This window comes from Alloscardovia theropitheci (assembly GCF_004332295.1).
In the GTDB taxonomy this organism is placed as follows: domain Bacteria; phylum Actinomycetota; class Actinomycetes; order Actinomycetales; family Bifidobacteriaceae; genus Alloscardovia; species Alloscardovia theropitheci.
This window is the reverse complement of record NZ_RXLP01000015.1, coordinates 1-57671: the sequence shown is the minus strand read 5'-3', so window position 1 is coordinate 57671 and position 57671 is coordinate 1. Positions and strand designations below refer to the sequence as shown.

The 57671-nt window shown below is 44.2% G+C and carries 51 protein-coding genes, 1 tRNA gene and 1 pseudogene (1 of these 53 running past the window's edge); 40 read left to right on the top strand and 13 right to left on the bottom strand.

All coding sequences use genetic code 11. From position 1 onward, the window contains the following. From rplU to EJ419_RS03180, 17 genes and pseudogenes are all read left to right on the top strand, one after another. Positions 1–79: the 3' portion of a 50S ribosomal protein L21 gene (gene rplU / locus EJ419_RS03260; protein WP_131283575.1), read on the top strand. 230 nt of this gene lie to the left of the window's left edge; the window shows 79 of its 309 coding nt (coding positions 231–309); its start codon lies off the left edge, out of view; it ends in the stop codon at positions 77–79. A 41-nt stretch (positions 80–120) separates the two neighbouring features. Beyond that, a complete protein-coding gene (gene rpmA / locus EJ419_RS03255) occupies positions 121–372 on the top strand; it encodes a 50S ribosomal protein L27 (RefSeq protein ID WP_131283573.1) in 252 nt (83 codons plus the stop codon). Positions 373–728: 356 nt separating this feature from the next. After that, positions 729–2450, top strand: a complete 1722-nt coding sequence (obgE, locus tag EJ419_RS03250; protein WP_131283571.1) for a GTPase ObgE — start codon at positions 729–731, stop codon at positions 2448–2450. A 182-nt stretch (positions 2451–2632) separates the two neighbouring features. After that, positions 2633–3778: a glutamate 5-kinase gene (gene proB, locus EJ419_RS03245; RefSeq protein ID WP_420836906.1), complete on the top strand. Its 1146-nt coding sequence runs from the start codon at positions 2633–2635 to the stop codon at positions 3776–3778. A gap of 700 nt (positions 3779–4478) precedes the next feature. Next, on the top strand, positions 4479–5675 hold the full coding sequence (locus EJ419_RS03240; RefSeq protein ID WP_131283567.1) for a pyridoxal phosphate-dependent aminotransferase: 1197 nt from the start codon (positions 4479–4481) through the stop codon (positions 5673–5675). A gap of 184 nt (positions 5676–5859) precedes the next feature. Then, a tRNA-Trp gene (locus EJ419_RS03235) sits at positions 5860–5932 on the top strand. Positions 5933–5978: 46 nt separating this feature from the next. Then, entirely contained in the window at positions 5979–6212 is a 234-nt protein-coding gene (gene secE / locus EJ419_RS03230) for a preprotein translocase subunit SecE (protein ID WP_131283565.1), read from the top strand. A 60-nt stretch (positions 6213–6272) separates the two neighbouring features. Then, positions 6273–7085, top strand: coding sequence for a transcription termination/antitermination protein NusG (gene nusG / locus EJ419_RS03225; protein ID WP_131283563.1), 813 nt, complete (start codon positions 6273–6275; stop codon positions 7083–7085). A gap of 226 nt (positions 7086–7311) precedes the next feature. After that, the gene (rplK, locus tag EJ419_RS03220) at positions 7312–7743 is read left to right on the top strand and encodes a 50S ribosomal protein L11 (protein WP_018143356.1); all 432 of its coding nucleotides are present in this window, start codon (positions 7312–7314) and stop codon (positions 7741–7743) included. Between the two features lie 62 nt (positions 7744–7805). Then, positions 7806–8501, top strand: a complete 696-nt coding sequence (gene rplA, locus EJ419_RS03215) for a 50S ribosomal protein L1 (RefSeq protein ID WP_131283561.1) — start codon at positions 7806–7808, stop codon at positions 8499–8501. 380 nt (positions 8502–8881) lie between these two features. Continuing rightward, positions 8882–9730, top strand: a complete 849-nt coding sequence (locus EJ419_RS03210; RefSeq protein WP_131283559.1) for an aldo/keto reductase — start codon at positions 8882–8884, stop codon at positions 9728–9730. A 28-nt stretch (positions 9731–9758) separates the two neighbouring features. Next, positions 9759–10544: an HNH endonuclease family protein gene (locus EJ419_RS03205; RefSeq protein WP_131283557.1), complete on the top strand. Its 786-nt coding sequence runs from the start codon at positions 9759–9761 to the stop codon at positions 10542–10544. A 554-nt stretch (positions 10545–11098) separates the two neighbouring features. Beyond that, positions 11099–12370, top strand: a complete 1272-nt coding sequence (locus tag EJ419_RS03200; RefSeq protein WP_131283555.1) for a phosphate ABC transporter substrate-binding protein PstS — start codon at positions 11099–11101, stop codon at positions 12368–12370. Next, positions 12370–13287, top strand: a pseudogene (pstC, locus tag EJ419_RS03195) (phosphate ABC transporter permease subunit PstC); the annotation flags it as partial. The gene EJ419_RS03200 and the pseudogene pstC, both read left to right, overlap by 1 nt. A gap of 128 nt (positions 13288–13415) precedes the next feature. After that, positions 13416–14432, top strand: a complete 1017-nt coding sequence (gene pstA / locus EJ419_RS03190) for a phosphate ABC transporter permease PstA (protein ID WP_131283552.1) — start codon at positions 13416–13418, stop codon at positions 14430–14432. Positions 14433–14449: 17 nt separating this feature from the next. After that, entirely contained in the window at positions 14450–15229 is a 780-nt protein-coding gene (gene pstB, locus EJ419_RS03185; protein ID WP_131283550.1) for a phosphate ABC transporter ATP-binding protein PstB, read from the top strand. A gap of 172 nt (positions 15230–15401) precedes the next feature. Beyond that, positions 15402–16781: an NCS2 family permease gene (locus EJ419_RS03180; protein WP_131283548.1), complete on the top strand. Its 1380-nt coding sequence runs from the start codon at positions 15402–15404 to the stop codon at positions 16779–16781. 134 nt (positions 16782–16915) lie between these two features. On the opposite strand, the gene EJ419_RS08555 is transcribed toward EJ419_RS03180, so the two are convergent. Together EJ419_RS08555 and EJ419_RS03170 are read right to left on the bottom strand one after the other, a co-directional pair. Beyond that, positions 16916–17308 (bottom strand): VanZ family protein, encoded by a 393-nt coding sequence (locus EJ419_RS08555; protein WP_420836907.1) that lies wholly within the window; start codon positions 17306–17308, stop codon positions 16916–16918. A gap of 403 nt (positions 17309–17711) precedes the next feature. After that, on the bottom strand, positions 17712–18746 hold the full coding sequence (locus EJ419_RS03170) for an aggregation-promoting factor C-terminal-like domain-containing protein (RefSeq protein WP_131283544.1): 1035 nt from the start codon (positions 18744–18746) through the stop codon (positions 17712–17714). Positions 18747–19146: 400 nt separating this feature from the next. On the opposite strand from EJ419_RS03170, the gene EJ419_RS03165 reads away from it, so the two are divergent. Both EJ419_RS03165 and EJ419_RS03160 read left to right on the top strand, forming a co-directional pair. Then, the gene (locus tag EJ419_RS03165) at positions 19147–20604 is read left to right on the top strand and encodes a hypothetical protein (protein WP_131283543.1); all 1458 of its coding nucleotides are present in this window, start codon (positions 19147–19149) and stop codon (positions 20602–20604) included. Between the two features lie 8 nt (positions 20605–20612). After that, complete coding sequence (locus EJ419_RS03160) at positions 20613–21074, top strand: hypothetical protein (protein WP_131283531.1); 462 nt, start codon at positions 20613–20615, stop codon at positions 21072–21074. 129 nt (positions 21075–21203) lie between these two features. Here the strand turns inward: EJ419_RS03160 and trxA are convergent, their stop codons facing one another. After that, on the bottom strand, positions 21204–21584 hold the full coding sequence (gene trxA / locus EJ419_RS03155; RefSeq protein WP_131283529.1) for a thioredoxin: 381 nt from the start codon (positions 21582–21584) through the stop codon (positions 21204–21206). Positions 21585–21695: 111 nt separating this feature from the next. On the opposite strand from trxA, the gene EJ419_RS03150 reads away from it, so the two are divergent. The 12 genes from EJ419_RS03150 (at position 21696) to EJ419_RS03095 (ending at position 37756) form a co-directional block, all read left to right on the top strand. After that, positions 21696–22325, top strand: coding sequence for a DUF4916 domain-containing protein (locus EJ419_RS03150; protein WP_131283527.1), 630 nt, complete (start codon positions 21696–21698; stop codon positions 22323–22325). 273 nt (positions 22326–22598) lie between these two features. Then, on the top strand, positions 22599–26339 hold the full coding sequence (locus tag EJ419_RS03145; protein ID WP_131283525.1) for a Cna B-type domain-containing protein: 3741 nt from the start codon (positions 22599–22601) through the stop codon (positions 26337–26339). A 197-nt stretch (positions 26340–26536) separates the two neighbouring features. Further along, positions 26537–28486 (top strand): NAD(+) diphosphatase, encoded by a 1950-nt coding sequence (nudC, locus tag EJ419_RS03140; protein ID WP_131283523.1) that lies wholly within the window; start codon positions 26537–26539, stop codon positions 28484–28486. Between the two features lie 10 nt (positions 28487–28496). Then, positions 28497–28898: a glycine cleavage system protein GcvH gene (gene gcvH, locus EJ419_RS03135; RefSeq protein ID WP_131283521.1), complete on the top strand. Its 402-nt coding sequence runs from the start codon at positions 28497–28499 to the stop codon at positions 28896–28898. Between the two features lie 109 nt (positions 28899–29007). Next, the gene (locus tag EJ419_RS03130) at positions 29008–30342 is read left to right on the top strand and encodes an App1 family protein (RefSeq protein ID WP_240680318.1); all 1335 of its coding nucleotides are present in this window, start codon (positions 29008–29010) and stop codon (positions 30340–30342) included. Between the two features lie 44 nt (positions 30343–30386). Then, positions 30387–32840, top strand: coding sequence for a S9 family peptidase (locus EJ419_RS03125; RefSeq protein WP_131283593.1), 2454 nt, complete (start codon positions 30387–30389; stop codon positions 32838–32840). 47 nt (positions 32841–32887) lie between these two features. After that, positions 32888–33925 carry a 3-isopropylmalate dehydrogenase gene (locus EJ419_RS03120; protein WP_131283519.1) on the top strand — a complete coding sequence of 346 codons (1038 nt, stop codon included), beginning with the start codon at positions 32888–32890 and terminating at the stop codon, positions 33923–33925. 11 nt (positions 33926–33936) lie between these two features. Further along, on the top strand, positions 33937–35187 hold the full coding sequence (locus EJ419_RS03115) for a lipoate--protein ligase family protein (RefSeq protein WP_131283517.1): 1251 nt from the start codon (positions 33937–33939) through the stop codon (positions 35185–35187). A 134-nt stretch (positions 35188–35321) separates the two neighbouring features. Next, positions 35322–35753 carry a hypothetical protein gene (locus tag EJ419_RS03110; protein WP_131283515.1) on the top strand — a complete coding sequence of 144 codons (432 nt, stop codon included), beginning with the start codon at positions 35322–35324 and terminating at the stop codon, positions 35751–35753. 2 nt (positions 35754–35755) lie between these two features. After that, positions 35756–36313, top strand: coding sequence for a hypothetical protein (locus tag EJ419_RS03105; RefSeq protein ID WP_131283513.1), 558 nt, complete (start codon positions 35756–35758; stop codon positions 36311–36313). Continuing rightward, a complete protein-coding gene (locus EJ419_RS03100; RefSeq protein WP_131283511.1) occupies positions 36310–36552 on the top strand; it encodes a hypothetical protein in 243 nt (80 codons plus the stop codon). Before EJ419_RS03105 ends, EJ419_RS03100 begins: the two co-directional genes overlap by 4 nt. 58 nt (positions 36553–36610) lie before the next feature. Continuing rightward, positions 36611–37756, top strand: coding sequence for a quinone-dependent dihydroorotate dehydrogenase (locus tag EJ419_RS03095; protein ID WP_131283509.1), 1146 nt, complete (start codon positions 36611–36613; stop codon positions 37754–37756). A 94-nt stretch (positions 37757–37850) separates the two neighbouring features. On the opposite strand, the gene EJ419_RS03090 is transcribed toward EJ419_RS03095, so the two are convergent. Both EJ419_RS03090 and EJ419_RS03085 read right to left on the bottom strand, forming a co-directional pair. After that, complete coding sequence (locus EJ419_RS03090; RefSeq protein ID WP_131283506.1) at positions 37851–40088, bottom strand: transglycosylase domain-containing protein; 2238 nt, start codon at positions 40086–40088, stop codon at positions 37851–37853. A 266-nt stretch (positions 40089–40354) separates the two neighbouring features. Then, a complete protein-coding gene (locus tag EJ419_RS03085; RefSeq protein ID WP_131283504.1) occupies positions 40355–41083 on the bottom strand; it encodes a Crp/Fnr family transcriptional regulator in 729 nt (242 codons plus the stop codon). Between the two features lie 104 nt (positions 41084–41187). On the opposite strand from EJ419_RS03085, the gene EJ419_RS03080 reads away from it, so the two are divergent. The 4 genes from EJ419_RS03080 to galK all read left to right on the top strand — a co-directional run bounded on the left by EJ419_RS03080 (position 41188) and on the right by galK (position 45783). Further along, positions 41188–42207 carry a DUF6630 family protein gene (locus tag EJ419_RS03080; protein WP_131283502.1) on the top strand — a complete coding sequence of 340 codons (1020 nt, stop codon included), beginning with the start codon at positions 41188–41190 and terminating at the stop codon, positions 42205–42207. Positions 42208–42387: 180 nt separating this feature from the next. Next, a complete protein-coding gene (locus tag EJ419_RS03075; RefSeq protein ID WP_131283500.1) occupies positions 42388–43164 on the top strand; it encodes a DeoR/GlpR family DNA-binding transcription regulator in 777 nt (258 codons plus the stop codon). A gap of 61 nt (positions 43165–43225) precedes the next feature. Then, on the top strand, positions 43226–44488 hold the full coding sequence (gene galT / locus EJ419_RS03070; protein ID WP_131283498.1) for a galactose-1-phosphate uridylyltransferase: 1263 nt from the start codon (positions 43226–43228) through the stop codon (positions 44486–44488). Positions 44489–44520: 32 nt separating this feature from the next. Then, on the top strand, positions 44521–45783 hold the full coding sequence (gene galK, locus EJ419_RS03065; protein WP_131283496.1) for a galactokinase: 1263 nt from the start codon (positions 44521–44523) through the stop codon (positions 45781–45783). A 223-nt stretch (positions 45784–46006) separates the two neighbouring features. Here the strand turns inward: galK and EJ419_RS03060 are convergent, their stop codons facing one another. Both EJ419_RS03060 and EJ419_RS03055 read right to left on the bottom strand, forming a co-directional pair. Next, positions 46007–47371 (bottom strand): PFL family protein, encoded by a 1365-nt coding sequence (locus EJ419_RS03060; RefSeq protein WP_131283494.1) that lies wholly within the window; start codon positions 47369–47371, stop codon positions 46007–46009. Positions 47372–47428: 57 nt separating this feature from the next. Beyond that, a complete protein-coding gene (locus EJ419_RS03055) occupies positions 47429–47701 on the bottom strand; it encodes an ACT domain-containing protein (protein WP_131283492.1) in 273 nt (90 codons plus the stop codon). Between the two features lie 299 nt (positions 47702–48000). Between EJ419_RS03055 and EJ419_RS03050 the strand changes: the two genes are divergently transcribed. Continuing rightward, positions 48001–48198 carry a hypothetical protein gene (locus EJ419_RS03050; RefSeq protein ID WP_131283490.1) on the top strand — a complete coding sequence of 66 codons (198 nt, stop codon included), beginning with the start codon at positions 48001–48003 and terminating at the stop codon, positions 48196–48198. Positions 48199–48313: 115 nt separating this feature from the next. On the opposite strand, the gene EJ419_RS03045 is transcribed toward EJ419_RS03050, so the two are convergent. Together EJ419_RS03045 and EJ419_RS03040 are read right to left on the bottom strand one after the other, a co-directional pair. Beyond that, positions 48314–49930, bottom strand: a complete 1617-nt coding sequence (locus EJ419_RS03045; RefSeq protein ID WP_131283488.1) for an ATP-binding cassette domain-containing protein — start codon at positions 49928–49930, stop codon at positions 48314–48316. Between the two features lie 292 nt (positions 49931–50222). Beyond that, positions 50223–50954 carry a tRNA (cytidine(34)-2'-O)-methyltransferase gene (locus EJ419_RS03040; RefSeq protein ID WP_131283486.1) on the bottom strand — a complete coding sequence of 244 codons (732 nt, stop codon included), beginning with the start codon at positions 50952–50954 and terminating at the stop codon, positions 50223–50225. 16 nt (positions 50955–50970) lie between these two features. On the opposite strand from EJ419_RS03040, the gene EJ419_RS03035 reads away from it, so the two are divergent. Both EJ419_RS03035 and EJ419_RS03030 read left to right on the top strand, forming a co-directional pair. Then, a complete protein-coding gene (locus tag EJ419_RS03035) occupies positions 50971–51894 on the top strand; it encodes an HhH-GPD family protein (protein WP_131283484.1) in 924 nt (307 codons plus the stop codon). 77 nt (positions 51895–51971) lie between these two features. Continuing rightward, entirely contained in the window at positions 51972–52703 is a 732-nt protein-coding gene (locus tag EJ419_RS03030) for a hypothetical protein (RefSeq protein ID WP_131283482.1), read from the top strand. 144 nt (positions 52704–52847) lie between these two features. Here EJ419_RS03030 and EJ419_RS03025 read toward each other — a convergent pair whose 3' ends face one another. The 3 genes from EJ419_RS03025 to EJ419_RS03015 form a co-directional block, all read right to left on the bottom strand. Next, on the bottom strand, positions 52848–53303 hold the full coding sequence (locus EJ419_RS03025) for a hypothetical protein (protein ID WP_131283480.1): 456 nt from the start codon (positions 53301–53303) through the stop codon (positions 52848–52850). A gap of 71 nt (positions 53304–53374) precedes the next feature. Continuing rightward, positions 53375–54793, bottom strand: coding sequence for a DNA repair protein RadA (gene radA, locus EJ419_RS03020; RefSeq protein WP_131283478.1), 1419 nt, complete (start codon positions 54791–54793; stop codon positions 53375–53377). Positions 54794–55056: 263 nt separating this feature from the next. Then, positions 55057–56046 carry a DUF975 family protein gene (locus EJ419_RS03015; protein ID WP_131283476.1) on the bottom strand — a complete coding sequence of 330 codons (990 nt, stop codon included), beginning with the start codon at positions 56044–56046 and terminating at the stop codon, positions 55057–55059. A 109-nt stretch (positions 56047–56155) separates the two neighbouring features. Between EJ419_RS03015 and EJ419_RS03010 the strand changes: the two genes are divergently transcribed. Both EJ419_RS03010 and EJ419_RS03005 read left to right on the top strand, forming a co-directional pair. Next, positions 56156–57004 (top strand): hypothetical protein, encoded by an 849-nt coding sequence (locus tag EJ419_RS03010; RefSeq protein ID WP_131283474.1) that lies wholly within the window; start codon positions 56156–56158, stop codon positions 57002–57004. Between the two features lie 151 nt (positions 57005–57155). Continuing rightward, positions 57156–57245 carry a 30S ribosomal protein bS22 gene (locus EJ419_RS03005; RefSeq protein WP_004268639.1) on the top strand — a complete coding sequence of 30 codons (90 nt, stop codon included), beginning with the start codon at positions 57156–57158 and terminating at the stop codon, positions 57243–57245. 113 nt (positions 57246–57358) lie between these two features. Here the strand turns inward: EJ419_RS03005 and EJ419_RS08320 are convergent. Continuing rightward, positions 57359–57671, bottom strand: a 313-nt coding sequence (locus EJ419_RS08320) for a hypothetical protein (protein WP_205668814.1), incomplete at its 5' end; no start/stop codon positions are given.

Below are 57671 nucleotides of genomic sequence, written 5' to 3'. Positions count from 1 at the left end.
CAAGAACAAGACTGGTGTAGCACGTCGTAAGGGTCACCGCCAGAAGTTGACTGTTCTTAAGGTAACATCTATCGCTTAACAGCGTCGGATAGCTTATTACACTTTCGAAAGGAATATGTCATGGCACATAAGAAAGGTGCGGCAAGTACCCGTAACGGTCGCGATTCGAACCCACAGTACCTGGGCGTTAAGAAGTTCGGCGGCGAAGCAGTAGTAGCAGGCAACATTATCGTTCGTCAGCGCGGAACTAAGTTCCATGCAGGTGAGAATGTTGGTCTCGGTAAGGATCACACCCTCTTCGCACTCGTAGATGGCACTGTAAAGTTCGGTGTTCGTCGCGATCGCAAGGTTGTAGACGTTATTTCTGAGTAGTTCTCAGGAAACTTATGAGAGCCGCGCCCTTTTGAGCGCGGCTTTTCTTATTGAATTCTATTAGCGATACTTATACAGTAACGGTAATTTCTGAGGTAATACTGCCGGGATAATGCATACTATTCATGCAATTTCAATGCAATATAGATTGCTCTATACGAAAATCTTTTCGATAGGCTAACGATAGTAGCGTAAAATTGCTATCAGAAGATAAATGAATAAACCGCAGATACGCTAAGATTAAGGCATAGCTGGCAAAATATGTCTCATGTATTTCAAAACGTTATGTGCCTCACGGCAGAGATGACGTACTACGGCATCTGCAAAATTTGTAAATAGCTTATAAGGAATTAAAAATGAGTGACTTCGTAGATCGCGTAACCGTCCATGTAAAGGGTGGTGATGGTGGCAATGGTGCTGCATCGATTAGACGTGAAAAATACAAGCCATTAGCAGGCCCAGATGGTGGTGATGGTGGCGATGGCGGCAGCGTTATAGTCGTCGCGGATACGAATGCTACGTCATTACTCGATTATCGTTTCATGCCTCATCGCACGGCTCCTAATGGAACTATGGGTAAAGGCGATGATAAAGATGGTTCTCAAGGCGAAGATCTAATTTTGCCGGTCCCAGTAGGAACTGTTATTTTCTCCTCTCGTAAAGTCAAGGATGCTTCAACCAGTACTCAGCCTGCCGGCGATACTGTGGTAAGTGGTGCCAAATATAAGAATGGCGAGGTTCTCGCAGATCTTAGTCATCCAGGAGACCGTTTTGTTGTAGCGCAAGGCGGTGCAGGTGGTCTTGGAAACCGTTCACTTGCGAATAAAAACCGCAAAGCTCCGGGATTTGCTCTTTTGGGAGAGCCGGGCGAAGAACGCGACGTAATTTTTGAACTCAAATCTATTGCAGATGTAGCACTGGTAGGGTATCCAAGTGCTGGAAAGTCTTCGCTCGTTGCCACGATGTCAGCTGCTCGACCAAAGATTGCAGATTATCCTTTTACTACGCTCGTGCCAAATCTTGGCGTTGTTGATACAGGAGATAAACGATTTACTATCGCTGATGTACCTGGCCTTATCCCAGGTGCAGCTCAGGGTAAGGGTTTGGGTCTTGAGTTCTTACGTCATATCGAACGAACTGAAGTTATTGCGCATGTGATCGACTGTGCTACACTCGAGCCAGACAGAGATCCTATAGCTGATTACCATGCTCTTGAAAACGAATTAGCCCAGTATGCTCAGCAGTTGGATGTTCCGCTGGGTGCAATTGCGATAAACGAGCGCCCTCGCGTCATAATTCTTAATAAAGCTGACATCCCTGAAGCAAAAGAGCTTGCTGAATTCGTGAAGCCTGAGTTTGAAAAGATGGGACATCGCGTATTTATCATCTCCACAGCAACGCATGAGGGCCTTAAACAGCTTACCTACGCATTGAGTGAGCTCGTAGATAAGATGCGAGAACGCGTTCAGGAAGCTATGGCTGAGCTTGAAGAAGAACGAGTTGTTATTCGTCCTTTGGAAAAGAAGCGTCGCAATCCGAAGGCAGTCGGTCTCGGATTTGATTTTGAGATTGAACGTGAACAAGATAACGATGGTAATTTCTGGTTTACTGTCACCGGAAATAAGCCTGAACGCTGGGTGCGCCAGACTAATTTTGATAATGAAGAGGCTGTCGGCTATCTTGCAGATAGACTAGCTCGATTAGGAGTTGAGGATGCTCTGCGCGCTAAAGGCGCCCATGTAGGTGATGAAGTACGCATAGGTCGTGGCGATGATGCAGTAGCATTTGACTGGGATCCAACTGTCCAAGCGGGTGCGGAGATGCTCGACGGCGACCCGCATGCTCAGCGTGGTCATGATTTACGTTTGGAAGAAGCTCAAGGTCTTAACCGTAGGCGTACAAATACTGAACGTCGTCGTCAATATCACGAGTGGATGGATGCTAAGGCGGCAGTGCGTGCTGCAATGGCTGCCGAGCGTCAAGCTGGACACTGGGCTGATCCAGCTCGAGTAGATGATCCTGAAGGAGCGCAAGACTTCCTGAAAGGCTTTGATGAAGGCCACTCTGAGGAAGAGTAAAGTAGTTCACCCTAGCTAGTTGGTAGGTCTAACGAAGTACTGTGTGCGTTCATAGGTGCTGTGAGCGTCCTGATGTACTGTGAGCGCTCTGAGGTGTTGTGAGCATTCAATGGTTACTATGCTTCTAGCTAATTCAGAGATATATCTGTGGTTCAATAATCCCAAGAAAGCGATGTACAAGCATGCACATGAATGAAGAACAAACACGCAATCGCATTATGCAGGCTCGTACAATCGTAGTAAAGGTCGGATCCAGCTCCCTTACCTCGATGCAAGGAATGCTTGATGTCGATAAGCTCAACCATCTTGTCTCATCTTTGGCTTCTGCACTAGAGTTAGGTGCGCGTATAGTTCTTGTGTCATCGGGCTCGGTAGCTGCAGGGCTTAAACCGCTAGGCTTTACAAGTCGCCCAGATGATTCTGTGTCTCGCCAAGCGGCTGCTGCAGTCGGTCAGGGCTTACTTATGGCTCAATATGAAAAGTCGTTTGCTCGATATGGTAAGCGAGTTGGGCAAGTGCTCATGTCAGCACAAGATACCATGCGCACATCTCGATACCGTAACGTGCGCAATACTATCAACCGTCTGTTAGAGCTTGGGGCTGTGCCTATTATCAATGAAAATGACACGTTAGTTACTAGTGAAGTAAAATTTGGTGATAACGATCATTTGAGCGCACTCGTTGCAAATATCGTCGAAGCGGATGCACTAGTCTTGCTTTCAGACGTAGAGAGCCTGTATACGGCTCCACCAAGCGACCCGCGAGCACGCCGTATTTCATTTGTAGAAAATGCGATTGAACAGATAGATGATTCTACAATCTCTGGGACAGGGTCGTCTGTAGGAACGGGTGGAATGATCACTAAAGTTGATGCTGTTCGAATCGCTACAGCATCGGGAGTACCGTGTCTTTTGACGTCTGCTGCAAATGCGGGCCCTGCGCTGATGGGGGATGCTGTAGGAACTGCATTTTCGCCGATTCGCGCTCGCGGGTCGAGGCGGCGTTTGTGGATTGCATACGCTTCGCATCCGCAAGGGAGTATTGTTATCGATGATGGAGCTGTGGAAGCTATTAAAACGGGTAAGCCGAGTCTGCTCGCCGTAGGTACTTTGGGGGCTGAAGGTGATTTCTCTGCTGGAGCTCCTGTGTGGGTAGAAAGTGCTGACGGGACTAAAATCGCTCGTGGAATTTGTGCATTTGATTCGGATGATATCGTATCGTTGGCTGGAAAAAATACCGAACAAATTGAACGCTTCCTCGGAAGTGAATTTGCTCGCCCAGTCATCCATCGAGATGATTTAGTTCTCCTTGGTACACGTGCTGAATGATCATCGTGAATATTGCATATTCATATTTAGGCGGTGAGAATATGCTAGAGTAAACTTATTAGCTAAATGATTAATTCAAGGATGAATAAATCGAGGAGAAAGAAATGACACTCATACTTTATAGTGCTTTCCTCACCACAATTTTCGCGAATCTACCGACAAGTGGGGGAGTAATGATATGGGGCATTGGCCTTTATATAGTGCTGACTTGTACAGTATATGCATTTGCTCTTCGCAAAGCATGGAAAATTCATAATTATCGATCATGGATTTTGGTAATCTCTCCGATAGTTGCGACGATCTTTTTATCTATCTATAACACGAACTTGTCAAGGATGATGATTTATCTGCTGTTTATAGCATTGGGCTATTTCTTCGAATATCGTTATAGATTCACAGATAAGGAGAAATAAATGTGCTGCAGGGTTTATCGCGTATAGCAAACTTCGCAGCACATATGATTATTGGTTAATTGCGATGATGCAGAGAAACATAGAGATATCGTATGGTCGTGATGACATCTATTCCAATGATAATGAACCAAGTTTCAAGTGAAGTAAAAGCATCATGGAGGTTTCCATGATGAATAATAGCGAGGTTAAGAAGAAATAAAGAATAGTTAGCATACTATTTAATCACGTTTTAACGCCTCGGCAGGATTCTTATAATTTGAGTTCATGGAATGTAATAATATGAAGCTATGCCAAAAATGAGTTCACGCATCAATAATGTAGCCCCATCCGCCACTCTCGAAGTTGATTTAAAAGCCAAAGCTTTAAAAGCCAGTGGCGTTGATATTATCGGCTTTGGGGCTGGCGAGCCTGATTTCCCAACTCCGGAAAATATTGTTGAAGCTGCAGTAGATGCAGCACGTGATCCAAGAAATCATCGTTATACAGCGACTCCGGGATTGCCAGAACTACGAGAAGCAATTGCACAAAAGACTTTGCGCGATAGCGGATACTCTGTAGACGCTGATCAGGTAGTTGTGACCAATGGTGGCAAGCAAGCTGTATTTATGAGCTTCCAAATTCTTTTGGACGAAGGCGATGAAGTTATCGTTCCAACTCCATGCTGGGTATCTTATCCTGAGACAATTAAGCTTGCAGGTGGCGTACCAGTGGAAGTTTTTGCTGGTTCTGATCAAAAGTTTGAACCAACGATTGAGCAGATTAAAGCTGCCGCAACGAGTAAAACTAAGGCAATTATCGTAAATTCGCCAAATAATCCAACTGGTGCCGTGTGGTCTGCAGAGACGCTCGAAGCAATTGCTCAATGGGCGATTGACAATGATGTATGGGTTATCTCTGATGAAATTTATGAACACATGATTTACGATGGTCGTCAAACTGATCGTATCGGTTCACTCGTGCCGCGAGTACGTGACCGCCTTATCGTTCTCAATGGCGTTGCAAAGACTTACGCGATGACTGGATGGCGTGTTGGCTGGATGATTGCCCCACATGATGTAGCAAAAGCTGCTGGTAAACTTCAGGGACATTTAACGTCCAATGTATCTAATGTTCCTCAACGCGCCGCGCTTGAGGCAGTCTCGGGAGATCTCACTGCGGTTGAGCAAATGCGTGAAGCGTTTGACCGTCGTCGTCATGCAATAGTTGAAGCGCTCAACGCGATGCCGGGCGTGTCGTGTGCGATTCCGGCAGGGGCATTCTATGCATTCGCAGATTTCACTCAGCTACTTGGAAAGCCTCTGGGTAAGAATGACACAGTGTGCGATACCACGGCACAACTCGCAGCACTTATTCTAGAGGAAGTGCATGTAGCTGCGGTTCCTGGTGAAGGTTTTAGCGCTCCTGGGTATATTCGTTTCTCGTATGCCCTTGCAGATAATGATCTTAACGAGGGGATGACGAGGCTTGCAAATTGGCTCAAATAAGAGGCTGAGATACGCAAAAGTGTAAAGCTTTGGAAGAAACGATTTGGTTATGATTAGACTAAATCGACATTCCACGGTAAACTGAACATTTGGCGGATGACGCCACGCATTGACACATAGTCTATGGCTCTTGTCAGAATATTAAGGCAATCCCATGGATTGTGTACGATGTTTAAGTACACCTAGGGGTCTGGCGCAATTGGTAGCGCAACGGTCTCCAAAACCGTAGGTTGTGGGTTCGAGTCCCGCGGCCCCTGCTAGGGCAGTAAGAACTGCGAGCATTTATTTAAGTAAGGATTGCACATGGCGAAGTCTGAGGATAAGAAGGCTGTAAAAGTTCGCAAGCCAAATATCTTCTTGCGCATTGGTATGTTCATTCGACAGACCTTCGAAGAAATGTCAAAGGTAGTAGCACCTTCTGGTAAAGAACTTCTCGGCTGGTCTGTTGCTGTGTTCATTTTCGTAGTCTTGCTTATGGTATTCATCACGAGCCTTGATTTCGGTCTTGGCCGCTTGATGGTTACGCTCTTTGGCTAATCGTTTTACGATATTTTTTACGATAATACTGAATTTATTCGCGCAATCCAGTAGGGAATTATGACTGACAATTTTGAAGACCAAGTAGAAGAAACTGTTGAATTAGACGATCCAACAGTTGTGGTCGCTGATGCCGTAGAAGAGAAGAACTCTGAAGAAACGGATCCAAGCCAGGATGCACTTGCCGAAGTAGTTGAGCAAGCTTCCGAGACTGAAACAGCTGAAGAAGTCGCTGAAGATATGGAAGAAGATCTCGATCCGGGCGAAAAGGCTGTTAAGGATTTCTCAAAGTCGCTGCGCGGCTTAGAAGGTAAGTGGTATGTACTTCACACATACTCTGGCTATGAGAAGCGTGTAAAGATGAACGTGGAATCACGCGTTTCTTCATACGGTCTTGAAAGCCAAATCTTCCAGGTTGAAGTGCCTATGGAAGAGGTGGAGCAGCATACAGACAAGGGCAAGAAGATTGTTACCCGCGTGCGTATCCCAGGCTATGTACTTATTCGTATGTGGCCAGATGAGGATGCTCGTCGTATCGTACGCGAAACTGAAGGTGTAACAGGCTTCGTAGGAAACGGTGGAGAACCAGCACCATTGTCGCGCAAAGAAGTTGTTTCCATGATGGCGCCAATGATTCGCTCTGAAGCTTTGAAGAATTCTGGCGATAGCACAGCTCGTCAGAAGGCTCGTAAGATTGAAGTAAGCTTCGCAGTAGGCGAGTCAGTAACTGTTACCGATGGTCCATTCGCTACGATGCCAGCTGTTATTTCTGAGGTTAGCGCTGCTACACAGAAGCTTTCTGTGTTGGTCTCTATCTTTGGTCGTGACACACCTGTGGAGCTTGGCTTCGATCAGGTCGCAAAAATCGATTAATTAAAATAATTATTGAATCAAGTCGATTAAAATATTTTAGGATGTTCCGTACACGTTGAGTGTGCGGAACATTTGTATTTGTCATGGAAATCAGGCATAATAGTAAGGCTTGCCTTTTTTGGGTGCGCGAAAGCGTGCTCAAGAAGGTGTAATAGATAAAAATCGCGGGAGGGGTGAGCATTTGTGCGAACTCCGTTGAACCGCTAACAGAAAGAAGAACCATAAAATGGCTCCTAAGAAGAAAGTCTCAGCACTCATTAAGCTGCAGATTGCTGCAGGTAAGGCAAATCCTGCTCCACCACTGGGTCCTGCATTGGGTTCCCATGGTGTGAACATCATGGACTTCACCAAGGCATACAACGATGCTACAAAGGATAAGATCGGTCAGATTATCCCAGTAGAAATCACTGTATACGAAGATCGTTCCTTCACCTTCGTTTTGAAGACTCCTCCAGCAGCAGAGCTTCTTCGCAAGGCAGCTGGCGTGGATAAGGGTGCAGGTAACCCACTCACCACTAAGGTTGGTTCCGTAACCAAGGCGCAGGTACGCGAAATCGCTGAAACTAAGATGGCTGATTTGTCTGCTCGTGATATCGAAGCTGGCATGAAGATCATCGAAGGTACCGCACGTTCTATGGGTATCACCGTAACTGACTAATAATTATCCACTAAGCAGAAGGGCAAACGCTTGCCCACACTGCGACTGCTAAGGAGAAGCAGATGACAAAGCGTTCTAAGAAGTATCGCGAAGCTGCCGAGAAGGTAGATCGTTCAAACCTCTATACCGCATCTGAAGCTATTGCATTGCTCAAGAGCATGCCAGAGCGCGGTTTCGATGAGACCATTGAGGCTGTATACAACCTCAACGTTGATCCACGTAAGGCTGACCAGCTTGTTCGCGGTACCGTGAACTTGCCAAACGGCACTGGTAAGACTGCACGCGTAATCGTATTTGCACGTGGTCCACAGGCAACAGCAGCTCTTGAAGCTGGTGCTGATGAGGTCGGCGATGCAGAGCTTATCGAGAAGGTATCTAAGGGTTACACTGACTTCGATGCAGTAGTAGCAACTCCAGATATGATGGGCCAGGTTGGTCGTCTTGGTCGTGTACTTGGTCCTCGTGGTTTGATGCCAAACCCTAAGACTGGTACCGTAACCATGGATGTAGCTAAGGCTGTTTCTGACATCAAGGGCGGTAAGATTGAATTCCGCGTTGATCGTCACGGTAACTTGAGCTTTATCGTTGGTAAGCGTAGCTTTACTGAAGAAGCTCTCGAAGAGAACTTCCGCGCAGTAGCTGACGAAATCCGTCGTTTGAAGCCAACCACTGTTAAGGGTCGCTACATTACTAAGGTAACCATGACTTCTACAATGGGTCCTGGTGTTCCTTTGGACGTAGCTCCATTGGCTGCATAGTTCGCGATTAGTATACGAACATTTTATAAAATCTGTCCTGCTAGCAACCTGTATAGGGAGTTGGTAGGGTAGATTTTTTGTATGCGAGGATAGGATGACAGTCATCTGCATGTGGATTCTGCATGTTGATGACTGTATCGAATTTTTTATAAAGTTTTGGGCATAGTGGTACGTGCTGCGCATGATTATAACGATTTCCGCACATAAAATTGACCTGCTGTGCCCAAAAGATAGGGTTATAATAATTAGCACATTTTTGCATATATTCCAGAATTTACGATTTTGGTAAACAGCGTAGTATCGGTGGAACAATTGTGGATAACACGCCAGTGATATAAATTTTGGGCGGGATTTTAGACAATATCCGCTAATCTGAAAATATGATTGAAGCTTTGAACGTAACTTTAAATGATGGAAATACTATCCCACAAATAGGGGTGGGGGTATTGCGCATTGATGATGCAGATGTTACTCGCGTGGTCGAAGATGCGATTGAAGTAGGATATCGCCACATTGATACAGCAGCAGGCTATGGCAATGAGGAAGGCGTAGGAACAGGGCTAGTCCAAGCGGGTTATGCGTCGGGTGAAAATCGACGCAAGATTTGGTTAACGACAAAGTTACGTGATTCTGAGCAAGGATATGACAGCGTATTGCGTGCATTCGATAGGCAAATCGCACTGTTGAAGACAGAGTATGTGGATATGTATATGATTCACTGGCCAACACCTTTTGATTGGCGCAGTGATAGTGTATGGAAAGCATTTTCTCAGTTACGAGACTCTGGTGTAGTCAAAACTCTTGGAGTATGCAATTTTATGCCAACCGATTTAGACCGCTTATATGCACAAGTGGGTGAATATCCAGCGGTTAATCAAATTGAATTGCATCCAACATTCCAGCAGCGCGAAGTCGTTGATTATTGTAAGCGACATGATATAGCCGTTCAAGCATACTCTCCAATGGCTCGTGGTGCTGATTTAACCGCAGGTGGGCAGACTCTTCGTGATATTGCATTGAAACACAATGCAACAATTGCGCAAGTAATTCTCGCATGGCATCTACATAAAGGGACTATTATCATTCCAAAATCAGTGCATAAAGAGCGTTTAGCTGAAAATTTAGCGAGTAGTAATCTGTTTTTGAATGATGAAGAAATAGCCTTCATTGATTCTCTTGATACTCCCAACCGTGCAGGACACGATCCGGCTACTTTCTCGTACAGTTAGTTACTGATGAATGCATGTGTGGTGAGTTATGCCTCGAAAAAATTATTCGCATCGAAAGAATCAGTCACAACAGTCACAGGACAGGTATCAAACTGAAATTAATCGAAAGATTAAAAGGATTAGTTCACAGTGGAAGCTGCTTATCTTAGGAATTGTTATTCTTGGGATTCTTATTGGCTGGATGCTTCCGCAAGTAAGCGATTCAATTAATCGTGCTACGGGTGGATATACAGCTACAGGAGAGGCAGCTGATACATTACAAACTCTTGCTGTTGTCGATGATCCTAAGCCTTTGAGCAATTATAATCGAGAGTATTTTGGCTTTAGGGAAACTGATACTGATGGCAATGGCTGCGATGTACGCGAAGATGTTCTTGCGCGTGATTTAAGTGATGTAAAATTCAAAAATAAAAGCTCGTGCAAAGTAGTATCGGGGATACTTAATGATCCGTATACAGGTAAAACGATACGTTTTAAGCGCGGTGTTAGAACAAGTGCTGCTGTACAGATCGACCATGTCGTTGCATTGAGTAACGCATGGAATTCAGGCGCGTATAAATGGAAAACAGATAAATTGCGTTTATTTGGTAATGATATGTACAATCTTCTCGCTGTAGATGGTCCAGCGAATCAAGAGAAATCTGATGCGTCGGCAGATTTATGGCTGCCTGAAAATACTCGTTATGACTGCGCTTATGTTGCACGTCAGATCGGCGTCAAGGCTAAGTATGAGCTTTCTGTGACAACAAGTGAGAAAAATGCCATGCTTAAGGTGTTACATAGTTGTCCAGCAGAAAAAATACCCACTCGGTGACCAGTGGTATCTGACATAGGCAAGCAATGATAGCAACGCTAACAATGATATTAGTGATATTAAATGGTTGAATCTATCTGAAATGTGCAGTATTCGTGTTTATGGATGAGCTATGTACCTATAAAAGAATATGAAAAAGCCGATGATTCCAAGAGAAGAGGGTTAATAGAGGATAATCACCGGCTTCCACAAATATAACGTGAATAGCCGCGTCTTTCAAACGCGAAACGCAAAAAAATTGCTTAAACCATATTTTGCAAGGCGTGTCCGGAGTGTTGAATTTATGCCATTAGTGAAGAGATATAAATTGTCAGCATGAAGAAAAGAAATAAGGTGACAGAAATTTTTTCATTAAAAAGCTAAAAATATGCGCAAATTTTGCGTTCTATTTCGTACTGTCTCGTTTTATATCGTTTCATGTCGCGATAAATATGGATTTGACAGCTTCTTACTGTAAAATAACTAGTGCCCATTCAAAATGAGTATTGAGAGAAGTTATGCGTCACAAACATCAGTATCGTTGTGGTTATATGCGTGAGAGTGCATCACAATGTATGACACAGGGTACACCACAAAATGAGTCACTTGTGAAGGTGCGTAGCAAATCCTGGCGTGCATTTATTGCCTCGGTAGTAGCAGGTGCGTGCATTTTTAGCTTGGCAGCATGCGGCGATAATACCCCAAGCTCGGCATTAGCATACGATTCAACGCATAATACATGGGCTTCAGAAAAACTGACACCACTTACAGGCGAATTCGCGGCATCAGGAGCCTCTTCGCAAAAATCTGCAGTAGATGCATGGATTGTCGGCTATAGCTCAGCACAACCGCATATTTCTATCTCTTATGATCCATCAGGCTCGGGGGCAGGTGTTAATGCTTTTCTTACAGGTGCTGTATCGTGGGCGGGTACGGATGCTCCTCTTAGCCAAGCGCAATTACAAGCTTCTCAAGCGGTATGCAATGGCGATAATGCTTTTGAAATCCCGACGTACGTTTCCCCTATTGCATTAGCATATAATCTTTCAGAGTATGGTTTGAATGGTAATGCCATACAGCTATCAGCAACCACTATTGCGAAGATTTTTAATGGATCGATTACGATGTGGGATGATAACGATATCCGGCAAGAGAATCCAGAAATTGCAAGTAAACTTCCGCATATAGAAATTACTCCAGTATGGCGTTTGGATAAATCGGGTACTACAAGAACTTTCCAGACGTATTTGCATCAGGCAGCTGGCGATGAATGGTCGAGCGAGCCAAGCGAAACGTGGCCAAATTCTATCGGCCAAGGCGCAAAGGGAACTCCTGGCGTTGTGATGACAATTGGTCAGGCACAAGGCACAATCGGATATGCTGATTACGCTCAAACAAGTGGCCTGGGAACAGTAGCTGTCAAAGTGGGTGACTATTACGTCGATCCTACACCAGATGCGACAGCAGAATTAATTGCTAACTCCACGTGGAACAAAGATGCTCACAAACAAGGACGTTATGTTCTTGATGTGGACTATGCAACTCAATCAGAGGGGGTATACCCAATAGCCTTGGTGAGCTATGATGTGGCGTGCCGTGTTTATCCGGATAAACGAGATGCGACGTTTGTAAAACAGTGGCTTAGCTATGTACTCAGCGATGCAGGACAGATAATTGCTCAAGATAATGCAGGAGCAGCACCATTGCCGAAAGCGTTACGCAATCAGATGTTGAGGACAGTTAAAACGATTACTAGTGCTTCGGATAGTAAATCCAGCAGCGGTTCAGAGGCTAAGGGACGCTCAGATAAAGCTTCCCAGCACAGTACGAATGTGCAGGTGCGATGATGAAGAAATTTAGTGCTGATAAGCTTTTCAAATGGTGTGCAGTAGGTGCGGGCGTGCTTATCCTCGCGGTTCTCGCAGCTGTAGCTGTATTCTTACTCATTCAAGCAAGCCCTGTTTTTATTGGTGATCGTGACGCTGCTGCGCATTCGATTTCTTCATTCACCGGTGGAAGCACGACAAACTTCTTTGTTTTTGTCGGACCACTCATCTTTGGAACGATTCTTGCCTCCGCACTTGCGCTATTTCTTGCTTTCTTCGTCGCTGTTGGAATTGCGTTGTTCATTTCGCATTATGCGCCAAAACGACTGGCATCGGTGCTAAGTTACATTGTTGATCTTCTGGCAGCTATCCCATCGGTTGTTTATGGCTTATGGGGTGCTTTTGTGCTTGTGCCACATACATATCCGGTATGGAAAGTAATTAACAGTGTATTGGGATGGATTCCGCTTTTTGGAGGTCCTGTATCAAATCCTCCACGTACCATAGCGACAGTTTCCATCGTGCTTGCAGTGATGATTTTGCCAATTATTACTTCTATGGCGCGAGATATTTTTGTGCAGACTCCGTTACTTCAGCAAGAAGCAGCACTTGCACTAGGTGCTACTAAATGGGAAATGATTAAATTGGCGGTACTTCCATTTGGTACAAATGGACTCGTATCAGCTTCTATGCTTGGATTAGGCCGTGCTCTGGGAGAGACCATGGCAGTGCTTATGATTCTTTCGCCAGGCAGTACATACGGAATTCATATTTTCACAGCTTCTCGTAATCAGACCATCGCCGCGAATATTGCAGCACAATTCCCTGAAGCAGATTCTATGGGTGTATCAACCTTGATTGCAACTGGTTTGGTCTTATTTGTCATTACTTTCGCTGTCAATTACATTGCCCGACGAATTACGCATCGTTCTTCGTCAAAGAAAAATGGCATGATAGCTAGTGTTATGGCTTGGTCCACGAGAAAGTTCTCCTCACGGAACGCCAACCACAGCGCCGTGTCTAAGAGTGATACGGGCGATAATAACAACGGGAAGGCTGGTGAATAATGTCAGATAAGAATCAAACTCAGACAGTTGAACCACAAGCTTTGGATCCTGATTTCGTACCAACTCCAGACTTCGATAAGTTTAAGCCTTCTCGTTCTTCTCTTGCTGCGCGTAAGCGTACAGATTTGCTCATGCGAATTCTCATTTATATCGCATTTGTCATAGCGCTTATTCCGCTTATTTCAGTCTTGTATACCACTGTGGTTAACGGCGTTCATCGTTTCGATTGGTATTTTTTGACGCATAATATGCGAGGCGTTGTTGGTGGACTTTACCCGTATGGCGGCATTCTTCACGCTGCTGTCGGCACGCTTGAGATTACTTTAGGAGCAGTTCTTATATCTGTTCCTATCGGCATTATGACAGCCGTATATCTTGTCGAGTATTCAGCTAAGAAGCGCTTGCATAAAGCTATTTCTTTCCTCATTGACGTTATGAGCGGTATCCCATCAATCGTCGCTGGTTTATTTGCATACGCGATGTTTAGTCTTATTCTAGGGCCTGGAACGATGAACGGTTTCGTCGGTTCAGTTGCTCTTTCTATTTTGATGATTCCTACAATTGTCCGAACAACCGAGGAAATGCTTTCTATCGTTCCTGTTGATTTGCGTGAGGCATCGTATGCTTTGGGTGTTTCGAAATCACGAACTATTGTGAAAATTGTTCTACGCACAGCTTTACCGGGAATCGTTTCAGGGGTCATTCTTGCGATTGCTCGAGTCATCGGTGAGACGGCTCCGCTTCTTGTTACGGCTGGTGCAATTTCCAGTACGAATTTTAACCTCTTCTCAGGGCGCATGACTACCTTGCCGGTTTACGTATATAACGAATTCCAACAGGGTATCGCATCCTGTCCAACGATATCGAAGTTTGGATCCGACGATTTCGGCTTGTGCGTGCCGGGAATTCGTATGGAAAGAGCATGGGCAGCCGCTCTTGTGCTTATCATTGTTGTGCTTATCTTGAATGCTATCGGTCGCCTTGTGGCGAAGATTTTCTCCGTGAAAACGAAGTAAGAAGAAGGAAGATTAATATGGGACAGCGTATTGATGTCAATCATCTCAACGTGTACTATGGGGACTTCCATGCAGTAGACGATGTGAATATGGTGCTTGAATCCAATAAGGTAACCGCATTTATCGGTCCTTCAGGCTGTGGAAAATCAACTGTGTTACGCACGCTTAACCGTATGCATGAGACTACTCCTGGTGCTCATGTTACGGGTGAAGTTCTACTTGAGGGAAAAGATTTGTATGCACCCGACACGGATCCTGTAGAGGTGCGGCGAGATGTAGGAATGGTTTTCCAGCGTCCTAACCCATTCCCGACAATGTCTATTCGAGAAAATGTTTTAGCTGGAGTGAAGCTTAATAACAAGCATATTTCAAAATCTGATGCCGACGATTTAGTTGAATGGGCTCTTCGTGGTGCCGCACTATGGAATGATGTCAAAGACCGCTTGGATAAGCCAGGCATCGGTCTTTCTGGTGGGCAACAGCAACGTCTGTGCATTGCGCGTGCAGTTGCTGTACATCCGCAAGTTCTTCTTATGGACGAGCCATGCTCGGCTCTGGACCCTATTTCTACACTTGCAGTTGAGGACCTGATTGGCGAGCTAAAAGATGAATTCACAATCGTCATAGTGACACATAATATGCAGCAAGCTGCTCGTGTAAGTGACACAACTGCTTTCTTCAATACTCAAGGATCAGGTAAACCAGGTCATCTCGTGGAGATGGCTGATACCACTACAATTTTTTCCAATCCACAATCCGAAGAAACAGAAAATTATATTTCTGGTCGCTTCGGCTAATAATTAAGGTTCTAAGTCCTGTAGGTACTTAGAATCACGAATCATATGGACATACTTATGGGGGAGTTAGCTATAAGTATGCTTCGTATGATGTGAGACTGGGAGACTCGGCGCCGTGCGGTTTTCAAACGGAGCTACGAAAAATTAACTAGAGAAAGAAAAACGAAGACACATGGAAAAGTTCTTCAAACTAAAGGAAAATGGTACCTCAGTATCAACTGAAATTACTGCAGGTTTGACCACTTTCTTCGCAATGGCCTACATCATTGCAGTCAACCCAAGCATTCTGAGCCAGACCGGTATGCCATGGGGTGCAGTGTTCCTTGCTACCCTGATCGCGTCGATTATTGGTACGCTCATCATGGGTCTGTTCGCAAACGTACCATATGGTCTTGCTCCTGGAATGGGACTAAACGCATTCTTTACCTTCACTGTCGTTAAAGGCGTAGGCTTTACATGGCAAGAAGCTATGGCAATGGTATTTGTATGCGGCATTATCAATATCATTATTACCGCTACATCACTGCGTAAGATGATTATTAAGTCCATTCCCCCTATGCTTCAGCATGCAATTGGTGGTGGTATCGGCGTATTCATTGCTTATGTCGGACTTCTTAATATTAACGTTGTCAATTTTAAATCTGGATCTCCAGCTCTGTCATCCTTCGCAGATCCTCAGTTGCAAGTATTCCTTATCGGTCTGATCGTGGCAATCATCATGCTGGTAGTAAAGTTCCCGCCAAAGCTGAGTTGGCTGAATAAAGGAGCTTTCGTTATCGCTATCGTCGTTGCAGCACTAGCTGGAATTCCATATGGCATCACTTCTATGGGCAAGTCCATTAGCCTTGTAGAATCGTTCCAACAACTTCCACAGACTTTCTTGGCTATTTTCACTCCGCAAGGATTCCCATCGCTGTTCTCTAATGCATCACGTATTCCTCTCGTTCTCGTGACGATTTTCGCTTTCTCCCTTTCTGATACTTTCGATACTATCGGCACCTTCATTGGAACTGGTCGTCGTGCTGGAATCTTCTCCGAAGAAGATGAAAAGGAGATGGAAGAGGGTAAGGGCTTTAGCTCAAAGATGGACAAGGCTCTCTTTGCTGACGCGACTGCTACTTCTATAGGTTCATTGCTCGGTACTTCGAATACCACTACCTACGTGGAATCAGCAGCGGGCATCGCAGCAGGTGGTCGTACTGGTTTGACTTCTGTGATTGTGGCTATTGGTTTTGCTCTTTCAGCCATTTTTGCACCACTCATTTCCGCAATCCCAAGCGCTGCAACATCACCAGTGCTTGTTATTGTCGGTTGCATGATGATTAGCTCTTTTGCTGACATCGATTGGTCGGATTTGACAGTTGCAATTCCTGCATTCTTCACCAGTATCTTTATGGCATTCGCGTATTCCATCTCTTATGGAATCGCAGCGGGCTTCATTACGTACTGTGTTGTGAAGGTATGCAAGGGTGAAGGAAAGAAAGTACACCCAATTATTTGGGCAGTCGCAGTACTCTTTATTGCGGATCTTGCATTACAAGCAATTATCTAGGCGTATAAAAGACTGCATAATTGAGCTTTAGCTAACCTTGATTCAATTGGGTCGGTTCTATAGAAGATTGCTATAGAACCGACCCAAAATATATGTGGAAAGAGACGTGTATATCTGTGAAGCTAATGTGAGAGTCAGATAGAAGGGTTAGCTTTTCTAATTGAGAAGAGATTCCCACTAGATTCGATATACCAACCGCATGATTTGTAATAATCAATTATCAGATAGCCCAGAATAAAACCACATAAATTAAGAATGATATCGACGATATCAAGAATTCCTAGATGAAAAATATATTGGGAAAACTCGCAGCTGAGTATAACTAGTAAAAAGATAAGTACTGAACGAGTCATAGATTTAGACTTAATGGAGATACAACTTCCGATAGGAATAAATAGAAGCATATTTATGAATACTGTAATCGGCAAATCTCGAATTTGATTGATGATGTCTAGAGGATTGAGATTTACAGAGCTAAAACCGCGACTTTTGAACATAACCAGCATAATGGTTAATATGCAATACAAGCTGAAGCATACAGCAATAAAGAATTTTGAATATTTATTAATGAATATTTGAAAAGATAATAAAGATATTAATAGTGAACACAGTGCTAAGAAAGAAATTATAGTAATTGGATACTCTAGTAAGTATTTATATCTGCCCAATAAGAGACATAATAAATTCCATACTTCATCAAGCTCAACAATAATGAAACGGAGAGAAAAAAGCGACAATCCCAATAATGATTGCAAGCGATAGTGCAGGTATTTTTTTCATAGATCCTCCTTGAACATGAGATACATAAAGCTGGTACATCTCTATTTTACGGTAGACATGATTATTACTTATGGAAACTGGAAATAAAATGTGGCTGGTTATTGCTTCGACATGCAATAACCAGCCACATTATAAAAGCAATATTGGGATTTAATACCAGTTGTATGACTGGGAATGAGCCCATGCGGCAGATGGTGTACCATAACGACCTGCAATGTAGTTAAGACCCCACGTGATTTGGGTAGTTGCGTTAGTCTGCCAATCAGCGCCCGCGCTCGCCATCTTGCTTCCTGGAAGAGCTTGTGGGATTCCGTAAGCGCCGGAAGGGTTTGCGGCGGTTGTACGCCAGCCAGACTCCTTATTCCATAAATTAACCAAAGCAGTAAAGTCAGATTCTGACCATCCGCGGGCAATGACCATGTCGTGTGCGATAGATTGTGCTTCGCTTACTGGTGTAGTGGTACCAAGATTTGCTGATGAAGAGCTGCTACTTGAGGATGAGGATGAAGAAGCTTTCTTTGTGCCGACATGAACTTCTTCATTTACAGGAGCTGTCTTCACATACTCGGCTATCGTCGTTGTTGAAATGACATTATCACCATTTTTAGTGACAAGATTTGTTTGCTCAACTACGCCATCTTGTCCCTTAGTTGTTACCTTACGTGTACCCGCAGCAAGAGTATCGTCCTGGACTTCTACGGTGTTGTAAGGAACAGATTGCTCAACCGTTTGTACTTCAGAATTTGCTCGAGTAATGCGAATTGTTGTGGACTCTTTTACCTTGGTATCAAGAGAAGGAGATACGCGATCGGTATCTTCGAGTGTGATATTGCCGGCTTCAAGAACGGACTTTACAGTGGTGAACTTTGTGCCCACAACCATGCGTTCAGTGCCATTGATAACTACACGAATATATTGCGAGTCTGCAGAAGCATCACCTTCACCGTTCTTTAAAGCGGTACGCAGTGTGCTTCGAGAAATATCTTGGCTGTTGCTTGTAAGTTCGTTAATCGAATATGCCGTAATATCAGACACACGAGAACCATTAAGATGACTTGCTGTCGCAACAATACCGCCAGTAGCTAACAAAACAATTGATGCAGCTCCAGCTCCCACAGCAATCCAATGCTTGCGAGTCATTTTCTTACGCAATGGTACTAATGGTTGACCGTGTCGACCTGACATAAAACCCCTAAGTTCGGCGAATAAAATCGATATTCAGTTATACGAATGCTTATTTAAACAACAAACTATGTAATTCTACCATTGATTATGTATGCTAGCCAAGTTGGGTTATGAAAACCAGGTTTTTATTACGTTGAGCGCAATGCTTTTCGTCGGGTATATGCTTGTAGCTTATACCCAAGGAAATTATTTGGGTAACCATCATCGTCGAGATAATACTTGATTTGTTGAGAGCGTGTATTTAATTCGTTCGTCGCATATCGGTGTCATTTACGGAATAGAATGAGAGCGCATTGTTAATAAATGCAAAAAAAGGATATAGAAATACAAAAATATAGGAGTTCCGATAAACTCGAAAGTGAGAATGATAATAAAAGAAAGATTGTAAAGAGGGTTTACAATGAGAAGTTTTTCTCGTTCAATCGTATGTTTAGCTACTGCAGCAATGATGAGTGTAGTAGCCAGCATAGCAGTTATTCCGTATCATGCTTACGCACAGGAAAACGAGCTACCAGTGGCACAGTTTGTTCATTCCGATGGGGAACTTTATTGCAATACTGCTGGAGTGGTGAATGCTAGCTATCACGCTGCTATTGATATTAATGTTCCAGTGACCACTATTCTTGCAGGTCTAGAAAGTGAAATGGCCACTGCTGCTGCTCAGGGGCAGCGTCCGCATGGTGTTGAAGGTAAAAACCGCACTCCATATATTGACTATAATTTTACTTTCCCGCATCGTGTGAGCTTCGGTACTATTACAACGACTAACAACTCGTCACTTATTGATAGCGATAAAATTATCAGTACTAAGGCAGATAGAAGCGTCAATGTAAAGATTTATCTTAAAGATCTTAATTGGCAACAAATTTATAATTTATATTCAGCAGATAAAGCCAATCCAAGTGCCCATACGGTAAAAATCACCATTCCTTATGCCACGTCGACACCATATCCATCTGAAGCAGCAGAATTTAGCCAAGCGAAAATAATCGGTAAGGGGTCGTTCGCATACTATTCTTCGGATACTCTTGCTGAACAGGCTCCACGTGTAGCCCCTGATATGGCATACTCGACTGATACTGTATCCTTACCATTCATGGAAGATGCAAGCTCATGTTTTAATTTGGCTCCGATGAAAACGACACGATACATTGATGAAGAAACTGGTCTTGAAGTACGTCCATCGGTTGCGGGAGTTAATTTTGCACAATTTGTTGAGATTCCTGGATATATATTTTCAGGTGTTGAACGCCGATACGGAAGCTTAACGGGAACATATAAGTATCGTAAACCATTCTCTGATATCGCTTCGGATAATTCTTCTACGATAGATGCCGATATGCTCGAGAGCACTAATGGTGGTGCATTCGATACTCAGCATGGGGCAGCAATTAGTTTGCAAGGTTCATCAGCTGTTTTTGATGTCAAAACAACGGCAAGTATTGATGATATTCGTGGTGGAAAGATTGCTGAAATTCTTGAAAAATATAAGAATGATGCCGATGCTTCATTACGCGATGTACAGTTGACTTTCGAAGTAGATTTAACGCTTCCTGAGCAGCTACAATTTACTCGAAGCTCTACTGTATCGGTTACTGATAACGATAATTTTGATGTGGACAACGTTGTTATCAGTGGGCGCAAAGCTCAAGCGATGATTAGCCTTAAGAAGGTAAATTCGATAACACGTTTTAATCAGTTGAAGCAGATCCTTGATAATCTTGATGCGAATTTAGCGGTAGTTGTGAAATCAGTGACTTTCGCAGGCTCAGCACAATCGAATACAAATTATACGATGACTGTAACAAAATTACTGGAACATTCTCGGGAACAGTTTCAGGAGAATTCGAAATCGTAACTCCTGGAATGCCTGCACCTGCATGCCCTCCAATGATGACAATTCCAGGTAGACCACGACCAGAAGATATCCCATTAGCACCTAAAGTTGATAGTACTGTGATTGATGAGCCGTCTATATTATGCTATCCACAAGTATTGAATGGTTTCGGTCAGCCAACTTGGGATGGTCCTATAAATCCGCCACGCCCGTATGGAAGACATATAGACCACAATTTCAAATACGTATTCTCTGGTGTGCAGAATCCTGAGGGTGCTGATGGAACTGGTGCTTCTGGAATCAGTCTTACAGTGCAATATCCGCAAGGTAAGAAAATAGGCAAGCCACAGAATCCGCAAAAGCATAATGATAAGAAAAAGAATCTTGCAAAGACTGGTGCTGCACTTGACGTACCAATTATAGCTGTGGCGGTGTTTGTGCTTATGACTGGAGTGCTTATAGTTGCTCGACGATATGCGCAGCAAAAGTAGCTAAAGGTGAGTAAGAAAAATAAGTCAGAAAATAAGATCGCATAAATAGCATGAGGGGTGGCTTGGGAATAATTCTCCAAGTCACCCCTCATAAACTATCTATATCTTGCTTTATCAGTATATAGTTTCTTAATTGAGAGAGTCTGAAGCCGATGATTCAGTCGAATCATCAAGCTCTACCTTGCTCATGTCGAGTTCTTCAACCTGCTTAATCAAATCTTCCAAATCGGATGCGCGAAGTGCTCCTGCCTGCTGAAATACAACTGTACCGTTCTTAATCGCCATAAGAATGGGTACGGCTTGAATATTTGCTGCCTGAGCAAGTTCTTGATTCTGATCGACATCAACTTTACCGAAGTAGATATTGTCATGCTTTTCAGAAGACTTTTCGTAGACAGGTCCGAATGCTCGACAAGGTGGGCACCATGTAGCCCAGAAATCGACGAGAACTATGTCGTTCGCATCGATGATATCGTTAAATGCATCCTGTTTAATCTCGTGAGTTGCCATAGCTCTCCTTAATTTTACGTATTTCATAGTTTACATCTACTGCATTATGCAACTGTCTACAGTCTCAAAAAATTCCTAGATTTGCTCTGAGCAAAGTGTCATAATATATGTATGCCAGTTTTACATGATGAGATTCCAGATAACGACGATTTTGATGCTGGGCGCAAGCGTGGAGAGTTTGATAATATAACGCCTGATGATTTTTTGAGAGGTACTTCCTCTCATAATCCTCCCGGATGGCTTACTTCGCGCGAGATAGATAAATTACGCGCGCAATCGCCAATTCCATATGTTGTGGTTCTTCCTGTACGAACTGATGAATTTGGGCGCATTGCTTACGTTGGCTCATTGCTCACAGCTAGTGATGATGACGGTACTGTATCTCGAACTCTTATCACAGGGCGAATTGTGTTCCACGAGACGATTAGAGAAGCAATTGCTCGCAATATTTCCAAAGATTTAGGTGATATGACTCTTCCTCATATACCGGTGAATTTACAGCCGTTTACAGTAGCTGAATTTTTCCCGACACCTGGTGTAAGCCCGTATTTTGATGCACGCCAACATGCCGTTGCATTGTGTTATATCGTCGAAATTGCTGGTGAATGTCAACCAATGGACGAAACGCTCGATGTGGAATGGGTGAGCCCCGAAACGGCGCTGACCCAAGAATTTTTAGGACAGCTTCCTAATGGTTTCGATCGCATTATGGTACAAGGACTAACTGCGGCAGGAGCGTAGATCTTTTCGTTGAAATTAAAGGAGATAAACGTTTATAGGAGGACATGACGGGGTGCTTCTATAAACGCCTTGCGATGGGAATAGACGACGAGATTTTGTGATAAAATGAGGGTAGTTTTGTAGTTGGTCTACACAAACACAAGCAAGAGAAGAGGGCTTGCTTTGGCGCAGACGCTAAAACGGTGTAAATAGCTTACGTAGTATGAATGTTGATGGGGAACCATCTTCGTTGCAGCCTTCATCTCTGTACGGTTTTGTTAGAGGGGAAGACTTATGAAGAAAGCAACGAAGCAATTCCTCACAGGTTTGCTATCTTTTATCTTTGTCGCATCAGGTTTTCTGATGTCATCGCATGTGGCTTATGCTCAAGAAAATACTGCAGGGCTAAAATTTAATACTCTTATGATTAAGGAATCCGATTCGGGTACTGTCATCGCTGATTTGCTAGCCGGACAAACTCCAGAGCTCAAAGCTGGAACGACCTACGCTTTAGATGTTGAATACTCGGTGCCCGCTAGTTTGCAGTTCTCACCGACATATTTTAAGGCATACTTCGGCAACGGGCTGTACGTCAAAACTCTTCCGGGTGCCACATTTACTCCGGGGCATATTGAATCTACAGGATTTGAAGAACTTACTGTGAGCCCTTCGGGTACAGGAACATCTCCATACGGATATCCGCAGGCTGGCTCTGAGAAATCTCGCAGTGGCGAGCTGGAATACAAAACGAAGAATTCATTAACCAATGTGTCGTCTCGCAATGAAATTTGTTTTACTGTTGATGATGCGTATTTGAATCAAAGCACGCAGCAGATTCTTACTGATGTATTGAAAGTAAGTTTGCGCACAGATACTACCCCAGATGTAGATGCGCACTCCTATAACGTGACATCAAACCAGTCTTATCAATATACGTTCTATACAAACCAATCAACTGAAGTAGTTTCAAAGGGCGGAGAAACGTCGACACTTAATGTGCAGAATGTGGGCGGTTATTCGTTGACTGCAGCACATAGTAAAACGCAAGTTGACATCATATATCCGAGCGATATCGAATTAGTAGGTCTTGAAGATAAAGCTCTCTACCATAAGAATGGAACTATAGTTTCTACAGTTGAGAATGCTGGGCTTAAGACATCTACGGTGGAATGGGATGAGCCAGGATCATACTCGAGCGGCTTGTCTTTCTATCCGCATGTGAAAGTTCCATCAAATAGTACTCGAGCAAAAGGTTCATCATTTAACGTCATTATTAGAAACTTTAAGAAGACGATTTGGAATGATAATCCGAACGTTGGTAGAACGTCTGAGAATACTCAAGCAGTCATGACTGTAACAATTATCGACGGACAAGATCCTGAAAAAATGACACTACATGCATTAGTTGATTCAGCGCCAAACTGGGCATTCAAGAAGAACGATTCTTATAATGTGCGCTTGGGATCTCTACTCATCAAAAACGAGCTTGTAACTGATACTAAGGCTAAAACTCTCGAATTTGACATTGATCAGTCAGATACGGCGATAATTCGAGGTGTCACAATTCCATGGCATAGTTCCATGGCCTACGGCCAAATTCATTGGACTTCTGCTGATGGGCGAAGCGGAACTGCTGATCCGAATATTTTACAAAAATCAAATGTGTCCGCGCTGATTACGAATACTGCCTTAGGTCTTGGAATCAACGACTCCATCAAATCAGTGAAGATTGATTTAGGAGTCATTCCTGGCCGTTATGACGGTGTGCAGCCTATGCGAGATTTACTTGTTACGAGCAATCCAAACGCTAAATATGTATCCGATGAATTTTATGGGTGGTCATATATTCCTGCCGGTATCTACGGCAGTTGGAAGAAAGGTACACAAGCAGATGTGGTGTCCACTGCCAAATTGTATACAACGGGTGAACAACCTTCTGCGGATGAAACCTATACACTAATTGGTAAGTCAGTCGCGCCACGAGTGGTTAATGGTGTAGGCAGTATTAACAAGACGCAGGTGCTTGGCGGAGATGGATTTACAATATCCGGACGAATTGATGATGCTAATTGGGATTGGAATCCATTACAAGAACCAGTGCTCTATATGATTATGCCAGAGGGCTTTAGCTATTCTAATCTTCAACTCACTAATGGTACTTTGAGTTCGCCTGAATATGTAGGGGAGTTTGAAAAGGATGGCGTTAAAGTCAAAGCATGGAAATACTCAGTTGATATCGGTCAAGAAACGCGTGGACAGTATCAGCCTGATTTTACGAGCAAGAATATGAATGTCTCTTTCGACGTAAAAACAGACAAGAGAGCCAAGCGCGGGACATACCATATCAATGATTTCTTAGGCATAACGACTCAAGATTTTGCTGAAATTGGTGCCGTGATTAAAGCCGAAAAGTGGGATAGGAGTAACTGGAACACTAGCAAATATACGGCTGCTTTTGGTAATGCTATTAACTCTGGCAAAGACATGGTGTCATTATCGGAAGGGCCGGGAGTAGCGGTTAGCCAAGCATATGGAATTACAGCTCAGGCAGAATTGCTTATTCCTCAAACAGGAAAATCGTACATTTACGATGCTACGTCGGAAGATAGTAAGACTGATACTACTCCAATCTTGGGTAACGGTGACAAAGCGGTCATGCGTATACGCGTTCGTAATAATACAACGACAGCAATTGATCACGCTACATTATTTGTCCCATTGCTCAATCAGGAAGCAAACTTTGGGAACGCATTTATGCCAGAGGGTGTAACCAAACTTCCGCTTCAACTCGATCATGTTGATGTGACTGATAATTTTACTGTTAAATATATTCATATCAAAAATGGGAAACAGTTTGCAATTAATACGGCTCCACAGCCGGCTGATTATGAGGAAGTAACGAATCCAAATGATGCAAATATGCTGATGTTGGTTTCGCAGGTTGCGGTGGCTCCAGATGATGGTGGTCGTGTTGATATTACATATAAAGTTCCAGAGGAATTAACGCGTTCATATAACAATCTCAAAGACGTTATCACGCCCGTTCTGGATTACGATATCAATGGCAATAAGTCAACACTTACAAAGGAACCAGCCGCAGTCAGCTTCTTTACTGACAAGGTTGAAACGATTAGTATACCGGTAGAAAAGGTATGGCAAGATCATGATGATGAATACGGTTCTCGTCCGCAGAGCGTGCGGATAAGCGTATACGCCGATGACGAGAAAGTTGCGGAGCATAACTTTGTTGAGGCTGAGCAATGGAAGCATACCTTTGTAGATTTGCCGAAGATTAAAGATGGTAACGAAATAGCCTATAGCGTTCGCGAAGAGAGCATGAGCAGTTATACGGCGACGATAACCGGTAACCAGACTCAAGGCTTCATAGTCACGAATACATATTCGGTGAGACCGGTAACTATTAAACCTACGGTAAAGAAAGTTATGCAGGGTAATCCTGAACAGAATTCAACGTTCACTTTCCATATGAAAGCGTTAAATCAAAATAGTCCTATGCCTCACAGTGCAGTAGGGTCTATGGCGACGGCGACAGTTAATGGTGCTGGAACAAGCGAGTTTGATACCGTAACGTTTACTGTTCCAGGGACTTATAAGTATGAAATTACGGAAGTTAACGATCACGTGACGAACTACGAATACGATACCTCTGTGTACCTTCTCACTGTTCATGTCACAGATGTAAACGGGCAATTGGTAGCGCAGAAAACTATCGAGAAAGCGGGAGAAACTTCAAACGATATCGTATTTACTAATACATATCGCGCACCTGTAAATCCAACAGTTCCGACAAATCCAAGTAATCCAGGTACGCCAAGTAATCCAGGAAAGCCAGTAAAACCAGGAACTCCAGTAGTAACGTCGCCAAGAAAGCAGCCAAAGGCAACACCGAAAAAATCGGAACTAGCAAAAACTGGTGTCCGTATTGATGCGATGGTGTACGTGTCTGTGCTGTTGCTCATGATAGTGACCGTGCTAAAAGTCGTATCTGTAGGGATAAACAAGCGTAGACAATAATAAGTCATGCTATCTGCGATAGTTAGATGAGATTGCTAAGCTAAGACTGCCTAGCTAAGATTGCTAAGACCGCTAATACGATTACCTGTAAACAGTTCAGATAATCCATATTAACGGTCTTTTACATTTATAGATGTATAAAGATGCGTATATCGCGTGTGCTCATTTACGTAATGTGTGCATGATAGCGTAAAAGTATGGCAATTGAGTACTTCGACATACCCGTATATACATATCATCGTCCATCTCTTGCACAAGCGGCCTCGCGCACGCCCATTGTACTCATTCATGCTTTTCCTGTAGATCATCATGTGTGGGATAAGGCAGCTGCAGAACTTACCCAGCAACTGATTGATCAAGACTTAGACACAAGTATTTTTGCGGTTGATATGCCGGGAGCGGGGACGAATCCTCCAGCGCCAATAGATCGCGTAGGCGATATCGCTTCTGATGGGGCGTATACGGAAGCAATGGATCGTATGGCGTCGTCCATTGTGCATGCCACCCAGAAAATGGGATATGATAAAGCGATTTACGTAGGTATATCCATGGGGGGATATGCGACTTTGTCTATTGCGCGACAATTCCCTGATGCAGTTGCTGGATTGGCCTTATGTGATACGAAGCCAGATGCAGATACACCTGAGCAGAGAAGGAATCGTTTAGCGGCGGCTTCGCGTGCAGAATCGGAAGCGACGCTTGAACCGGTTATCCATTTTGCTCAGCCGCATGATGGTGATTCTGAATTTAAGAAATCTGCTGAATTTATTAGCACTTTTATGGGGTGGATTAATGCGCAAACGCCATCTGGAATTGCGTGGCGACAGCGCATGGCTGCAGGTCGGCGAGATGAACATGATACGCTCGAAACAATTACTGTGCCTGTAGCGGTTATCAGTGGGGCTCGAGATGATTCGTCGAATCCACGTATCATGCGCCCGATGGCTGAAGCAATGACCCATGCGAGTGTAACTTTTAATGAGATCGACGATGCTGGACACTTTACATGTTTCGAAAAACCTCATGAGGTAGCAAAAGCCTTGACAAGGCTCGCACAAGAAGTTTTTGAGATAAGTAACGATGGCTTAGACCGTAATTCGCGTCTGCAAAGTGCTACAAATCAGTATCCCTATAGTTTTGAAAGTTTACGGCTTGGTCAAAAACTAGATGATGTACCACTTGCTCGAGGGCATGTGGATTGGCGAATTGATCAGCGTGAAACGATAACGGAAAGTTCGTGGGGTACTATACTAAGCCAAGAAAATTCCCAAGTAATTCTCGTGAGAAATGGTCGAGTTGCTCTTGCTAAAAACGGTATCGGTGCTACCGTCACAACAGGGCATAAGCGTCGCATAGCTACTTTCCCAGGGCACTATATGGTGAAGGCGCTAGAGGCATATGGTGATTGCCTGTATTTCTTGGGAGAAGTTGGCGAAACTGTATACATTGCAGCTGATCTTGATGAAATGGAACTCCAAAGCGAAGGTAAACCTATTGATAAGACGAGCACATTCATAACCATGAGTTCGCTGCAATTTGATTGGTTGCCAGTGCGTAGTGTTGCTCCTTTGCTTTCTGATAATGAAGCGCAACTTGTCGTTATGGCGACGGGGCTTGGGATGTGGCATAGGAAATCACGTTTTTGTGGGGTATGTGGATGCAAAAACCGCAATATCAATGGCGGATGGGCGACTCGATGTGAGAGTGAAGAACATCATGTAGGTTTTCCTCGCGTCGAACCCGCTATGATTGTGCGCATTACTGATAAAAAAGACCGTATCCTTCTTCAACATAATCTCTTATGGGAAGAGAAGGTTCATTCCGTATGCTCGGGATTCGTCGAGGTTGGTGAAAGTGCCGAACACAGCGTGCATAGAGAAGTACGTGAAGAGCTCGGTATTGGTGTTACGGATGTACATTACTTAGGGTCGCAACCATGGCCTTTCCCAGGGTCGTTGATGCTAGCGTATAGCGCACAGGCAGATAGCGATGAAGTGAAGATTGATACACGTGAGCTTGAAAGTGCACGCTGGTTTACTCGTGATGAGCTTATGAACGCGCTCGCATTCGGTGAGATTGAGCTTCCTGGAGCTTCTTCAATTGCGCTAAAAATGATTGAGCAGTGGTATGGAGCAAAATTACGATAAGATAGTGCCTATGAGTGAAAATACACCACAAGCGCCAAATTTGAGCGTACCTGATCATTTGAGCTATTCCGAAGACCATGTATGGGTGGATACTTCTGTATCACCTGCTGTGCTTGGAATTACGGAATATGCTGCTGAACAGTTGGGCGATCTCGTATTCGTTGATCTTCCTGAAACCGATACTGAAGTTCAAGCCGGTGATGAACCAATTGAATTAGAATCAGCTAAGGCAATTTCCACAATGGTTATCCCCGTATCTGGGACTATCAAGTATGTTAATCAGGCTGTATCTGATGATCCAGAAGTTATTAATTCGGATCCGTATGGTGAAGGATGGATTGTCAAAATTGAGCTTGATGATGACGAGCCAGAACTCTTAACAGCTGAAAACTACGCTGAAATAGTTAAATAATCAGGTTAAGAAAGTTAAGTATTATAAAATAGTGAACCATTGATTATGCAGTTCTTGTTACTGTGTAATCAATGGTTACGTATAGTACCTCGACCCAGTAGAAATCACTATGATTAGTAAGCAAAGCCAGAGCAGGTCTGAGAAAACCACTGAGAAAACCACAGCGAAAACGACAGTGAAAACAATCTCCCAATCGGCTGAGAAAAACTCCGAGAAGAGATCAGGAAAGAACGCGAAGGATTCTCAGCCGAGCAAGTCTCGATGGACTAAGATAACGCGTCCAATTATGGCACAGCGTACTCGCACAACTATTGATCGTCCCTCTATTCATGAGAAGACTGAGACGAAGCCAGCCCCTATTCAATTCATGCGTCGAACGGTAACATGCATATTTGATATGTGGTATAAGGCATCAATGTATTGCGCTCGTAAAGCTCATTGGGAGCCTCGAGTTGAGCCATATGTAGGCTACGGCACTGAAAAATTCTCACGAATCATTTGTCGAACTGTATATAGCGCACGTGGTCGCGGAATTCGTCGTACTATAAACCGTGGAATTCGCAATATTTTCATGGTTCCGGCTCCTCGTGTTCCGGTGCGTATCAGTATTGATGATATTCCAGTACTTACTGCACAGATTGGTGATTTAAGCCAGTACGATAGTTTAGATTCAATTGCGGAATCTGATATTAGCCGTATCAATACTGATAATCAGGGGTATCTCGATTTACTTACCAAGCGCAACATGACTGCTGGGATGCATACGATTGCGTATAGCGTAAAAAATCGCGCTCCTGTTTTTTCACCGTTGTATATATCACCGGATGGTTCCCCAGTAGGGATTATTTCTGATGTAGATGACACGATTATGGTGTCACAAGTACCTAATGCAGCACGTGCAGCGATAAAATTCCTCTTTACGAGCCCTCATAAACGTGCATCAGTTCCGGGAATGAGTGTCTTCTATAACAAGATTGCTGACCTTTTCCCAGGTGCTCCATTCTTCTATCTCTCGACTTCACCGTGGAATGTAGAAGGAACAATTCGTGAAGTTATTCGTTCGCACGGATTCCCGCAAGGACCAATCTTGCTACGTGATATAGATCCTCGACCGAAGACTTTTATTCCATCAGGCGTACAGCATAAATTGGAGTTTGCTCAGCAACTAATGTCTGATTTTCCTCATATGAAATTCATCCTACTTGGAGATGACGGTCAACAAGATCCGACAACGTATGCGCGTTTAACACGATTGTATCCTGACCGAATTCTCGCAATCGGTATTCGCCAGCTTACTACTGATGAAAAGCATTTACAGCAGACTCTTTCTCCAACGAGCGCTCCGGATGTAGGTGTGCCAGTTTTCTATGGACAATCTGGAGTAAGCTTGATGGCTACCATGCTTCCATTATTGGAACAGATTTCACGTCAGAATATGAGATAACACAGTTAGATTCTGAAACGTATACGCAGCTGCAAAGGATAATGATGACTGAACTTACTACCGATTACTTTAGCTCTCATGAGATTTCGTTGGATAGTGTTCCTCATGCACAGAAGAAACCGACGGCTAGACGCTATCATGGACGCGAATTTATAGATAACTATGAATGGCTGCGTGACAAAGAATCAGAAGAAGTTAAAAATTATGTAGCTGAGCATAATGCTTTTGCCGATAAAGTTACGAGCCATTTATCGTCGTTGAAGCAGACCTTATTTGGCGAATTAAAGAACCGCGTGCAAGAAACGGATATGAGCGTGCCGACGCGAATAGGGAAGTATTGGTATTTTGCTCGAACTGAAGAAGGCAAACAGTACGGCAAACAGTGTCGCGTGCCAATTGCTAGTGAGGATGATTGGACCGCTCCTCAAGTGGAGGCGGATAAAGAGCTACCTGGTGAACGTATTGTTTTTGATGCCAACGATGAGTCACAAGGTCATGATTTCTTCCGTTCCGGTGGGCTAGATCTTGATAAAGACGGGAAATTGCTTGTCTATAGTATCGATACGACTGGCGATGAACGATATGATGTGCATGTACGAGATGTGGAAACTGGGGAAGATCTACCTGATCTCATTCAAGGTGTAAGCGCAGGAGCAAATATTACACCTGATGGTCAATGGATTTTCTACATTCGAACGGATGACGCGTGGCGCCCTTGTGAAGTATGGATTCACCGTGTTGGTACTGATAGCAACAATGATGTTATGGTCTGGCGCGAAGAAGATGAACGATTCTGGGTTGGATGCGGTTTATCGTTCGACGAATCCATGATGATTATCGAGACGGAGTCAAAAACTACGTCAGAAGTATTGCACCTTCCTGTATCCGATATCGCTGGATTATTATTACCAGATGGGGATCCTGCGGCGAAACGGTTTGAACCGTTTATTAAGCGCCAGGAAAATATCGAATACGATGTAACTTTCGCACGTTTTGAAGCAATGGGCGATAACGGCGAGGATGTGCCAGTTGCAGTAGTCGTTCATAATGTAAATCACCCAAATTTTGAGATTGACCTTATTGATATGCGCTCTCATGAGGGGCCGTATCAGTTAGGAGATGGCGATTGCATTGCTGTTGGTTCAGACTACGGATGTGAGCAGGCAAGTGAAGTTGCGCGTGCAAAATCTGTCAGCGAACCATATTTCGATGACAGGAATCCAGCGATATTACAGGGAGCTTGTGGACTACAAGTAGGTGGTTTGGGCATTTACAAGAGTTTCATTACTCTAAGCTATCGTGCCGATAGTCTTAGCCACTGCGCAATCGTGTCAAAAGAGCAAGCTTTTAAGGATTGGAAAGCTGGACGTCCTATAAGTTTTACAACTTTAGGCGAGGACGATACAGAAACGATTCCGGCTGTTGGATTCGGATCAAATCCTGCATATGAAGCTCCTGTCGTACGCTACGGATTTGGCTCATATACACGGCCTAGTCAGTTACGCGAGCTTAATCCGATAACTGGAGAAGACCATTTGCTGAAGAAGGCGAACGTTCTTCATTATGATGAAAATCTATATGCTGAACGGCGTTTATGGGTTACGGTGCGAGACGGTGAGCGAGTGCCAGTATCTTTAGTATGGAAGAAGGGGCTTGTTCCATCACTTGACGGGTTGAGCTTAGAAAATGACGAGCTCTCTAGTCCGGAACTTTCTGAACTTTTTAATACTCAGGATAGACCAAGCATGCAAGGCTCTTCACCTATGTTTATTACTGGTTACGGATCGTATGAGATAAGTATGGGTCCAGGATTTTCTGTAGCACGCCCAAGCATGCTTGATCGCGGAGTAATTTTTGCCGTAGCCCATATCCGCGGTGGTGGTGAAATGGGTCGTGCTTGGTATGAGCAAGGGCGCCGCTTGAATAAAATCAATACATTTAATGATTTTGTCGATGTTACAGCAGCTCTTGAATATGCTGGAATTGCCGATCCTCATAAAACCGTCGCTAATGGTGGGTCTGCAGGTGGCTTGCTGATGGGTGCGATTGCTAATGCGGCGCCATTCTTGTATGCCGGAATAGAAGCGGATGTACCTTTTGTAGATGCGTTGACATCTATCTTGGATGAATCATTACCGCTAACAGTAACGGAGTGGGATGAGTGGGGCGATCCTTTGCATAACGAACAGGTATACGATTATATGAAATCGTATACGCCGTATGAGAATGTTATGACGGCTGATGAAAGACGTAAGAAGTTTGGAACAACGCATTTCCCGGTTATCTTCATTACTACGTCTATGAACGATACTCGCGTATTGTATGTAGAACCGATGAAGTGGATTTCTCGGCTTAATGAGCCGGAAGTGGACGTTCAGGCATTCGCAAAAATCGAAGTTGAGGCTGGGCATGGTGGTGTTTCTGGTCGCTATAAGCAGTGGGAAGAAGTTAGCTTTGAAAATGCGTGGTGTCTTGACATTATGGGGTTGTCCAAGTAGCGGACAGAAATGCTCACTTTGTGATTATTTCTCCTACACTGGTATTCATGACAGATACACGAGTTTTTAATATCGCAGTAATTCCTGGCGATGGTATTGGAAAAGAGATTACTCCTCAAGCCCAAGCAGTGATGGAAAAGGCTACGGAAGGCGTAGCGCAATTTAACTATACCCAGTTTGATCTGGGTGCAGATCGCTACTTGCGAGATGGGGTTATCTTAACCGATGAAATTCTTGATGAAATCAAGAAAAACGACGCGATACTTTTAGGAGCGATTGGCGATCCGCGTATTAAAGCAGGAGTTCTCGAACGTGGTCTTTTGCTTAAAATGCGTTTTGCGCTCGATCATTACATCAATCTGCGTCCATCGAAGCTATATAAGGGTGTAACATCGCCTTTGGCAAATCCCGGCGAGATTGATTTCGTTGTAGTGCGCGAAGGAACTGAAGGTTTGTATGCAGGTGCTGGTGGTTCCACTCACGCGGGGACGAATCAGCAGGTAGCTACGGAAGTTTCGATTAACTCGGCGCATGGAGTAGAACGAGTTGTACGATACGCTTTCGAGCTTGCAATGAAACGTCGTAAGCATGTGACACTTGTACATAAAAAGAATGTGTTGGTAAATGCTGGCGATATGTGGCAGCGAATCGTGAATGAGGTTGCAGCTGAATATCCTGAAGTTACGCATGACTATTTGCATATCGACGCAACAACTATTTTTATCGTGACTGATCCGGGACGTTTCGATGTTATCTTGACGGATAATCTTTTTGGCGACATCATTACTGATGAAGCAGGAGCGGTCGTGGGTGGAGTAGGATACTCTGCTTCTGGAAATATCAATGCTTCTGGCGAGTATCCATCTATGTTTGAGCCAATTCATGGTTCTGCACCAGATATCGCAGGACAGGGAATTGCTAATCCAACTGCAGCAATTCTTTCTGCCGCAATGCTTTTGCGCCACCTTGGCCTCGAAGATGCAGCTTCGAGAATTGAGGTTGCTGTTGAAGCCGATATAGCAGAAAAGGGATCAACTGAGCGTTCGACTGAGCAAGTTGGTAAGGATATTCTGGCTAGACTCTAAACTCATTGAATATGAGTCATAATAATTCGTGTATAGTGTGCCGCGGGGAATATAAAGTTCCCGGCGGCAAACTTGTAGCTGTACAAGTTAGTATCGCTAGTGATGATGCTAGCGCTACCGAGAACTGTACTACCCATGAAAGTGCTTCTCATGCGAGACAAGAAATTCGTCGAATTCGTCTTGATGGAGATTTTTTCATTGACGGAGTTGAAGATCCCTCACGTGTAGTTGAGTTTATCGAGCATGCTCTATTAGGAGTATCAGCTAAGGTTGCAATGGAAGCAGTACATAAGGAATTTCCAAAAGCACAATTTGTAGGTCTTACCGCCGAAGCGATAGATATAGCAATTTCGCGAGCTTTACATGATCAAGGTAACGACAGTAGTCAGAAAAATAGTGGAGGCTCATCGTCACAAGCTATCGCAACTTCTAGTGCTGCTGGAGAAAAGATAACGCAGCTTAGTTCAGTGTGGGATGAGTTAGATATTGCAATTATCGGTGATGATATTCCTCGTTCCCCGGCTATGCATATGGCATTAGATGAAACTTTAGCACGTGAAGTTGCTGACGGTACGCGTGGCGCTACATTGAGGTTTTGGCAGTGGCAGAGTAATGCTGTCATCATTGGTATTCATCAAAGTTTGAGCAATGAAGTTAATATGAGACGCGCTCGCGAGCTTGGTTTTTCCGTGGTTCGTCGAGTCACTGGTGGCGGGGCGATGTTCGTTGAACCAGGCAATACTATTACGTATTCGCTGTATGTGCCGAGCGAGTTCCTGTCGGGGTTGAGTGGTTACGAGGCGTATAAGCGCTGCGATGAATGGGCATTATTAGCGCTCAATAATTTAGGAATTGATGCTCGATATAAGGCAATTAATGACATAACTTCTCCATCTGGAAAAATTGGAGGTGCGGCTCAGCGACAGTATCGCGCTCGTGTGGGAACTGCTGGCTGCGGATGCATCCTTCATCATGTAACGATGGCATATGATATTGATGCTGCAAAAATGCTTGATGTACTACGAATTTCCCGTGAGAAATCAGCGGATAAAGTCGTCAAATCTGCAGCAAAAAGAGTTGATCCGCTTAAGAGCCAAACGAATCTAAGCCGTGATGAACTCTATAATGCGCTCGTTGAGCAGGCACAGGAAATTCTTCCACACTCGCATACACAGTTCCTGTCTCAAGAAAGTTTGGAAACAGCGGAAAAATTGGCTACTAAAGTTTTCGAACCGGAAGAATGGACGGGGAAGATTAGTTAGAGCTTACTCGTATAGTGCTCATCGCGTGATACTCATACCTTAATTTCATTAAAGAATATAGGAGTTATAATAGGGGTATAGCAACGTTGCTGTTACTATACCCCGTAAACATATAAAATGATTAGGCGCCGACTATGGAGAAGGTAATTTTTACTATTCATAGCAAGAATATAAGGAAAGTACTTGTAGTAATCTTTGTAGGACTCCTCACGCTGCTCCCGCTAAGTTGCGGATCTAGAGAAGCTGATTTTCGAGATCTTCATATTGACGATTATGCAGTAGCTGTTTCACTATCTCCAAGTACGCGTGAATTAGCTACGAGCGGATATGTTTTTCTTATATCGCATGATGGCAAATATCGTATTGTTAATACGGGAGTTCTGCGCGGTCTGCAGACAGTGTGGAATCACAAAGGATTATTCATACCTGCGGCTGATTCAAACTATGCATTTTTGCATAATGGAGAATTAAGTTTTTCACGAGACAAAAGGTTCACGATGATGATAATTTTCTTCATATTGCGTTATCAGATGAAAATGAAAATCCTATATTCATTCACGATATAGGTATGGTTCCGAATTCGCCTACTAAATTGGTAATTGATCGCACAGTGCTACGAACAACGGGGCATCAGACAGTACAAGAGTTTGAGAGTACCCCATTCGACTTTGTCTCTCGTTGTGGGAATTCGTTGTATGGATTAGTGTCAAGTTATAGTGATAATCGTAACTACTTTTTCCAGAAAATTGGTACAAACGATAAACTCACTACAAGATTTATCCACTCATTGAATGTGGAAAGTCATAATGATATTCTCATTGATGCGTATAGCCAGTCTCTTAATTGTTCTAATGATATTATTACATTCATAACCCGCGAAAGCATACGCTCAGATACTGATGAAGAAGATGGTATAAAGACGGTAACTACAAAGCTGTGGAAATGGGATACGCAACATGACAGTCTCAGCGGTGTCTCCATTATGAACGGTGATGGTACGTCATTGTCAGATGGTGAAGGTTTCATTCTCTACGATGAGAATTCGATAGATAGTAACTCTATCGTTTTTGTTAATTCCTATTCGGGGATTCTTTCCCGTGTGGATATGAGCTCGGGAAAATCATGAAGCAACGTAAGATATTTGATTCTCAGTCTGGCTTTATGGAGATAGCGACGAACACTGACAAGATAGCTATACTAGCCACGGATGCGAATGATATAAACAAAACCTCCATAACCTTCTACGACAAAAAGACACTCGAAAAGGTTTCTTCAATTCCACTTGATGGGAAGCTCAAAGATGCTCTATGGCGTGGATATTGGAACACGAATGTGAATCATATCTCTATAAAACCGCGATACTAGCATCAGTGATTCATAGGTGAGCCTTAGGTTAGAATAGACATGGTATCAAGGAGGATTTATGGGATACGTGAGTGAGAATATCGTACACGATACGGTAAATAAGGCGAGCACAGGCTTGTTCCAGTTGGCTTATAAGGAAGCTGTGAAACCAATCGTTTTTGATCAGTCGCCGGATGAGGCGCATGATCAGATGATTCAGTTTGCTCGGTTAACGCGAAATATTGCGCCGTTGATGTGGGCACTTCGCGCGATGATTGACTATACAGATCCAATTTTGGAAACAGAGGTTATGGGAATTAAGTTCCATAACCCATTCGGGCTGTCTGCAGGCTTAGATAAGAATTGCGATTTACCTGTGCTGCTTGAGAACGCAGGCTTCGGTTTTGAAACCATTGGATCTGTCACATCGCGCCCATGCGCTGGAAATGCGCGCCCATGGTTCCATCGTTTGCCAGAATACGCTTCAATGATGGTTCATGTGGGTCTAGCCAATGATGGGATCTCGACCGTTATGCCACGGATCGAGAAAGCGTATCTGCATTCTCAGACGATGCGAATTTCAACTTCAATTGCTCGCACAAACGATTCTTTTGCTGGTGACATTGCTGAGGGAATTGAAGACTACGCAAAGTCCGTTCGACGAGCGGCTAACCGCACACACATGCTGGAAATTAATATTTCATGCCCTAATACTCAAGTGGGTGAACAGTTTACAAAACCCGAAAATCTTGATCGCTTATTTAAAGAGCTCGACACAATTGATCACTCACAGCCACTCCTTGTAAAAATGCCAAGCGATAAGAGCTGGGAAGAATTCCGTGAACTTGTAGATGTCCTTGCAGATCATAACGTACAAGGTTTGTCTATTGCGAATTTGCGCAAAGACCGCCAAGGGCTTGATGTGCCTCCTGATTGGGCTGGAGGACTGTCAGGGCTACCAACGGTTGATCTGAATAATTCAATTATCGAGAAGACGTATCGTGATTATCATGACCGTTTTACTATTGCTGGAATTGGCGGAGTATTTACTCCAGAGCAGGCATATGCAAAGATTCGTAAAGGCTCAAGTCTTGTCATGTTTGTTACATCTTTGATGTATCGTGGGCCGCAAAACATCACGGTTCTTAAGCGCGGTCTTGCAGAGCTTCTTCGCCGGGATGGCTTCTCGTCAATCGAAGAAGCGGTTGGTGTAGATGTAGACTAACGCCTCATCATCATTTAGGTATATAAATAGGACCTTTACGTATTAAGTCAAACGTAAAGGTCCTATTTATATGTGCGGAAATTAATTACTGATATTACTCGTCCTCATCTTCATCATCATTTCGAGCAGGAGAGTTTTGATTCTGTGCATTAGAATTACTCTGATTCGATGATGAATCGCGATTTTCTGAACGCGACGTCGAGGAGCTTCGACCATTGCCATTCATCAGTGTGTTATCTGCTTGACCATAATTTGGATCATCAGGGATATTCGCCTGTGACGTGTAATCGTTGAGGAACTGTCTGAGCATTGGGCCGGCGATATGCTCACCATACCACTGACGGCGGGTAACTCCCTTAATCGTACGTCCGGTCAATGGAATCTGAGATTCCATATTTCCTGCAACGCCAAAGACAGAGACCCCGTTAGTAAAAGCGGCACCTGAGAGGAAGTAATCTTCTGCTGTACCGGTCTTTGCATAGACCTTACGATTTGGCAAGTTAATACTTGTAGCAAGACCGCGTGTGGCGGACTGGTTCAAGACATACGCAGTAGTTTGAGCTACATTAGATGGAATAGCTTGAGCGCAGTTGGCAGAAGGAACTTCATATTCTTTACCATCCTTCTCTACCTTCGAGATAGCGATAGGGTCGCACTTAACGCCATTTGCTGCGATGGTTGCATAAACATTTGCCATTGTCAAAGGAGCAACGTTCAAAGACCCAATAACCATAGGAGCAAACAACGTATCGTGGATATCGGACTGGCTCGTAATCGCATTGTGATAACCCAAAGATGTTGCGGTATCAGCAATCGCGCACAACCCGATGCGCTGAGCCATTGAAGCCTGGGTAGTGTTATGAGAGCGGAGAATACCTTGGAACGGGCTTTCTGGGCTTACCGTACCGCCTGTAGCATTTTGAACTCTCCATACGCCAGCTGTCGTAGAGTTGCATGGGAAGCTGTTATTTGCATACGAGGTAGATGTAGGAAGCATTTCATTGGCATAATGGCCATTTTGCATCCACGACACAAGGTTAATTGGCTTAAAAGTGGAACCAGGTAAGATACCTTGAGCTCCGCCATCCTCTTGGTCGACCGCGTAATTAACCGCTGTATGAGTTGGATCGCTTCCATCGGCTGCAGCATCATAAGTGCGGTTTTGGGCAAGAGCCAAAACTTCACCTGTTCCCGGCTTTACAGCAGCCAAAATGGACTCAAGGCCGGATGGATCATCTTCTGGAATGACATTTCGAACTGCCTGAGATGCTACATTTTGAGCGGTAACATCCATAGTAGTTGTGATATTCAAACCGCCTTGATAGAGAAGCTTGGTGCGATCTGCACGAGTTTCACCAAACTGTGCTGAAGAAAGAATTTTATTAACAACATAATCGCAGAAGTATGCAGCATCTCCAGCAGTTTGGCAGCCAACAGGAACGTTTTGAACGTTCAGCATATCCTGCATGCTTACAGCCTTAGCTTCATCCACCTGCTGCTGAGTAGCATAGCCTTGGTTAAGCATCAAAGACAAAACGATATCGCGTTGTTCCTGCGCGGCTTCTGGGTGAAGAGTAGGATCAAACGCCTGTGGATTCTTTGTAATTGCCGCGATAGTAGCTGCTTGACCAAGCGTCAACTTGCTTGCAGTTGTATTGAAATAACGACGAGCTGCAGTTTCGACACCGTAAACACCGGAACCGAACTGAGCGATATTGAGGTAGCCCTGAAGAATTTCTGCCTTTGAATAGGTCTTTTCTAATTGGACTGAAAGAAGCATTTCGCGAATTTTACGCGCAATAGTATCTTCTCGCGCATGATATGCAGCAATCGGATCGTTCGAATTAGTTGCCTGATCGATGAGGATATTCTTAACGTACTGCTGGGTTAAAGTAGATCCGCCTTGTGTATCACCACGGGAAATATAAGTCTGAACGAATGCACGTAATACACCCGTAGGGTCCACACCGCCATGCTGGAAGAAGCGTCGATCTTCTCGGGCAACGACAGCCTGCTGCATTACCTGAGAGATATCTTTTAATGGTACGATAATACGATTTTGAGTATAGAAGGTCGCGATAAGAGTCGTACCATCCGAAGCATACATGCGAGACTGCTGAGGAAGATCTTCCAAATCAAAATTGACGTCTTCTAATCCAGCGCTCATTTGAGGCTGAATTGCGCGCGTAACAGCGCCTGCTCCCACTACTGCCGGCATAACAACACCAGAAGCTACTACGCCACCCATGACGCAGAATAAGAGGTAGGACAAAATCAGCGTAAAGACACGTTTAGCAGAGCGCTTTGTTTTCTTCCCATTTTCTTCAGACATACGCAATATCTTACCGTGACGTAGAAACTGAGTCTAGGCAGTTCCATCAGATGGCACAATATCACTACGAAATATGTAGTTGGCACGTCTATACCGCGAAAGTTTTGCGTAAAACCGCGTCCATTGCGACAACTTTACGCAATCAACGGTATAGGGAATAGGGTGAGCTGGGGTGAGCTGGGGTGAGCTGGGATGAGCTGAGTTGAGCTTAGTTGAACGCAGCTCAACTGAATTCAGGCGAGAAGGCCCAGGGGCTGTTTTCCTCGCTAATGCTGTGCTCGAAGAATAAGCTTTCCAGGTTGATAAATAATAATAGTTCGGCCCTCGCGAGCGATCCAACCACGATTAGTGAATTCCATTAATGCTTTATTGACCGTTTCGCGCGAAGTACCCACGAGCTGTGCAAGCTCCTCTTGGGTCAAATCATGCGGAACAACCAGCCCCTGGACGCTTGGCTCGCCAAATCGTTTCGCTAGATCAATCAGGGTTTTTGACAAGCGTGCCGGAACATCCATAAATACCAAGTCACTTATGCGTTCATTATTTCGTCGCATACGACGTGCGAGTACTTGAAGCATATTAACGGCAACTCGAGGATGCTCGCTAAGCCATGAGAAAAGAACCTCGGATGTTAGGGAAAGTGTCGAAGTGCTGTTTACCATGCTGACTGCCGATGCTGTGCGAGGGCCACCATGTGGGTCGAAGACTGGAATTTCACCTGCGATTTCCCCAGCGCCAGAAATACTGAGCAATTGAATGCGATGATCGTACGATTCGCGGGTTAATTTAATACGCCCGCGCTCGATAATGTACATGTTGGTATCTTCATCGCCTTCGTGAAAGATATATTCGCCTTTATGAAAGACCTGATGCTGAAGATGAGGCAAAAGCTGACGGGCATCCTCGACAGGAACATGCTTGAAAAGCGCAGTATGGAGAAGTGTCTGTTCATCTTCAGCGAGATTATCGCCAAACGCCGTTGAATGCGCGACCATAGTTTTCTCGTTTCCTTAGCATCATGTATGTTTACTTAAAAACTAGTTCAATATCATAGTCAGTGGGGCGAACTGAGAGAAACGCGAGTAAAGGGGACTTAATAGTGGCTGTGTGGAATAGATTATGGCGGAAAGAATACTCGCAGTGGTCAATGGCTGTGGGAGACAAAATTGTTCAGGACTTTACATGGCACGAATTGAACCTTGCAATTAAAGCAATCGCGCAGGGTAAAGCTAAATCAGTAATCATCAAATGCGCGCAGCTATTACCTGCATCGGATGGATGCTTATGCGATTTTATCCATATTTTTCCTGATTCATCTGCTAATCAGGATGGGGAACAATTTCACTACGGGATTAATACCATCAGTGCGCCAGGGGCTCTTGACAAGGTGACATACGATGTTGCTCACGCTAGTCGCGCTCAGCTTGATTCCTTCTTAAAGCAAGTTTTAGATACGAATCAGCTTCCTGATATCCGTTCGTGGAACATTATTATTGATAAGAGGAATGGACGCGATGGGGTAGATTCGCATCGGGGAAATCCTACCGTGACGACAATGCGAACACAACAGAGCCAAAAGAACGGTACGCGGCAATCAGAAATTTCCAGGGATGATGAAAGATTCGACAGAAAAATTCATAAAGAAATTATCGAACGATTAACAGAGAATGAGCATATCTGGGAGACAACCAACTACTCCTACGATCAGTTGCGCGAGTTATTTCTTAAAACGCAAAAAGATAACCCACATTGGGATATTGAAGATGATGGCACGTTCACGACATATTGGGGGTTTAGCATCGCTCATTTACTTATAAAAGAAAATGATATATGCACCATGAGTTGGGAAGATGATATCGATAAGTTCATTAGAGCCTTGCAACCTGTGGCGGATAAGAAAGATCTCGATATTGAGCGTTCCTGGTTTAATGCTGAGGAAGAAGTTCCGATTTGGTGTACTGTGCTACAGCATAAATGGGACGATGCTGGCTACGATATCGGTGTTATTGACATGGATACGGATAGTTATATCTTTTTCGTTGCTAAGAAGGTAGTTATAGAAGAGCTGAGGCAACTGACTATGAAAACTGCGTATACCATTGATTTTGCGGAATTCTAGGCATTTATAAGCATAGAGTACCATAATTTTAGATACAAAGTTTTTATACAGGTAATTAAAGTTAATTAACGTTAATTACCTGTATATTGGGGATTTTTAGTTCTTGCGGTATGCGCAGGAATCTTCAAGAAAGTTCTCTTCTGTGTGGTTCGCACATAAATTTTGTGCGATAATGTTCATATGATTTCTTCACAGAGACAACAATTAATTTTAGGTCGATTGAGAACGCGCGGGGCTGTGCGAATCGCTGGACTCGCTGAAGAGTTCGGCGTATCGGCGATGACAATTAGGCGAGATATTGCTGAATTAGCTGATAAGGGCTTAGTGAAACGAGTGCATGGTGGCGCTGTGTCTAGCTCGACCTCGCTTGCTGAACCATTATTTGCCGTGAAATCTCAGATGGACGTAGGTCTGAAAGATTCTATTGCGATGAAGGCTGTTGAACTTGTGCAGCCGGGTGATGTAATTGCTATTGGCGGCGGTTCGACAACGTACGTTTTCGCACAACATTTGCTCGAAAGTGAAAATTCTACGGGCATTACCATTTTGACGAATTCATTGCCAGTCGCCGAGCTTGTGCAAACTGCTGAAAATAAGGATGTAGAAGTTATTGTTACTGGTGGGGTTACCACACGTTCGAACTCGTTAGTTGGGCCTTTGGCGGATCGAGTGATTTCATCTCTTCGCGTCAATTTGCTCTTCTTAGGTGCGCATTCAGTATCAGTTCCGCGTGGTTTCTTAACTCCGAATTCCTTGGAATCCTCGACAGCTGCGGCGCTGATGTCGATCGCCAATCAAACGATTGTGCTGACAGATCATACGAAGTGGCAATTGACGTCCTTGTCGTTATTCGCTGGCTTCGATGATGTGGATATTATTATTACAGATCCGGGTATTAGTCCTGAAGATGTCGCAGCTACTCGTGAAGTGGCGCATAATCTCATTATTGCGGATTAATTTTTAACATAATGTCACAAAAGTTCACAGTATACGACAAAAATTTGCTATACTGTGAACTATGACTACTTATAATGCATACGTGCCGGGTGAATACGCACGTGAGAATATCCGTATTTCGCAGACGACGTTGTCTGATGGTCGAGATTTCTTCTACCTCGATGACGATCCAGACTATGTGTCAGGTAAGAAAACTCGTGAGCTTACTGATCCGCGAGTTTTAGCTAATCGCTACGAGCCAGGCATTGATGGAGAAGGTAATCCTATGCCAGTTCAGGCGCCTGAGATGCGTCAAGATCCTTTGACCGGTGACTGGATTCCAATGGCGACAGCTCGTATGAACCGTCCTATTACCGCAGGGCCGGGGGCTACGGCATCGGGCAATCCATTAGCGGCTCGTAAGCCGGGTGACCCTTACCAAGATGGGGAAGTTCCAGATACGGATTACAACGTTGTTGTATTTGAAAATCGTTTCCCGTCGATGACTCGCGTTCCAGGAGTTCCAGATGCTGTGTCATATGTTGATGAGAATCCATTGTGGAAGTCCAAGCCAGCAGTTGGTCGCTGCGAAGTTGTGTGCTTTGATCCTAACGAGACTGGTCTTCCTGCAGATTTGCCGATTAAGCGAATGCGAACTGTAGTGGAAGCGTGGGCATTTAGAACTGCTGAGATTAGTGCGATTGAGGGCATCGAGCAAATTTTTCCATTTGAAAATCATGGTCAAGAAATCGGTGTATCGCTTGCACATCCTCACGGGCAGATTTATAGCTATCCATTCATTGCACCTCGTTTGGAAACTGAGCTGCAGCATACTCAAGCGTATTTTGATAAGAATGGCAGTGATTTACTCACTGATTTGAAGAAAGCTGAAATGGATGCTGGCGAACGTATCGTGCTGCGCAATGATACATGGATAGGCTATGTTCCTGCCGCTGCTCGCTGGCCACTTGAGGTTCATGTACAACCACTGCGAGATGACGTTCGCACTTTGGATGAGCTCAATGATAATGAACGCTGGGGCTTGGCTCAGATGTATTCGCAACTTTTGAAGCGCGGAAATGCGTTCTTTGATACAGGCGATGGTCGTGGAATGGATTTGCCTTATATCTCAGCTTGGCATCAAGCTCCTGTGCGAGATGCTCGTCGTGAGAATTATCGCTTGAATTTGCAATTCTTCTCATTCCGTCGCTCTCCAAATAAGATTAAATATCTCGCGGGCTCTGAGTCTGGTATGGCTGCATGGATTTCGGATACAACTCCTGAAAAAATTGCTGCTCGTTTCCATGAATTAGGTCCAATTGATATTTCTGATGTAACTGAATAAGTTGTCTTGGTGAGTAATTAAAGGACAGTATTATGGCACAAATTGAGTTTATTGATGCGTTAAGCATTGATGAGGGTGCTCGTGAAGCATCTGAACTGTTTGAATCAACCTTTGGGTTTGCCCCTCAGGGTGTGTGGGATGCGCCTGGTCGTGTTAACCTTATCGGCGAACACACCGACTACAACAACGGCTTATGCTTGCCAATTGCGCTTCCACATCGCACATTTATTGCGCTTTCTCCACGTGAAGATACACAAGTACGCGTAATTTCGACTCTTTCAGGTGGGGTAGTCGCACAAGCTGATTTGCAAGACTTGGAAGCCGGAGCAGTAGAAGGCTGGGCGGCATACCCAATTGGTGTAGCGTGGGCAATGCGTGAACGTGGCGGCTTCGGAGATAAGGTTCGCGGTTTCGACGCGGCTTTTTCCTCATGCGTACCGCTGGGTGGAGGTCTTAGCTCATCGGCAGCTATGACATGCTCCACAGCGCTTGCGTTGGATGATGTCTTCGGACTTGGATATGGCAGTAGCGATGAAGGGCGAGTAACTCTTGTTAATATGGCTATTGCTTCTGAGAATGAAATGGCTGGAGCTGCAACCGGTGGCCTTGATCAATCCGCTTCTTTGCGCTGTCAAGCAGGTAAAGCATTGCTTCTCGATTGCAATCCAGCGCTATCTGCTGTAGAAAGTGTATCGCAGCAAGACTTCGATCTCGATACCTTAGGATTGGAACTCTTAGTTCTTGATACTCAAGCTCCGCATTCGTTAAATGATGGACAGTATGCAGCTCGTCGTCGTGTATGCGAGGAATCTGCGAAAGCATTGGGCGTTGAATCATTGCGTGTCCTCGCGGACCGGATTAATGGGCTACCACAAACTGAGCGAGCAGTAGCTGTGGATGCATTAGTATCGCGACTTGATTCTGAAGAAGCGAAAATGCGTGTACGTCACGTTATTACCGAAATCGGACGCGTAACTGAATTCGTGGACGCATTTAAGGCTAGAGATATCAAGCGAGCTGGTGAACTCTTTAACGAATCACATAATTCTTTGCGCGATGACTATGAGGTAACCGTACCTCAACTTGATGTAGCTGTTGACGTCGCTCGAGCAAATGGAGCATATGGTGCTCGCATGACAGGTGGCGGTTTCGGCGGATCTATTATTGCTCTCGTAGATAAGGGGCAGGCTGCAATCATCGCACAGAAAATTGCCGATGAATTTGAGAGTCGCTCGTGGAATGCTCCACGCGCTCTTGCAGTTGTGGCTTCAAATCCGGCTGAACGCGTGAGATAGTCATAGGTACGTAGAGCACATGAAGAAAAGATAAGGCGCGGTTAAGTCGTAGGAATTTTTTGCATGTTTGACTACTTTTGATTGTTTTGTCGGTTCGAGATGACGGAAAAGCGGGATAACGTGCAAAAAATAATTTAAAATAATATGAAATTGCGGGACTCTGTTGATGAGCAGAGTCCCGCAATTTCGTGCATACAAAGCATGTAGATAGATGTAATGAGTTTTAATTCTTAAAGCTGTGTACTGGTGCTGGAATGTGTCCGCCGCGATAGACGAATTCCGAGCAATCAGAAGTATTAACTGGCATAATTGGCGCGCGTCCGAGCAAACCGCCAAATTCAGCAGTGTCACCAACTGTCTTGCCAATAACCGGGATAACGCGCACAGCAGTTGTTTTTTGATTAATCATGCCAATTGCCGCCTCATCCGCAATAATGCCAGAAATCGTGGCAGCTGAGGTATCTCCCGGGATAGCAATCATATCCAAGCCTACAGAGCATACGCACGTCATTGCTTCGAGCTTTTCGATAGTAAGATTGCCATTTTCGGCAGCTTCAATCATGTTCTTATCTTCGGAAACAGGGATGAAAGCACCAGAAAGTCCGCCGACATAGCTGGACGCCATGATTCCTCCCTTTTTCACCTGATCATTGAGCATTGCGAGAGCTGCAGTCGTACCAGGGCCGCCGACTTGAGAAAGACCAATCTTTTCCAAAATTTCGCCTACTGAATCGCCTACAGCAGGAGTTGGTGCAAGAGAAAGATCAATAATTCCAAATGGGATACCTAGTCGCGCGGAAGCCTCCTGCGCTACAAGCTGGCCTACGCGAGTAATCTTGAAAGCGGTTCGTTTGATTGTTTCGCACAAGAATTCAAAATCTTTGCCCTTTGCTTCGTCCAAGGCACGCGAAACAACGCCCGGCCCGGAAACGCCTACATTGATAACCGCGTCGCCTTCGGTTACGCCGTGGAAAGCTCCAGCCATAAATGGATTGTCATCAGGTGCGTTGCAGAAGACTACAAGCTTTGCATTACCCAAAGAATCGATATCAGCGGTAGCTTCGGAAACTTCTCGGATCACTGTGCCCATCAAAGCAACAGCATCCATATCGAGGCCAGTGCGCGTAGAACCAACGTTGACAGACGCACACACATAATCAGTGGATGACAATGCCTGAGGGAGAGAACGAATAAGGAGCTCTTCGGACGGAGTCATCCCCTTGGATACAAGAGCAGAGAAGCCACCGAGGAAGTTCACGCCGACAGTTTTTGCTGCTCGGTCAAGAGTTTGACAAATCTTAACGTAATCATCGGTTGTCTTGCATGCACTCGCGCCAACTAAGGAAATAGGAGTGACGGAGATACGCTTATTAACAATCGGAATGCCGTAATCGCGCTCGATATCTTGCCCGACCTTAATAAGGTCTTTTGCATACGTAGTAATTTTGGTATAAATTTTCTCGCACAATGTATCTACGTCATCGCTGACGCAGTCTAACAATGAAATACCCATTGTAATCGTGCGTACATCGAGCTTTTCTTGCTCGATCATTTTGTTGGTCTCGTTGACCTCCATGATATTTAACATGAAGATATCCTTTCGTGCGAAGCTAGCAATCAGTTTTGTACTGTTTGGCGTACGTCGTTAGATACGATGCATCTTCGTGAAAATCTCTTCACGCTGGCAGCGCACATTGACACCGATTTCTTGGCCGATAGTATCAAGTTGCTCTGTTAATTCGCTGAAATCTACTGTTGATTCAGAATAATCAACAATCATCATCATGTTGAAAAAGCCATCAATAATAGTTTGAGAAATATCAAGAACATTGACATGAGATTCAGATAAGTATGTGCACACGCGAGCAATAATGCCAACGGTATCTTGACCTACGACAGTGATAATGGCCTTGTTCATAATGAGTCCTTCAGTCGAGAAAATTGTGAAAGCGAGGTCACACAATGATTGCCGCGTATACTGCTAACAAATCATAAGCAATCAGCGTGTGCATAACGCTTCTTCAAGTATATCTTTTTGGTGGAATTTGATGATGTCGCCTAATGTTTGAAAGATTTCTAGTACTCTTTGATTCGCTCTATGGCTTATTCTATGGTTCACAATGCGAAATTTATGAGAGAAGACGATTGTTGGCGATATATGATTGCGCTATAGCCGATAAAGTAAACTAAAAGCCAAGGAAGACGGAGAGATTTGCAATGTGGCAGGTTATTAGGATTATTCTCATTGTGCTTGCAATTATAGTAGCGTTAGTCGTGATATCGTTCTTTGCTGTCCGAAATCATCTTGATAGGCGTGCCGAGCAATTACAAAAAGGCAATGAGATGGATCGCCAGATGGCTAGTGATTTACGTGAAATCTCTCGACAAATTGATCGTGGAAATATGTATCGATAGAATTTAATCGATTAAATCAGCAAGAAAAACTGTGCTGTTATTTCTTATACATATCAAAGCAATAACAACACAGTTTCTACTACACCGCGCCAAAAGCCCAGTAGACTATCTACGCTTACTTCATCCTTCCAAAATCAATCACAGTGTCGTATCGTTCCAAATCCTGAGGTTGATAATGATGAATAACCTCAACGAATGTGAGATTAGAGTCTAAGAGATAGCGATGAATATCATCGGATGTCTTCTGATCTAGGGACGCGTTAACCTCGTCAAGCAGCAGAATTGAACGGTTGGAAAGAATTGCGCGCGCTAGTTCAATTCGGGCCAGCTGTCCTCCTGAAAGCTGATCGGCGTTATCTCCGAGATTGTAACTTAGACCTTTCGTTTCAAGAACTTCTCCAAGATCTAGCGCATTACACACGTTCATAATTGTGGAGATATCTATATCGCGACCAAGAGTCAGATTGTATTCAAGCGTGTCTGCAAAAATAACCGGAGCTTGGCTTGCATAGGCAAAATCGTGAGAGAAGCTGCCTGGTTGGACCATGTGACCATTACGCAATATGGTTTGTGCTTTGCCAAATGAACCATTCATAATGAAATGCAATAGAGTTGATTTTCCGCAGCCAGACGGTCCGATTATTGCAATTTTCTTCGACTTCGTGATACTAAAGTTGAGATTATCGCATAGTGCCATTTGATTTCTCGACAATGATACTGCTTGGAAATCAATGGAATCTGGGGATTCGTTACGCGAGTTACTGCTGTTCGTTGCAATATGAGAATCTTTTGTACTGATTAGGAGATTATTTATTTTATCGATAATTGGCTTTGTCGTTGATAAATTATTTCGTTCATCCAAAATGTTCAAAATAGGATTCACGAATGAGTTGGATAACTGGAGAATCGCTATGAGTGAGCCAAATGTAGTGTAATGATGAACAATAAGAAGCGCTCCAACAAGGAATGGGACAAAGAAAGTTACAATCTCTGCAATGATGCTTACGCTCGTTTGAGCATTAGCATTAAGAAGGTTCATGCGCATTAAAGCATTCTCTAGCTTCGCAATAATATGTGAATTTCTCGAGACCGCCGCATCTTGTTGCCCATAGAGATTGATTGTGGAAGAGCCAGCCAAGAAATTCTTTGTTTTTGAAACGTAATCGCCATTGGCATTACTCCATTTTTCTGCTGCGGCTTGAATTGGCTTTTGGAAGAAATTTGAAGCGAGCAACGGGATACATGAACCAATGAAGAAAATAATAGTAAGAATCCAATTGATATAGAGAGCGTAACCTAATGACAGAATAAGAGTGAAGGCGTAGAAGATGATATTAAGCTGTGCTCCAAATCGGTTTGTTTCGAGTAATTTAAAATCATTTGTCAAAAATCCAAGATCCGATGAATTGCTTTCGTTTTGTGTATTCTCGTCGGTCGATATTTCCTGCGAACGTGAGAACATTGCTCGCAAAATCTCGGTGCGAAGAGATGTATTAACCGTGCGTATTGCGTCATTTTTGAAATAGTTATACCCCAATTGCGCCACGAATACGATAAGGAAGAATGCAATAACTTCAACGATAAAGAGGGGAATCTGCTGGACATGTCCTTCCAACGCGAGGTTCGTCAATCCAGCGGTCATAAAAGCAAGCGCTATGTTTTCAGTACTCGAAATCAAACTAAAAAGTGTAAGTAGAACGAATTTCCAGCGCGGGTAATAGCGAGCAATCATACTAATCTCCTAAAGTCTGTACAGTGTACGTGTGTCATGTAGCGGAGTAATTGCAGCTTTCGATATATAAGTAATAAGGGAACGTCACAATTGTTAACCTATAAACCAAGTATGGTCGCGTTTTTTTTGATGCAAATTATGGGTCAAATAGTGACACATTGACATCTCGATTCTTGTCGTCAATGCTATTGCGGAAAAGAAAAATGGTGACGAGCAAGTATAAAAACTCACTCAGTCACCATGAAATGACATATAGATGTCGTAATGATTATACAGTATGAGACGAAATTATCTACAACTCCTCAGTCTCACCTGCTCCTGCAAAATCAAGCTGACGCCATGCTTCATAAAGAGCGATGGATGCCGTGTTGGCTAAGTTAAGTGAACGCAAACTTGGGCGCATTGGAAGTTTCACCTGTTCAGCTACATGAGGTCCGAACATAACATCCATAGGATCTGGGATATCGCCCGGTTCTGGTCCGAAAAGCAAAATATCTGTAGGCTTATATTCGATGTCTGTGTAAGTTTTAGTGGCATGAGCGGTGAACGCAATGATGCGGGAATCAGGCATAGCTTCAACCATGGCTTCAAAACTTGGATGAATGACTACGTGAGCCATATCGTGATAGTCAAGACCCGCTCGGCGAAGTTTTGTATCTTTCAAATCGAAGCCAAGCGGCTCAATAAGATGCAAAATTGATCCGGTAATAGCACATAAGCGAATCGCGGAACCGGTATTTCCTGGAATACGTGGTTCATAGAAACATATATGCGGTGTCTGTGTGATACGTTTACTTGCTGAAATTGCTGTAAGCATTGTATCGGAAACGGTAATAGGATTGCCATGAGCATCAGTAATGAGCTCATCTGGAGCGTAATTCTTCTTACGATAGCCATACTCGAACATCGCGGTTGGCTCTTGAATTTTCGCTTCCGGTATGCGTCGGGTAGTTTCAGAGTGTTTTTCTGAATTTTGTGCGGCGTTTGTGGAATCGTTCACACTTGTGTTCTGCTCGTTAGTCATATGGGTAACAATAGTAATGATGACAGACCAGATTGAAGATATCGAACGTTCTGTAGTAAAAGAACGAGCGAGTGCATTCTATGAACCGCTGAGTGCATGGTGGGATGAGAACGCGCGTGACTTTCCGTGGCGATTTGGAAAAACGAGCTCATGGGGAGTTCTTATTTCTGAAGTAATGAGCCAGCAAACTCCGATGTCTCGAGTTCTTCCGTATTGGAACACGTGGATGAGCGTATGGCCTGAGCCTGCTGATTTAGCACGGGCAACGCCAGCTGAAGTAATTACCGCATGGGGGACACTTGGCTATCCACGACGTGCTTTACGTTTGCGCGAATGTGCGCAAACAATTGTCAAGCGGCATAATGGGAAAGTGCCGTCTACATATGAGGAACTGACTGCTTTACCGGGAATCGGTGATTATACGGCGAGCGCAGTGCTGTCATTCTATTTTCATCAACGTATTACTGTTATTGATACAAATATTCGACGCGTGCTTTCGCGTTCTGTCGAAGGTACAGAATCATTGGGAGGTTCTGCAACTGTCCAGGAAAAGAAAATTGCGAACCTAGCGCTTCCTGATGATACACACGCATCCGTGATATGGAATCAAGCTACGATGGAGCTTGGTGCTACAGTGTGCACAGCGAAAAATCCATTATGCGATGATTGTCCGTTGCAAGAAAAATGCGTTTTCCTTGCTGCCGGCAAACCGGGATTAGGACAGAAACGTACTAGACCTCGTCAAAGTTTTACGGGAACCAATAGGCAAGTGCGTGGTTTAATCTTGAAAGCTCTTCGCTCGAATATTTCGCATAAGCTGGAGTATTCAGATGTGCAAAAAATCTGGGATAATCATGCTCAACTTGATGAATGCATCGCAAGTCTCGACGAGGATGGTCTTATCGTTATCGGAAAGAATCATGCAATTGCGTTGCCTTAAATAGTCTGTAAGCTTAAACAATTCGGCAATATTAAGGTAATTTTGCCCAGATACCGTCGCAAAAGTAAACTAAAAATATGGTGAAGAACGTGAAAACTCGAAGTAAGCAACTACAGCGTAAATTCCTTATTCGTCGCATAGTAGCGCTCGTGGTGCTTCTTGCGCTTATCGTGGCAATTGGTTGGGGGATTCGCGCGGTCATGAGCCGTCGTGGTGCTTCTAGCTCGGATGGTAATTCTTCACAATCAACGTCGCAGTCCTCCCAAACCGCGCAGAATTCTGAACAAAGTAAGACAGGTGATGCGAATGCTAAAGGAACTTTTAGATCTGATAAAGCAAAAGCATCGGGGATACCAGATTGTTCTTCTGATGATGTGACGGTGACTTTGAGTGCCGATAATGCAACTATCGCAGCAGATGGAAGTTTGAATTTCACTAAGACTTTTGCGCATAAAGGCTCAACGGATTGCCTTGTGGACACAAGTGATGACTCAATGGCTGTAGTCATTACCAATACTGACGGTGTACAAGTATGGCGAAGTGACGCATGTGCAGTCGATCCTTCTCAGATTTTGCTTGGGCAAGATGACACGTATCAGAAAAATATGACATGGAATGGTTCTATTTCTAATACGACGGTCGACGGTTCTATTGCTGAGCGTTCCACAGTCAATGCTGCGGGACAAGCTTGTATGAATGCTGGCGAGACAGCGCCACATGTGGTAGCCGGCGATTACACGGCTGAACTCATCAATGTAGCGGATGATTCTATGAAATCTGAAGCTGTGAAGTTTAGCGTATCGCAGTAAAATCCGCGGTACTGTACGAAATGAGAAGAGAGGTACAAGCGCATCATGCTTGTATCGCTCTTCTCAAATTTAGAAAATTATGATTCTATAACGAGCAATTTTGATGAAGAACAAATTAGTCTTCGGCAATTGGTCTCTTTAAAATCATGATTTTCTTTCTTGGATAAAAATTCCTGCAACGCACATAAGTAAGATAATCCCCGTAAAAAATCTTATGAAAATCCCTGGAGCGTATGTGACGGAACTTGGTGACGATACCTCAGTAAGGAAGTTTATCGAAGAAAATTGCGCAAGGCTCCAATACAGCAAACCTAGAGAGCTGAGCAGAGAAACTACGAGGTTAACTATAACCATGGGCCGTTTGCGATAAAAGATGGCTGTTAGTAGTGCTACGAAGGATGCAATAATAAGAATAACTATGAAGTAATTACTTGCGTTTATTTCAAGAATAGAATTATTATCCGATCCCCAAAAATTTACTGTGGCAGTGCCGTTTGGATACTGCGCTATGTAATCCGGTATCCATAATGATGCAAAAGCCAGAAGATTAGCCATTAAACCGAGATTATAAAAGCTACGAAGCCAATTAATTTTTACCATAAAGTCACCTTACAACGGGTCATGGGCGTCTAAGCCTAACGAAGGCTGGATATAAGGGCGGATCGGACCGGTTACTTATTCATGCCCAGCAAATGCAAGGCTTCGCCAAGAGAAGAAACTTCGATAAGCTCCACACCTTCAAATTTTTCATAATGAACGCCTTGACGAGCTTGAGGCACGAGGATACGGGTAAAACCTAAACGCACAGCCTCTCGTATACGATTGTTAATTCGTGGAACGGGACGAATTTGACCGGTTAAAGAGATTTCTCCTATAGCAGCAGTAGATCTAGCAATAGGCTTATTTACTGATGCGCTCGCAAGAGCAATTGCCACTGCTACATCGCAGGCTGGCTCTTTTGCTGAGCCGCCAGCAATTGTTGACACGTATAAATCCTTGCCAAGTAGATTTATGCCACCATGACGATAGAGAACCGCGACAAGCATAGCTAGACGATTCGTGTCAACACCATTCGTAGCGCGACGCGGTGTAGGAAGAACGGAATTCGTCACGAGTGATTGAACTTCAATTGGCAAACTACGATGACCGTCAATGGTAAAGCTGACACATGTGCCCGCAGGAACTTCCTGAGAATCGCTGATAAATAATCCACTAGGGTCGCTGACTTCTTGAATACCATCACCACTCATGTCGAAGCACCCGACTTCATCGGTAGGTCCAAACCTATTTTTTACGGATCTTAGTAAGCGCAGCGCGGTCTGAGAATCACCCTCGAATTGGCATACTACATCAACCAAATGTTCAAGAGTACGAGGTCCAGCAATGGTACCATCTTTTGTTACATGTCCTACGAGGAGTAGGGGTATATCGTGCGTTTTAGCTACGTCAATTAACGCTGTAGCAACTTCTCGTACCTGAGTTGAGCCACCCGGTATGCCTTCTACGCGAGACGAATTAATTGTTTGCGCAGAATCAACGACAGCAAGAGTTGGTTTTTCATCATTAATAAGTGATACAACTGTATCAAGATCAGTGGTTGCTGCCATGAGTAAGGAATCATGCACAGCGCCGATGCGAGCAGCGCGCATTTGGATTTGTGCTAAAGATTCCTCGCCAGAAATATACAGTACTTTAGCATCGGGGTTTTGCTTGCTTTGCGATCGAGCGATATTTCCAGCTGTCTCCAAGAGAAGTGTTGACTTTCCTATGCCTGGCTCGCCCGCCATAAGAATAACAGCACCGGGAACTATTCCTCCGCCAAGAACGCGGTCGTATTCGTCGAAGCCAGTATGGATGCGAGACACTTTTTTGATGCTAGTGTCGGTCGTTGAGCGTAATAAATCCTTGGTATTAATGGGTGCTTCTGAGGAGATAAGGCTTTGAGAAGTCTTACTTGCTCCACGCTGTGGCCGTGCTTCATGGAATTCTTCAATCGTTCCCCATTCGCCACAATTTGGGCAGCGTCCAAACCATTTTGCGCCATTCCAGCCGCATTCTGTACATACAAATTGTGTCGATGTTTTAGCCATAACATCACAGTATTTTTGAACTCAGACATTTTCCAGATAGTGAATTATGGGGCGAGTTATGCACAATTGGAAGCCGTGGGGGAGGTGTGGGCGATCTGGGTGCTAGGGAATTCAGTCCGAGGCAGCGGACTTGAGAGTCGCTGAGAAAGGTGTTGTTATTTCTTATGGAAGTCTACGCGAAACCGGCATAGATTAAGGGGTAAGCTATAAAAGCTTACCCCTTAGCATCTTATTAGCTAACTAATTAGCCACTTCCTCAATAACTAGCCTTGATATGGAGGCTGAGCTGTAGGATCAGTCGGCTCCGCTGGGTTCTCAGTGGATTGCTCAGGCTGAACAGGTGCTGTAGGCTGCACTGGTTGTACTGGCTGCGCAGGTTGTGGTGCTACTGGCTGGGAGTATACAGGAACAGCATTGTATGGTTGAGCTGGCTGATTTGGCTGCATCGGAGCAGCTTGTGCTTGAACTGGCTGAGCAGGCGCCTGGGTATAGCCTTGAGCAGGTGTATAACCCTGTACAGGCTGTCCGTATCCAGCCTGAGGTGCGCCGTATGGTGCGCCTGTAGGTGCCATTGGATTAACAGGAGCTACTGGAGTAGCTGATTGTGCAACGAGAGCACGGTAGAAAGCTGCACGAGTAGCCATGTGATAAGGAGTGACATAGAGATTAAGCAGTCCGAATGTGAAACCGGAAAGAATATACCAGCCAAGGAAGCTCAAATCGAGAACGAAAAGTTCGCCCTTATGCCCCTTCATCATATTCTTGGATGCAGTAATTGCTTCAGTTCCCTGTGCCTTGTATCCCTGCTTAGCCCAGTCGTCTACAATGTACAAGCTCATTGAGTATGAGTAGCTTGCTACGATACCAGGGATCCAGAAGAGCATACTCCACAAGAATGTGAACACGATCTGAAGGATATAGGTGACAAGATTTGCTCCAGTTTTTCCATCAGTGAATGCGCTAGTAAGTTCCTTACCATAGCCTTGATCGGTGCCGTCAAATATATGCAGGAATGCTACAATTCCTGTGATCGCAGTATAGATACCCGCAATAGCAATGAGAATTCCGATAAAAGGGGAAGCTGTAGGGAGCTGACGCGCTGCTGCAGCCGCCGCAATAGATGAAAACTGAATTGCTGCAAGAATTACAGGAATGATAGACAAAGTAATAAGCAAGCCGACAGCAAGACCCCACTTGCCTTGCAATGAAGCTTTTGTTTGTGCCTTAAGCTGAGCACGATTGATAGGATTCATGACGAACCTCTTTCTCTTATAAAGGTGTTATCCCTAGAGTAACGATAAGTAGCAACATAATAAAACGATTTGAGTGTGTATGGTCTTAAATCCGTGTCACAATTAATCTATGGCTGAAGAAGATATCAACGCGAAAAAAACTACATCTGTGCCTACTGATTCCACTCTTGCAGAAGATACTGTGAGCGGAGCAGATATGGATGTAACAGCTGAAGCTACAAATAGCACAGAAGGCGGCACAGAAGTTATAGACAGTGCTGAGGTGAAGGATAACGCAGACGAGCATAAAGCTCAGAATGTAACTTCTGAGACTGAGGAAAAGAGCGAACAGGCTGCTCAGCTAGAGCAGGAAGCTCAGCGTGCAGTCGAACAGCATAATATTTCTCATAAATACAGAATTATTGCTATCTCAACGATTTTTGCCATTATCGTTATTATGGTGGTCACCGCATTCGGTTGGCCAGGGTGGGCGAGGCAAGAAGCGACAAGTGGCTCTTCATCAGCGACCGGTCAAGAATCAGTAGTAACTGCTACTCCAGTTGCATTGCCTAAGGATGCCTCGGCATTGGTTAAAATTTTACCTGATACTGTGGGTTCATATGCTCGTGGAGAAGTGAAAGAGACGACGGTATGGAAGGATTCCGAGCCGGTTGAGGAATACGAAGTAACCTATACAACTGGTGATAACGCGTCAGAAATTAAGATTACTTTTGCGCAATGGACATCTGCTGACTACGCAAAGGCGCAGTATGATTCGTTGATCTCCGGTGAAAAAGGTGCGGCTACTGCATCAGGAAAAGTTCGTGTGGGGGACAGCGAAACAGGTTCGTATGAAGTTCACGCGGACGCATCGGATAGTGCAAAATCCGTCATCCTATGGAATAACGACACCACAGTCTTCCAAGCAATTGGCCCAAAGAACGCTGTCAATAATTTCTACTCTTCATTCCCATATTAAAGTAGGGATGTGGGTTAAATTATTTACCGATAAATCGTCTTAGTTATGGTTAATATGTAATTAAATTTACATTTATTTGAGCAAAACGGCTGTTCAGTCGCCAATTCGTAGTATCATAGGGAAAGTTGTCAATTAATTAGAGGAGGCTCTGATGGGTTCGGTCATCAAGAAGCGTCGCAAGCGGATGAGTAAGAAGAAGCACCGCAAATTGCTGCGTAAGACTCGCCACCAGCGTAAGTAGTCTTAAAATATAAGCGTTAAAGGAGCACATCGTTTATGCGATGTGCTCCTTTTTCTTCTATCTGTATGTCTTTCTGGAATGTAGATACGGGCTTATATACAGGCGTGTGGTACTTAGTGTTTTGTTATTTGTTGGCCGATGGCGGCTCCTGCAGCTTTTCCTAGTTCTACCTCTGGTAGAGTGACTGTATTATGGAAACTATCTGTGAAGTTTGCAACCTCTCTGGCTAAACTCTCATCCTTGTTTATACACTCATCAATAGTTTTATTCACACTATCGCGTAACTTTTCAAACCCGTCACACACGCGTGATGCCAGAGTAAGATTAGCATCCACTAGCACCTTCAATTCTTTGCACGCTTCTTGCAGACTCGCTTTCTGACGCATAATTTCAGCATCAATATCCGAGGAGGACACAGCATACAAA

Coding starts and splice junctions, on each gene's coding strand:
- EJ419_RS03095 (WP_131283509.1), top strand. CDS start 36,611: ATGGGATACGTGAGTGAGAATATCGTACACGATACGGTAAATAAGGCG.
- EJ419_RS03100 (WP_131283511.1), top strand. CDS start 36,310: ATGAAGCAACGTAAGATATTTGATTCTCAGTCTGGCTTTATGGAGATA.
- EJ419_RS03085 (WP_131283504.1), bottom strand. CDS start 41,083: ATGGTCGCGCATTCAACGGCGTTTGGCGATAATCTCGCTGAAGATGAA.
- radA (WP_131283478.1), bottom strand. CDS start 54,793: ATGGCTAAAACATCGACACAATTTGTATGTACAGAATGCGGCTGGAAT.
- EJ419_RS03205 (WP_131283557.1), top strand. CDS start 9,759: ATGCCTCGAAAAAATTATTCGCATCGAAAGAATCAGTCACAACAGTCA.
- EJ419_RS03240 (WP_131283567.1), top strand. CDS start 4,479: ATGCCAAAAATGAGTTCACGCATCAATAATGTAGCCCCATCCGCCACT.
- pstB (WP_131283550.1), top strand. CDS start 14,450: ATGGGACAGCGTATTGATGTCAATCATCTCAACGTGTACTATGGGGAC.
- nusG (WP_131283563.1), top strand. CDS start 6,273: ATGACTGACAATTTTGAAGACCAAGTAGAAGAAACTGTTGAATTAGAC.
- rplK (WP_018143356.1), top strand. CDS start 7,312: ATGGCTCCTAAGAAGAAAGTCTCAGCACTCATTAAGCTGCAGATTGCT.
- EJ419_RS03075 (WP_131283500.1), top strand. CDS start 42,388: ATGATTTCTTCACAGAGACAACAATTAATTTTAGGTCGATTGAGAACG.
- EJ419_RS03125 (WP_131283593.1), top strand. CDS start 30,387: ATGACTGAACTTACTACCGATTACTTTAGCTCTCATGAGATTTCGTTG.
- EJ419_RS03165 (WP_131283543.1), top strand. CDS start 19,147: ATGAGAAGTTTTTCTCGTTCAATCGTATGTTTAGCTACTGCAGCAATG.
- trxA (WP_131283529.1), bottom strand. CDS start 21,584: ATGGCAACTCACGAGATTAAACAGGATGCATTTAACGATATCATCGAT.
- EJ419_RS03160 (WP_131283531.1), top strand. CDS start 20,613: ATGCCTGCACCTGCATGCCCTCCAATGATGACAATTCCAGGTAGACCA.
- EJ419_RS03025 (WP_131283480.1), bottom strand. CDS start 53,303: ATGGTAAAAATTAATTGGCTTCGTAGCTTTTATAATCTCGGTTTAATG.
- EJ419_RS03115 (WP_131283517.1), top strand. CDS start 33,937: ATGAGTCATAATAATTCGTGTATAGTGTGCCGCGGGGAATATAAAGTT.
- EJ419_RS03010 (WP_131283474.1), top strand. CDS start 56,156: ATGGCTGAAGAAGATATCAACGCGAAAAAAACTACATCTGTGCCTACT.
- rpmA (WP_131283573.1), top strand. CDS start 121: ATGGCACATAAGAAAGGTGCGGCAAGTACCCGTAACGGTCGCGATTCG.
- galK (WP_131283496.1), top strand. CDS start 44,521: ATGGCACAAATTGAGTTTATTGATGCGTTAAGCATTGATGAGGGTGCT.
- EJ419_RS03035 (WP_131283484.1), top strand. CDS start 50,971: ATGATGACAGACCAGATTGAAGATATCGAACGTTCTGTAGTAAAAGAA.
- proB (WP_420836906.1), top strand. CDS start 2,633: ATGCACATGAATGAAGAACAAACACGCAATCGCATTATGCAGGCTCGT.
- EJ419_RS03060 (WP_131283494.1), bottom strand. CDS start 47,371: ATGTTAAATATCATGGAGGTCAACGAGACCAACAAAATGATCGAGCAA.
- EJ419_RS03150 (WP_131283527.1), top strand. CDS start 21,696: ATGCCAGTTTTACATGATGAGATTCCAGATAACGACGATTTTGATGCT.
- EJ419_RS03050 (WP_131283490.1), top strand. CDS start 48,001: ATGTGGCAGGTTATTAGGATTATTCTCATTGTGCTTGCAATTATAGTA.
- EJ419_RS03055 (WP_131283492.1), bottom strand. CDS start 47,701: ATGAACAAGGCCATTATCACTGTCGTAGGTCAAGATACCGTTGGCATT.
- obgE (WP_131283571.1), top strand. CDS start 729: ATGAGTGACTTCGTAGATCGCGTAACCGTCCATGTAAAGGGTGGTGAT.
- EJ419_RS03130 (WP_240680318.1), top strand. CDS start 29,008: ATGATTAGTAAGCAAAGCCAGAGCAGGTCTGAGAAAACCACTGAGAAA.
- galT (WP_131283498.1), top strand. CDS start 43,226: ATGACTACTTATAATGCATACGTGCCGGGTGAATACGCACGTGAGAAT.
- EJ419_RS03015 (WP_131283476.1), bottom strand. CDS start 56,046: ATGAATCCTATCAATCGTGCTCAGCTTAAGGCACAAACAAAAGCTTCA.
- rplA (WP_131283561.1), top strand. CDS start 7,806: ATGACAAAGCGTTCTAAGAAGTATCGCGAAGCTGCCGAGAAGGTAGAT.
- EJ419_RS03045 (WP_131283488.1), bottom strand. CDS start 49,930: ATGATTGCTCGCTATTACCCGCGCTGGAAATTCGTTCTACTTACACTT.
- EJ419_RS03090 (WP_131283506.1), bottom strand. CDS start 40,088: ATGTCTGAAGAAAATGGGAAGAAAACAAAGCGCTCTGCTAAACGTGTC.
- EJ419_RS03180 (WP_131283548.1), top strand. CDS start 15,402: ATGGAAAAGTTCTTCAAACTAAAGGAAAATGGTACCTCAGTATCAACT.
- EJ419_RS03005 (WP_004268639.1), top strand. CDS start 57,156: ATGGGTTCGGTCATCAAGAAGCGTCGCAAGCGGATGAGTAAGAAGAAG.
- EJ419_RS03040 (WP_131283486.1), bottom strand. CDS start 50,954: ATGACTAACGAGCAGAACACAAGTGTGAACGATTCCACAAACGCCGCA.
- gcvH (WP_131283521.1), top strand. CDS start 28,497: ATGAGTGAAAATACACCACAAGCGCCAAATTTGAGCGTACCTGATCAT.
- EJ419_RS03200 (WP_131283555.1), top strand. CDS start 11,099: ATGACACAGGGTACACCACAAAATGAGTCACTTGTGAAGGTGCGTAGC.
- EJ419_RS03030 (WP_131283482.1), top strand. CDS start 51,972: ATGGTGAAGAACGTGAAAACTCGAAGTAAGCAACTACAGCGTAAATTC.
- EJ419_RS03170 (WP_131283544.1), bottom strand. CDS start 18,746: ATGTCAGGTCGACACGGTCAACCATTAGTACCATTGCGTAAGAAAATG.
- pstA (WP_131283552.1), top strand. CDS start 13,416: ATGTCAGATAAGAATCAAACTCAGACAGTTGAACCACAAGCTTTGGAT.
- nudC (WP_131283523.1), top strand. CDS start 26,537: ATGGCAATTGAGTACTTCGACATACCCGTATATACATATCATCGTCCA.
- EJ419_RS03110 (WP_131283515.1), top strand. CDS start 35,322: ATGGAGAAGGTAATTTTTACTATTCATAGCAAGAATATAAGGAAAGTA.
- EJ419_RS03120 (WP_131283519.1), top strand. CDS start 32,888: ATGACAGATACACGAGTTTTTAATATCGCAGTAATTCCTGGCGATGGT.
- EJ419_RS03105 (WP_131283513.1), top strand. CDS start 35,756: ATGGTTCCGAATTCGCCTACTAAATTGGTAATTGATCGCACAGTGCTA.
- EJ419_RS03145 (WP_131283525.1), top strand. CDS start 22,599: ATGAAGAAAGCAACGAAGCAATTCCTCACAGGTTTGCTATCTTTTATC.
- secE (WP_131283565.1), top strand. CDS start 5,979: ATGGCGAAGTCTGAGGATAAGAAGGCTGTAAAAGTTCGCAAGCCAAAT.
- EJ419_RS03210 (WP_131283559.1), top strand. CDS start 8,882: ATGATTGAAGCTTTGAACGTAACTTTAAATGATGGAAATACTATCCCA.